This is a genomic window from Tenacibaculum sp., assembly GCF_048269885.1.
GTDB lineage: Bacteria > Bacteroidota > Bacteroidia > Flavobacteriales > Flavobacteriaceae > Polaribacter.
The window spans coordinates 1-57,671 of the sequence record NZ_JBLWTZ010000010.1 but is presented as its reverse complement, the minus strand read 5'-3'; the positions used below and the strand labels follow the sequence as shown (position 1 = coordinate 57,671).

The 57,671-nt window shown below is 31.7% G+C and carries 52 protein-coding genes; 26 read left to right on the top strand and 26 right to left on the bottom strand.

The window, feature by feature from the left end; all coding sequences use genetic code 11:
• The first annotated feature begins 238 nt into the window (after positions 1-238).
• From ACN0WY_RS09210 to ACN0WY_RS09200, 3 genes are all read left to right on the top strand, one after another.
• Positions 239-1,009: a hypothetical protein gene (locus tag ACN0WY_RS09210; RefSeq protein ID WP_330489199.1), complete on the top strand. Its 771-nt coding sequence runs from the start codon at positions 239-241 to the stop codon at positions 1,007-1,009.
• Positions 1,010-1,120: 111 nt separating this feature from the next.
• On the top strand, positions 1,121-1,708 hold the full coding sequence (locus ACN0WY_RS09205) for a hypothetical protein (protein ID WP_417800173.1): 588 nt from the start codon (positions 1,121-1,123) through the stop codon (positions 1,706-1,708).
• 5 nt (positions 1,709-1,713) lie between these two features.
• Positions 1,714-1,983, top strand: a complete 270-nt coding sequence (locus ACN0WY_RS09200; protein WP_047789511.1) for a hypothetical protein — start codon at positions 1,714-1,716, stop codon at positions 1,981-1,983.
• Here ACN0WY_RS09200 and ACN0WY_RS09195 read toward each other — a convergent pair whose 3' ends face one another.
• A complete protein-coding gene (locus ACN0WY_RS09195; RefSeq protein WP_330489201.1) occupies positions 1,984-2,727 on the bottom strand; it encodes a response regulator transcription factor in 744 nt (247 codons plus the stop codon).
• Positions 2,728-3,274: 547 nt separating this feature from the next.
• On the opposite strand from ACN0WY_RS09195, the gene ACN0WY_RS09190 reads away from it, so the two are divergent.
• A complete protein-coding gene (locus ACN0WY_RS09190) occupies positions 3,275-5,467 on the top strand; it encodes a peptidase domain-containing ABC transporter (RefSeq protein ID WP_417800172.1) in 2,193 nt (730 codons plus the stop codon).
• A gap of 188 nt (positions 5,468-5,655) precedes the next feature.
• Here ACN0WY_RS09190 and ACN0WY_RS09185 read toward each other — a convergent pair whose 3' ends face one another.
• From ACN0WY_RS09185 to ACN0WY_RS09140, 10 genes are all read right to left on the bottom strand, one after another.
• Positions 5,656-5,805, bottom strand: coding sequence for a hypothetical protein (locus ACN0WY_RS09185; protein ID WP_417800171.1), 150 nt, complete (start codon positions 5,803-5,805; stop codon positions 5,656-5,658).
• A 36-nt stretch (positions 5,806-5,841) separates the two neighbouring features.
• Complete coding sequence (locus ACN0WY_RS09180; protein WP_417800170.1) at positions 5,842-7,563, bottom strand: ATP-binding protein; 1,722 nt, start codon at positions 7,561-7,563, stop codon at positions 5,842-5,844.
• Positions 7,564-8,055 (bottom strand): hypothetical protein, encoded by a 492-nt coding sequence (locus ACN0WY_RS09175; RefSeq protein ID WP_417800169.1) that lies wholly within the window; start codon positions 8,053-8,055, stop codon positions 7,564-7,566.
• Between the two features lie 169 nt (positions 8,056-8,224).
• Entirely contained in the window at positions 8,225-10,690 is a 2,466-nt protein-coding gene (locus ACN0WY_RS09170; protein ID WP_417800168.1) for a TonB-dependent receptor family protein, read from the bottom strand.
• Positions 10,680-12,044 carry an HTTM domain-containing protein gene (locus ACN0WY_RS09165; protein ID WP_417800167.1) on the bottom strand — a complete coding sequence of 455 codons (1,365 nt, stop codon included), beginning with the start codon at positions 12,042-12,044 and terminating at the stop codon, positions 10,680-10,682. The genes ACN0WY_RS09170 and ACN0WY_RS09165 overlap by 11 nt, the downstream gene beginning before the upstream one ends.
• A 99-nt stretch (positions 12,045-12,143) precedes the next feature.
• Positions 12,144-13,247 carry an imelysin family protein gene (locus ACN0WY_RS09160; RefSeq protein WP_417800166.1) on the bottom strand — a complete coding sequence of 368 codons (1,104 nt, stop codon included), beginning with the start codon at positions 13,245-13,247 and terminating at the stop codon, positions 12,144-12,146.
• A 98-nt stretch (positions 13,248-13,345) separates the two neighbouring features.
• Entirely contained in the window at positions 13,346-14,545 is a 1,200-nt protein-coding gene (locus ACN0WY_RS09155) for a DUF4856 domain-containing protein (protein ID WP_417800165.1), read from the bottom strand.
• A gap of 112 nt (positions 14,546-14,657) precedes the next feature.
• Positions 14,658-16,223, bottom strand: coding sequence for a bifunctional metallophosphatase/5'-nucleotidase (locus tag ACN0WY_RS09150; protein ID WP_417800164.1), 1,566 nt, complete (start codon positions 16,221-16,223; stop codon positions 14,658-14,660).
• 37 nt (positions 16,224-16,260) lie between these two features.
• Positions 16,261-17,082: a hypothetical protein gene (locus ACN0WY_RS09145; protein ID WP_330489208.1), complete on the bottom strand. Its 822-nt coding sequence runs from the start codon at positions 17,080-17,082 to the stop codon at positions 16,261-16,263.
• 4 nt (positions 17,083-17,086) lie between these two features.
• Entirely contained in the window at positions 17,087-17,944 is an 858-nt protein-coding gene (locus ACN0WY_RS09140; protein WP_330489209.1) for a hydroxymethylglutaryl-CoA lyase, read from the bottom strand.
• Between the two features lie 202 nt (positions 17,945-18,146).
• Here ACN0WY_RS09140 and ACN0WY_RS09135 point away from each other — a divergent pair, with 202 nt between their 5' ends.
• From ACN0WY_RS09135 to ACN0WY_RS09125, 3 genes are read left to right on the top strand one after another with little or no spacing between them, the layout of a single operon-like run.
• On the top strand, positions 18,147-18,722 hold the full coding sequence (locus tag ACN0WY_RS09135) for an RNA polymerase sigma factor (protein WP_330489210.1): 576 nt from the start codon (positions 18,147-18,149) through the stop codon (positions 18,720-18,722).
• Positions 18,712-19,242 carry a hypothetical protein gene (locus ACN0WY_RS09130; RefSeq protein ID WP_330489211.1) on the top strand — a complete coding sequence of 177 codons (531 nt, stop codon included), beginning with the start codon at positions 18,712-18,714 and terminating at the stop codon, positions 19,240-19,242. Before ACN0WY_RS09135 ends, ACN0WY_RS09130 begins: the two co-directional genes overlap by 11 nt.
• Positions 19,229-20,299 carry a hypothetical protein gene (locus tag ACN0WY_RS09125; RefSeq protein WP_417800163.1) on the top strand — a complete coding sequence of 357 codons (1,071 nt, stop codon included), beginning with the start codon at positions 19,229-19,231 and terminating at the stop codon, positions 20,297-20,299. Before ACN0WY_RS09130 ends, ACN0WY_RS09125 begins: the two co-directional genes overlap by 14 nt.
• On the opposite strand, the gene ACN0WY_RS09120 is transcribed toward ACN0WY_RS09125, so the two are convergent.
• Positions 20,262-20,951: a lysoplasmalogenase family protein gene (locus ACN0WY_RS09120; RefSeq protein WP_417800218.1), complete on the bottom strand. Its 690-nt coding sequence runs from the start codon at positions 20,949-20,951 to the stop codon at positions 20,262-20,264. The two genes, ACN0WY_RS09125 and ACN0WY_RS09120, sit on opposite strands and share 38 nt — an antisense overlap.
• Before the next feature lie 26 nt (positions 20,952-20,977).
• Between ACN0WY_RS09120 and ACN0WY_RS09115 the strand changes: the two genes are divergently transcribed.
• Together ACN0WY_RS09115 and ACN0WY_RS09110 are read left to right on the top strand one after the other, a co-directional pair.
• Positions 20,978-21,706: a head GIN domain-containing protein gene (locus ACN0WY_RS09115; protein WP_330489213.1), complete on the top strand. Its 729-nt coding sequence runs from the start codon at positions 20,978-20,980 to the stop codon at positions 21,704-21,706.
• 188 nt (positions 21,707-21,894) lie between these two features.
• Positions 21,895-22,566: a phosphatase PAP2 family protein gene (locus ACN0WY_RS09110; RefSeq protein ID WP_417800162.1), complete on the top strand. Its 672-nt coding sequence runs from the start codon at positions 21,895-21,897 to the stop codon at positions 22,564-22,566.
• Here the strand turns inward: ACN0WY_RS09110 and ACN0WY_RS09105 are convergent.
• Together ACN0WY_RS09105 and ACN0WY_RS09100 are read right to left on the bottom strand one after the other, a co-directional pair.
• Positions 22,563-24,101, bottom strand: a complete 1,539-nt coding sequence (locus ACN0WY_RS09105) for an ArnT family glycosyltransferase (protein ID WP_417800161.1) — start codon at positions 24,099-24,101, stop codon at positions 22,563-22,565. The genes ACN0WY_RS09110 and ACN0WY_RS09105 overlap by 4 nt on opposite strands.
• Before the next feature lie 145 nt (positions 24,102-24,246).
• The gene (locus ACN0WY_RS09100; protein ID WP_417800160.1) at positions 24,247-26,886 is read right to left on the bottom strand and encodes a valine--tRNA ligase; all 2,640 of its coding nucleotides are present in this window, start codon (positions 26,884-26,886) and stop codon (positions 24,247-24,249) included.
• 188 nt (positions 26,887-27,074) lie between these two features.
• On the opposite strand from ACN0WY_RS09100, the gene ACN0WY_RS09095 reads away from it, so the two are divergent.
• Positions 27,075-27,479, top strand: a complete 405-nt coding sequence (locus ACN0WY_RS09095) for a DUF1573 domain-containing protein (protein ID WP_330489217.1) — start codon at positions 27,075-27,077, stop codon at positions 27,477-27,479.
• Positions 27,480-27,524: 45 nt separating this feature from the next.
• Here the strand turns inward: ACN0WY_RS09095 and ACN0WY_RS09090 are convergent, their stop codons facing one another.
• Entirely contained in the window at positions 27,525-28,865 is a 1,341-nt protein-coding gene (locus ACN0WY_RS09090) for an aspartyl protease family protein (protein WP_330489218.1), read from the bottom strand.
• Between the two features lie 157 nt (positions 28,866-29,022).
• Between ACN0WY_RS09090 and ACN0WY_RS09085 the strand changes: the two genes are divergently transcribed.
• Both ACN0WY_RS09085 and murB read left to right on the top strand, forming a co-directional pair.
• On the top strand, positions 29,023-30,213 hold the full coding sequence (locus ACN0WY_RS09085) for a pyridoxal phosphate-dependent aminotransferase (RefSeq protein WP_330489219.1): 1,191 nt from the start codon (positions 29,023-29,025) through the stop codon (positions 30,211-30,213).
• Position 30,214: 1 nt separating this feature from the next.
• On the top strand, positions 30,215-31,225 hold the full coding sequence (murB, locus tag ACN0WY_RS09080) for a UDP-N-acetylmuramate dehydrogenase (protein WP_417800159.1): 1,011 nt from the start codon (positions 30,215-30,217) through the stop codon (positions 31,223-31,225).
• Positions 31,226-31,271: 46 nt separating this feature from the next.
• Here the strand turns inward: murB and aqpZ are convergent, their stop codons facing one another.
• A complete protein-coding gene (gene aqpZ, locus ACN0WY_RS09075) occupies positions 31,272-31,958 on the bottom strand; it encodes an aquaporin Z (RefSeq protein WP_417800217.1) in 687 nt (228 codons plus the stop codon).
• Between the two features lie 134 nt (positions 31,959-32,092).
• On the opposite strand from aqpZ, the gene ACN0WY_RS09070 reads away from it, so the two are divergent.
• From ACN0WY_RS09070 to lipA, 6 genes are read left to right on the top strand one after another with little or no spacing between them, the layout of a single operon-like run.
• Positions 32,093-32,296 (top strand): hypothetical protein, encoded by a 204-nt coding sequence (locus tag ACN0WY_RS09070; RefSeq protein WP_028892532.1) that lies wholly within the window; start codon positions 32,093-32,095, stop codon positions 32,294-32,296.
• A 34-nt stretch (positions 32,297-32,330) separates the two neighbouring features.
• Positions 32,331-33,434, top strand: coding sequence for a glycosyltransferase (locus ACN0WY_RS09065; RefSeq protein ID WP_417800158.1), 1,104 nt, complete (start codon positions 32,331-32,333; stop codon positions 33,432-33,434).
• Positions 33,425-33,988, top strand: a complete 564-nt coding sequence (locus tag ACN0WY_RS09060) for a sigma-70 family RNA polymerase sigma factor (protein WP_330489222.1) — start codon at positions 33,425-33,427, stop codon at positions 33,986-33,988. Before ACN0WY_RS09065 ends, ACN0WY_RS09060 begins: the two co-directional genes overlap by 10 nt.
• Positions 33,989-34,016: 28 nt before the next feature.
• Positions 34,017-34,145: a hypothetical protein gene (locus tag ACN0WY_RS09055; protein WP_417800157.1), complete on the top strand. Its 129-nt coding sequence runs from the start codon at positions 34,017-34,019 to the stop codon at positions 34,143-34,145.
• Between the two features lie 12 nt (positions 34,146-34,157).
• Positions 34,158-35,378: an Nramp family divalent metal transporter gene (locus ACN0WY_RS09050; RefSeq protein ID WP_417800156.1), complete on the top strand. Its 1,221-nt coding sequence runs from the start codon at positions 34,158-34,160 to the stop codon at positions 35,376-35,378.
• A gap of 39 nt (positions 35,379-35,417) precedes the next feature.
• Positions 35,418-36,287: a lipoyl synthase gene (gene lipA / locus ACN0WY_RS09045; protein ID WP_330489225.1), complete on the top strand. Its 870-nt coding sequence runs from the start codon at positions 35,418-35,420 to the stop codon at positions 36,285-36,287.
• 236 nt (positions 36,288-36,523) lie between these two features.
• Here lipA and ACN0WY_RS09040 read toward each other — a convergent pair whose 3' ends face one another.
• Positions 36,524-37,882, bottom strand: a complete 1,359-nt coding sequence (locus tag ACN0WY_RS09040; protein ID WP_417800155.1) for a pyridoxal-phosphate dependent enzyme — start codon at positions 37,880-37,882, stop codon at positions 36,524-36,526.
• Positions 37,883-37,904: 22 nt separating this feature from the next.
• A complete protein-coding gene (locus tag ACN0WY_RS09035; RefSeq protein WP_330489227.1) occupies positions 37,905-39,140 on the bottom strand; it encodes an ABC transporter permease in 1,236 nt (411 codons plus the stop codon).
• Positions 39,141-39,276: 136 nt separating this feature from the next.
• On the opposite strand from ACN0WY_RS09035, the gene ACN0WY_RS09030 reads away from it, so the two are divergent.
• A complete protein-coding gene (locus ACN0WY_RS09030; protein ID WP_417800154.1) occupies positions 39,277-40,533 on the top strand; it encodes an exo-beta-N-acetylmuramidase NamZ domain-containing protein in 1,257 nt (418 codons plus the stop codon).
• Between the two features lie 56 nt (positions 40,534-40,589).
• Positions 40,590-41,078 carry a hypothetical protein gene (locus tag ACN0WY_RS09025; RefSeq protein WP_330489229.1) on the top strand — a complete coding sequence of 163 codons (489 nt, stop codon included), beginning with the start codon at positions 40,590-40,592 and terminating at the stop codon, positions 41,076-41,078.
• Between the two features lies 1 nt (position 41,079).
• Here ACN0WY_RS09025 and ACN0WY_RS09020 read toward each other — a convergent pair whose 3' ends face one another.
• Entirely contained in the window at positions 41,080-42,075 is a 996-nt protein-coding gene (locus ACN0WY_RS09020; RefSeq protein WP_417800153.1) for a PLP-dependent cysteine synthase family protein, read from the bottom strand.
• Positions 42,076-42,189: 114 nt separating this feature from the next.
• On the bottom strand, positions 42,190-44,352 hold the full coding sequence (locus ACN0WY_RS09015) for a S9 family peptidase (protein ID WP_417800152.1): 2,163 nt from the start codon (positions 44,350-44,352) through the stop codon (positions 42,190-42,192).
• Positions 44,353-44,426: 74 nt separating this feature from the next.
• Between ACN0WY_RS09015 and ACN0WY_RS09010 the strand changes: the two genes are divergently transcribed.
• From ACN0WY_RS09010 to ACN0WY_RS09000, 3 genes are read left to right on the top strand one after another with little or no spacing between them, the layout of a single operon-like run.
• Positions 44,427-44,750 carry a YbaB/EbfC family nucleoid-associated protein gene (locus tag ACN0WY_RS09010; protein ID WP_330489231.1) on the top strand — a complete coding sequence of 108 codons (324 nt, stop codon included), beginning with the start codon at positions 44,427-44,429 and terminating at the stop codon, positions 44,748-44,750.
• 6 nt (positions 44,751-44,756) lie between these two features.
• A complete protein-coding gene (locus tag ACN0WY_RS09005; RefSeq protein WP_417800151.1) occupies positions 44,757-45,050 on the top strand; it encodes a DUF2752 domain-containing protein in 294 nt (97 codons plus the stop codon).
• Between the two features lie 14 nt (positions 45,051-45,064).
• Positions 45,065-45,391 carry a CCC motif membrane protein gene (locus ACN0WY_RS09000; protein WP_125345467.1) on the top strand — a complete coding sequence of 109 codons (327 nt, stop codon included), beginning with the start codon at positions 45,065-45,067 and terminating at the stop codon, positions 45,389-45,391.
• A 46-nt stretch (positions 45,392-45,437) separates the two neighbouring features.
• On the opposite strand, the gene ACN0WY_RS08995 is transcribed toward ACN0WY_RS09000, so the two are convergent.
• From ACN0WY_RS08995 to ACN0WY_RS08970, 6 genes are read right to left on the bottom strand one after another with little or no spacing between them, the layout of a single operon-like run.
• Positions 45,438-46,769 (bottom strand): DUF58 domain-containing protein, encoded by a 1,332-nt coding sequence (locus ACN0WY_RS08995; protein WP_417800216.1) that lies wholly within the window; start codon positions 46,767-46,769, stop codon positions 45,438-45,440.
• Between the two features lie 2 nt (positions 46,770-46,771).
• Positions 46,772-47,776 carry a MoxR family ATPase gene (locus tag ACN0WY_RS08990; protein WP_330489233.1) on the bottom strand — a complete coding sequence of 335 codons (1,005 nt, stop codon included), beginning with the start codon at positions 47,774-47,776 and terminating at the stop codon, positions 46,772-46,774.
• Position 47,777: 1 nt separating this feature from the next.
• Entirely contained in the window at positions 47,778-49,013 is a 1,236-nt protein-coding gene (locus ACN0WY_RS08985; protein WP_417800150.1) for a DUF4350 domain-containing protein, read from the bottom strand.
• A 4-nt stretch (positions 49,014-49,017) separates the two neighbouring features.
• Entirely contained in the window at positions 49,018-49,749 is a 732-nt protein-coding gene (locus tag ACN0WY_RS08980) for a DUF4129 domain-containing protein (RefSeq protein ID WP_417800149.1), read from the bottom strand.
• Between the two features lie 4 nt (positions 49,750-49,753).
• Positions 49,754-50,605 carry a hypothetical protein gene (locus ACN0WY_RS08975; protein ID WP_330489236.1) on the bottom strand — a complete coding sequence of 284 codons (852 nt, stop codon included), beginning with the start codon at positions 50,603-50,605 and terminating at the stop codon, positions 49,754-49,756.
• The gene (locus ACN0WY_RS08970; protein WP_417800148.1) at positions 50,598-51,563 is read right to left on the bottom strand and encodes a stage II sporulation protein M; all 966 of its coding nucleotides are present in this window, start codon (positions 51,561-51,563) and stop codon (positions 50,598-50,600) included. The genes ACN0WY_RS08975 and ACN0WY_RS08970 overlap by 8 nt, the downstream gene beginning before the upstream one ends.
• A gap of 119 nt (positions 51,564-51,682) precedes the next feature.
• Between ACN0WY_RS08970 and ACN0WY_RS08965 the strand changes: the two genes are divergently transcribed.
• From ACN0WY_RS08965 to ACN0WY_RS08955, 3 genes are all read left to right on the top strand, one after another.
• Positions 51,683-52,399, top strand: a complete 717-nt coding sequence (locus tag ACN0WY_RS08965; RefSeq protein ID WP_417800147.1) for an RDD family protein — start codon at positions 51,683-51,685, stop codon at positions 52,397-52,399.
• A 191-nt stretch (positions 52,400-52,590) separates the two neighbouring features.
• On the top strand, positions 52,591-56,007 hold the full coding sequence (locus ACN0WY_RS08960; RefSeq protein WP_417800146.1) for a hypothetical protein: 3,417 nt from the start codon (positions 52,591-52,593) through the stop codon (positions 56,005-56,007).
• Between the two features lie 6 nt (positions 56,008-56,013).
• Positions 56,014-57,671 (top strand): DUF6443 domain-containing protein (locus ACN0WY_RS08955; RefSeq protein ID WP_417800145.1); only part of this gene is annotated, 1,658 nt, incomplete at its 3' end.

The following is a 57,671-nucleotide window of genomic DNA, read 5'->3' as shown; positions in this document are numbered from 1 at the left end:
GTTGTTAATTAATTGCATGCAAATATACTACAAATAATGCAAAAACAATCTTTAAATTTAAGTTAAGTAAATCATTTTTTTTATGTTACTTATTTAGGTTTGAGTACATTTCAATCTTACATCCATTACGTTAATAATCAAGTTTTATACGCTAAAGGTTTTTTGATTATTTTCTTCCCACTTATTTTTTAAATTTATGTAGCTTTTACATATATTTAGAACTCACAAAACCAAAGCAATGGAAAATAATACCCTTCAAAAAGATAGTAAAAAAGTTGTTAACACTAATAGTAATGGTGTTTATCCCAGAGTATCTAAAGAGTTGATTACTGAAATTAACAACATGTTATCCTATGCTATTTATAATGGTATTGTTATAAATACTGAAATAAACTCGCTTATTGAAAGCAACGATTTAAATGATTTGATCAATGCACACAATATACTTGTTAAAAACATTGCTCCTGCTACACCCAAATCGATAGAGTATACCAAAGCTCTTCGAGATGAAGGTGAAAACAAATCTATTTTCAGCAAGCTTCCTTTGGTAAGAAATCTTATTTTCTTAGCTCTTTTCTTTTTGGTTTTATTTATTGTTACTGCCCTTTCCCCTGATGTAAATAACAATTCGCTAGATGAAGGCTTAATGAATAACTCTGGATTATCATTATTATTAAACCTTTCTTATTTAGCGTCTGTTGCTGGACTGGGTGTTATTTTTTATTTATTAAAAAGGGTTAGCGATTCTATTAGAGAATCAACCATGGTTTCAGAAGAGTCTATTTCGTATTTAGCCCAAATAGTACTGGGTATTATTGCCGGACTCATTATGTCGGAAATTATTTCATTTTATACCAAAAGTCCTGAAGATATTAACCTTTTTAATAAAGGAGTGCTTGCTCTAATTGGAGGGTTTTCTTCTGAGGCTATTTTTAGTATCCTACAAGGTATTATAGATAGAGTTAAGTCCATTTTTATTGTACCAAAAACCATTACGAAATCATTATAAAAACAAAGGGGTTGTGACGTTAAGTTTATTATAAATAGAGCTTACAACGTACTAACCAAACTTAGCTCAATATCGTAGCAACCTCTTTTAATTTTAAAACAAACTACACTTATGAAGTACTTTTACGTATTTATTTTTAGTAGCTTTCTTTTTTCTTGCGCTAGCATCCCAAGTTCTACCGTAACACTTACCAAAGAAGTTATTAAAGAAGCAGACAATATGCATCAGCTAAATGTATCTTTGGTTAACAGACTTTTTGATGAGCGAAAAGAAAAAATCAATTTATTTATTGAAGACAAGTACACTCCTACGTTGTTAAAAAATTTTGAGCGGTTATTACCCGATTCTTTGGACTACAAAAAAGAACTACCAAATATTTTAAACAGTATAATTCCTATTATTAATCGTAAAAAAGACTCGCTTCAAAGTGTCTTGGATATACAAAAACAAGATATTCTAAACCAATTAAATGCTAATTATAGCGATTACAACAAAGCTACCACTTCGCTTCAAAACTTAATTAACTCTGCGGTGAAAGTAAAAACTACAGAAAGTGACGCTTTGCAAGCAATAGATCAACTTACAGGAGATAAAATTGATATCAAAAAAGTGGAAAGTACCATTAATCAGAGTATTGATAAAACAGGAAATGCTCTAAATAAATTGATAAACCTTGAAAAAGTAATTACTGAAAAATAACAATTATGAATTCTATAGATTGGAACAATATAGCGAAAGAAGCTGCTTCACAGACTGATGCCGAGTTTAACAAACAATTGGCTAGTTTAACTAATTTAAAACTTAGTGAAGTAGATGCTTTTATTAAGGAAAGTAAAATTACCAATGCTAATGCCATAAAAACACTTAAACTTATTGACGATGCTACTATTAGTAATAACGAAAAAGCCAAAGCTATTTCTAATATCGAAAATGGCTTTGGCTTTGTAATAAGTTTAGTTTCTAAGGTGGTATAACTACCTAAAAATTGTATTGTCTTTTATAAATGCTGTTTTATAACGTTCACTAAAAAGAATTTTTTCGTCATTCTCTAAGACAATAAGATTATCTTCAAAGTAAATTTCTTTGATTTTCTTTACGTTAACTAAGTAATTTCTATGCACTTGTCTAAAATCTGAATTAGATAGCATTTCTTTTAACTTAGTTAACGATAATTTTATAAGGTAATTTCCTGAGTCGCAAATTATGCTACAGTATTTTTCCTTTACTTCTACGTAGTTTATAGCAGCTACATCTACTTTAACTACACTCCTTTTTTTCTTTATGAATAAAAAAGATGGACTTATCACACCATTGTCTGATGCTAAACTAATACTGTTATTTTGCTGATAACACGACTCAATCGCCAACTCTAAAGAGAATAACAATTCTAGTTTGTTATAAGGTTTTAAAAGATATACTAACGGATTGGTTAGTTTTGCTTCATCAAAAATTTCTCTTCCTTGCATGCTTGTTAAGAATAAAAAGGGGATGTTAATTCCTTCTTTATTCAAACGGTGTGCTAACGAAATTCCGTCTGGTCTTCCGTTTATCATGATGTCTAAAATAATAACATCGAAAAAACGATTTCTTATCAGTTTTTCTGCTTCTACCGCATTTTTTGCTAACGATACCTCATAATCATTATCTTCCAAAAAAGAAGAAAGTTCTACTGCTTCTTCTTCTAAGTCTTCTAACAATAGTAATTGTAGTTTTTTCATAATTTATGCGCTTGCGTTGGGCTACAAAATACTAATTATAGCCATTACGTACAACTCCTTTCCATATAACTTCTTCTGTTATCATCATCGGTAGAATCACATTTTTTATAATTGTATTTTTAACTTAAGTTGGTGGCTCAGTTTCAGCAGGCGTCGTTACCGTACCTCTATCCAACTCTGGACCACCTTCTAAACTCAACGCTTCTTGTTTCGTGATACTGAACTTTTCTAAAGTTTTGTTTTCTTGCTTGTTTATTTTTATAGATGTTCTTTCAAGTTATTTTTTTAATTTAAATATATATACAGCAATAAAACTTCGATATTACCACCTATCCTATACTTTATTATTTCCTTCTTAATCAAGGAGATCCTGATTATAAAAAAGCTTATTGCAGTTTTTTTTATCTTTATTTTAACTTTTTCATAACATTCAGCGTACTTACGCTCTTTAAATGTACCTATTATTTTTCTTTTAAACAATTTTTTGCAAAAAACAGAGGTTTTTATTTTATTTATGATATTTGCTCTCTATTTTATATCAATTGCCATGAAAAATAGCTTAAAGAGGTTTCCTACCTTTCGTCAACTAAATCAAAAAGATTGCGGTCCTAGTAGTTTAAAAATTATTTTAAAATATTATAAGAAAGATGTTTCAATAGATATTATTAGAGAGCTATGTGAAACGACAAGAAGAGGTAGTAATTTATATTATGTTTCTGAAGCTTCTGAAAAACTAGGGTTAAAATCTATGATGCTTAAAATAGATTTAGCTACCTTAAAAAATGATATGCCACTTCCTTGTATACTACACTGGGATCAAAAACACTACTGTGTATTATATAAGGTAAAAAATAAAAAATATTATATTTCAGACCCTGCCTTTGGATTGGTTAGTTATTCTGAAAAAGAGTTTATACAGCGTTGGCAAACTGCTAATGACAATACAGGTGTTGCTTTGCTCTTGCAACCACAACTAAACTTTGACAACGATACTTTAGAAAATGAAGATGCTCCTGTTATAAAAGCAACTTCTCTTTTTAAGACTTACACACAATATAAAAGCTTAATTATACAACTTCTTTTAGGTTTTATAGCCACTTCTGTATTACAGTTTATTATTCCGTTTTTCACTCAAAGTTTTATAGATATAGGGGTGCAAAAACAAAATTTACATTTTATTTATGTAATACTTTTTGCTCATTTTGTTTTTTTAATTGGGTTAAATAGTGTAGAAATTTTACGTAGGTGGATTTTACTGTACTTAACTACTAGAGTAAATATATCGTTACTTACCGATTTTTTTATAAAGTTAATGAAACTTCCAATGGCATACTTTGACAATCGTATGACAGGTGACATCATGGAAAAGATTAAAGATCATGGTATTATTAACAAGTTTCTTACACAAACATCTTTTAACGCTTTCTTTTCAATCTTCAATATTGTTATTTTTAGTGTAATATTAATGCTTTACGATGTTGGGGCTTTTCTTATATTTTTTGGTTTGAGTGCTGTTTCGGTTATTTGGATTCTTGTCTTTTTAAAACAACGTAAAATTCTTAACCACAAACAATTTTCTAAATTATCTGAAGAGCAAGCCAAAGAGATTGAATTAATACTAGGCATGAAAGAAATTAAACAGAATAATGCCGAATTATTAATGCGATGGGAATGGGAGCAACTACAAGCTAAAATTTTTAAAATTGATGTTAAAAACCTTTCCTTACAAAATTACCAAGAAGGTGGTGCTAAGTTTATTAGTAATTTTAGAGATATTTCTTTAACGTTATATGCTGCTAAGCTTACCTTAGATGGTAGTATTACCTTAGGTATGCTTATTACTATTCAATACATTATTGGGCAACTAAGTAGTTTATTATTATTATTTATTGATTTTATTAATGCAGCACAAGATGCGAAAATTAGTTTTGAACGCATAAGAGATGTGCATGTTTTACCTGAAGAGGAAAAAGAGGATAGTAACATCCACATCAATCCTTTTAAATCTATTTTCGTCAAAGACCTGTCTTTCCGTTATAAAAGCTCTCCTGACAATACGCTTCAAAATATTAATTTAGAAATTCCTGTACAAAAACAAACTGCTATAGTTGGGCTAAGTGGTAGTGGTAAAAGTACCTTATTTAAAATTTTATTAAAACATTATACCGATTACGAAGGTCAGATTTTATTAGACCACCAAAATTTATCATATGTATCTACCAAAGCTTGGCGTAACAAATGTGGTGCTGTATTACAAGAAGGTGTTATTTTTGATGGTACAATTGCTAAAAATATTGCTCTGGGTTATGAAACTGTAGACCGAGAAAAGCTACTTAAAGTTACTGAAATTGCTAATTGTAATAGTTTTATTAACAAGTTACCTAAAGGTTTAAACACTGTGGTGGGTGGACGTTTAGGTGTACAATTAAGCTCTGGAGAAAAACAACGTGTTTTAATTGCCAGAGCTTTGTATAGAGATCCTGATTTTATATTTTTTGATGAAGCTTCTTCTGATTTAGATTCTGTTAATGAAAAATCTATTATGAAAAACCTTGAAGCTTACTTTAAAAATAAAACTGTTATTGCTATTGCACACCGATTAAGCACCATTAAAAATATGGACCAAATTATTGTTATGGATAAAGGTGAGATAATAGAAAGAGGAAACCATGAAAACCTTATGTTGTTACAAGGACATTATTATAATTTGGTACAGAACCAGCTACTTTTAAATACGTAAATATTTCACAGATTAAACTTCACTAATCTTCATCATCTAGAGGGCCCGTTACCGTACCTCTATCTGTCCTTGGACCACCTTCTACACGCAACGCCTGTTGTTTGGTGATACTTAACTTTTCTAAACTCTTGTTTTCTTGTTTTCTTGTTTTTGCTTAATTGTTCTCATAAATCATGTATTAATTAATGTTAGTTTACGGTTGGCGGTGGTGGTGTAGAAGGCACAGTTACCGTACCTCTATCTGTTTCTGGACCGCCTTCTAAACTTAATGTTTCTTGTTTTGTTAAAGTAAACTTTTCTAAATTCTTGTACTCTAATTTTTGTTTGTTCGTTTTCATAATTATTGTTTAATCTAATTTTAATTTGTCTTCATTCTATGCGCTTGCGTTGGGTAACAAAATTCGTATAGTTGTCCCCACTTCCAACTCACTATCTATGAGTAGTTTTCCATTATTCTTTTTAATAAGTGTTTGACATAGTAACATACCTAGCCCTACGCCCTCAGATCTGTTAATTTTGTCAATACTTAAATCTTCTAATCCTTTTATTTTTGCTAGTTTTTCTTCTGAAATTCCAAAACCTGTATCTTTAATTTCAATTGTACTAAATTCTTCAGAGTCATTATAAGTTCTCACTTCAATTTTACCGTTTTCTCCTGTGTATTTTAGTGCATTATCTAACAAATTTCTCAATACTATTTTTAAGGATTCCTTATCTGCTTTTACTAAAATACTAGCTTCTAACGTGGTTGTTAGTGCAATGTTTTTAGCTTCTGCAATTTCTTCAAAGTTATAAACTGCCTGTTCTACCAATGGTTTTAAAGGATATTCTTCTGCTTTAAAGGATAACTGATTGTTTTGCTCTAACGACCAATGCAACACATTGTTTAATAAGTGACTCGTACTTTCTGTTAATGCAATAGCATTGTTAGTAGTTTCACTTACCGCTTCGTATTCTTTATTTTTTAACTGTCGTTTTAGCTTTTCGTGTTGTCGCTTAATTGTATTAATTGGCGAACGTAAATCATGAGACACTACAGAAAATAAATAGTCTTTCGTTTTGTTGGCTACATTTAACGCCTCTTTTTGCTGAGTTATAAACCTATTTTTACTTCTTAACTCTCTATAAAAATAACCTAAAAACCCGAGAAAAACTAATAAACCGGAAGCTCCTATTACCAAACTCTTTTGCACTACTGCTTGACGCTTTAGCTGTTCTTCTTGTAAAACAATTTCTTGTTGCTTTTGAGCTACGGCTAATTGTTTGTCTTTTTCTGTAAGCTCCCAAATTTTATCGCGGTTCCAAATAGAGTCTTTCCAACGACCATACTCTATGTAGTAATCTACACTTTTTTGATAGTTTTTTCTATTCTTCTCTACAACTGCCATGTTTTTAGCTGAATTCTGTTTTAATTCTAAATCAGAAAAAACCTTTGCTAAATCATACGCCTCTTTAAACAACGGAATGGCTTCATCATCTAAATATTGATTATAGTAGACATTAGCTAGTTCCATCTTGGTTCTAATTATTGACGAACTATCATTATATTTAATTATAGATAGTTGTTTATTAAAATATTCTTTCGCTTTATTATAATCCTTTTTATGTATATAACACAATCCTATATCATGAAATGCACCTTTAAGTAAAATCGTATCCGTTGTTGAGTTATTTTTCTCCCATTCTAAGTAATTAGACAGTGCTTTATCATAATTCTTTTGATTCAAGTAAACCCAACCTAACTTCATTTTTTTTAGGTTTTTAAGTTGAGAATTATTATCTATCGACTCAAAATTAATTAATGATTTCAATAACAATCCTTTATGAAGTGAAGAAACTCCTTGAAAATAATTTAAAATATTCTTTTCTTGAATAGGTAAATCACTTAACAAAGCTTTTCCACTATAAACATAACAAGAATCATAATCTCTATCTTTAAAAAACGTATATGCTTTACAAAAAAGCTCCCTATTAGGAAGCTTACATTTTTTTTCAGAAATATCATATAACATATTTAAATCAGTAAGGTTATCTTTCTCTTGAGCATAATTTACTGAAGTTAAAAGAAAAATAATTAAAATGATTTTCTTATTCATCTATTGTGGTGGTTTTGTTGGCGTAGTTACAGTACCTCTATCCGTTTCAGGATCATCATTTTCACTACGTACTAAAATCATATCTACAGAAGGAGTTCCTGCATCTAATTGATAGGCGAACTGCACATAATACAGATCGTATAAACTTGCTACTTCATCACAATTAAATTCTACTCTAAAATCTCTGCAACTTACGGTATCGTATCCTCCATCTTTATTTACAATTTGTGTAGATGTAACTCCATAGTAGTTTAAATAAACTTCGTTTCCTTGTAATTGCAATCCATTGGTATTTTCTACTGGATTTAATGTATTGTCTGGTAAATATGCTAAAACTGTTACGATATTAGGCGTTGCACTATTTCCAGATTCATCTCTAGACATGTTTACTAAAGGACCTGTAGGTACATTTTCTACATTAATATTGGTGTCAAATTTTCTAAAGTACTTTAACTCTAATGTAACTCCATTAACGTTTACTGGGTTTCCCATCTTCTATAATTTTTTAATTTGGTTATTTGGCTAAAATTACAATTATAAAAAGAAAAGAAAAAATAGTTTGTTAATAATTTATAGCAGTTATAGAGAAAATTATCTTTAGCAAAACTTCTCTTATTTCTACCGATTAAAAAAGGGAGAAACCGAAGCTTCTCCCTTTATTTTAAATTTTAAACTGTAATGTTATATACCAGTTTCTCGGAGCGGATGGTATAATACCTGGCCCTGGATATCCTGTTGCCCTACGGGTAAAGTATTTTTCGTCTAACAGATTATTTACTCCTGCTTCTAACTTGAAAATTTTGTATTTGTAAGAAGCTGAGAAGTCTAATACTCCATAAGCAGGAATTTCACCTACTACTCCACTTATTTTAGCGATACTTGAATTTGAATCTGCTATAACAGCATTCGATGCATCAGAAAATTGTTGTGTTAGGTAAGTATATTGTAAGCTTGATAATACGTTTTTATATCCAAACTTAACACCTGTTTTAAAGTTAAACTCTGGCACAAATTCTACTTTATTGCCTACGATTCCATTTGCTATTGAAGAGGTATACTCTGAGTTTGTATAGGAAGTATTTACAAAGTAATTAAAGTTATAATCACTATTGATATCAAACATCTTTTTTAGATTCAAATCAAAAAGACTCTCTACACCAAGAATCCTTGCATCTCCAATATTATCTCTTTCTGGTTTACCATCTGGTCTTGTATAAATACCTATTCTATCATTATAAAAAAGTCCAAAAACACTTACATCATATGATACTACTTTATTAAAATCTCCCCTTACTCCTATATCGGCTGTAAATCCTTTTTCGTCTGTAATATCTTCTGCTATTACAAAAGCAGGATTTGCAGTACTGATATCTGCAAAGGTTACTGAACGATAGTTTTGTGAAACATTCCCGTAAAATTCTATTGAACTATTAGGTTTGTAGCTAGTTCCTACTCCTAATAATAAAAATGTACGTTCTTTTGTTTCTTCCTCGTCTCTTTCATTTCTATTTATCACATTTCCTGCTGCATCAGTAGTAATATCTGTTATGAATTCTTCTCTTTCGGTTTTTATATGTTCTAAACGAAAACCTGGAGTTAGCGACCATTGCTCATTTAAATAGAAAATATTTTCTCCAAACAATGCGATATTTAAGTTAGGAAATGTACTGTTTGATTGTCTTGGGTAATTTGGAAACTCTTCTGAGTAAATTTTAAAGTCAGCATCTGACAATTCAGATCCCGGGCCTTGCGCTGATGTGTTGTTTGCTTTATAAAACTTACTTCCTATTAAAAAAGTAGCTTTTTTATTGAATAACTCATATTCTGATAATAACCTAGCTTCAAATCCGAAGTTATTAAAATCTCCTTTTATAACTTGTCTTTCTCTTCCTGGGTCTTCGTCACTAACTCTATTGGTTCTATATCCGACCGCGTCTCTCGAAGCATTTAAACCAAAGAAATTAAACGTGAAATTTGTTTTATCTGAAAAACGATGAGCTAACTTAAGGTTGTACAAAAACCAATCTACTTGAAACCAGTTACGTTCACGATTGCTTTGAAAAGGATTTTCTGCAAACATTGCATCAGTTAATCCACCTGCTTGTTGAGCTACATATTTCAAATATGTTATTTCTGCTTCTAGTTTTGTTCTGTCTGAAATCTCATATCCGAAATGTGCAAAGGCATTTTTTGAATCGAATTCAGAATTTGGACGGAAACCATCTCCTTGCTTATAATTGTAATATCCGTAGTAGCTAACTTTACCTTTGGTTCCTCCAACACTGGTAAAGTTGGTAAATAAGTTATTGCTTCCTAAGGTATTTCTAGTAATGATTTCTAATGGTTTGTTAGGATTTGGTTTCTTCATTATAAAGTTAACTAATCCTCCAAACTGCGTTCCATATTGTAACGAAGCTGCTCCTCTTACAATTTGAATTTCATCCAATGCTTCTGCCGGTGGTGTATAATAACTTTCTGGGTATCCTAATACATCTGCACTAATATCGTATCCGTTTTGACGTGTATTAAAATTAGAGGTTCTGTTAGGATCTAACCCTCTACCTCCAATATTTAATTGTAAACCTGCATCGTCATTTTGAAAAATGTTTAATCCTGCTACTTGACTGTATAGCTGACGTGCATTATTAGAAGCTAACGCTGCTGTAGATTGATTTACTAAAACAACTTCGGTCTTTTTTCCTGCAAAAATGGCTGTTCCCTCCACATCTTTTAAGCGTTTTAACTCAAACACCTTTCTTCGTTGTGCTTTGATTTGTATTTCTGATAATTCTTCAGAAAAAGAGTTTAATTGAACATTTAATACAACGTCTTTTACAACAGTTACTTTAACTTCTTTTAATTGGTACTCTTCTACATAAAACAACAATTCTAATTGTTCTTTTTCAGTTGAAAATTGATAAAAGCCTTTACTGTTTGTTTCCGCTAACAATCTACCCGTTTTATTATATACTTTTACATTTTGCAACTTCGTATTTATTTCAGAGGTTACCACTCCTGAAACTTTGTTTTGAGCAAAAGTTGAAGCTGTAAAAAATAATAATACACATACTAACTTTACTATATTTTGAGCTAATTGTGTGTGTTTGAACATGTATTTATAGTCCATAAATTTTAATTTTATCAGTAAAAGGTAATATCCAATCTTTATGTTTAAAGCTTTCTTTTTGTTTATATAAATTTATCTTAGGATTTATATATGGTTGACTTAATCGTCCGTTTAATGCCACAAAACTCTCCACGTAGACTTCTATATTTTTATGACCGTCTTTTTTAAAATGGTCTCCTAAATAATGAGCATATTCCAAAATAAAATCGGGCTGAAAACTCATTTGTTTTTCTTGAAAAGAGGTTAAAAAATCAGCATTGTTTACATAAAAAAACTTCCCTGTTTCTCCATCTACAATTTTAAAGTTTGCATAGCCTGCTTTTTCCATTAGCATAACTCGCCACGAAAAACGAAAACCTTCTTCTGTCCAGAATAATTCTCCTGGATACAGTAAGTAACGCCATGGTAATAGAATTTGAAGTATAAAAAGAGTTCCTAAGATTGATAAGATGACTTTCTTTTGAAGTTTTGGATAGGTATATTCTTTAACTTGTTCAACTGTTTTTGATGAAATTGAGAACACTCGTTTTATATATTGAATCATTTTCTCGTGCAAAGAGGCATCGAAAAAAATGAGTGTCGCAACAATCATTATAAAAGGAAACATGCCTATAGGAAATAAAACCCTAGTAAATACATGAAAAAACACAACCAAACTGAAAGCTAACAAACGTGTTCTTTTATACAATAATAAAAAGGGAATTGATAAATCATATAAAGCTCCACACCAACTCATCGCGTAGTGAAACCATTCTTGTTGCATTAAATTATTTCCTATAAATGGTAAATCGTATTTTGACGGCAACCATATTTTTAAAGGTTGTGCTCTAAATAACCAATCGGAATTTAACTTTGCTAAACCTGCATAAAAGTATACAATTCCTAATAGCAATTTTACACTATCTATTGTCCATTTTGGCACATTTGTATATTCTCTTTTTCTTAGGTAAGCATCTAAAGAAAAACGAGCGTTTGCTGGTAAAAAGATTAGTACAAAACTTAAGATGCTTATAAAGTAGTAATGGTTTAAATAGGTTGTTTTATCCATTAACTCTATATAGGTAAAGCTTAGAAAGAATGTTATAATGGCGAATCTATATTTAAACCCTAAAGCCACCAATGCTGCTGATACACCACTAATTATAAATAGTAAATATGTATAATTCCCAATAGGTTTCACCCATTCAAAACCGTAATATGAGAAGTGAAATGTAGGTTGTACATATAGTTTTTCTATCCAGCCATGATACCAAAATCGTAGGATACCAAAAAGCATCATAACCCCAAAAAAAGCACGAAAAACAGCCAAAGGGGCTGAATTTGTTTGCTTTGAAAGGTAATTTTTAGAAATCATTTTTATGATATGCTTCACCTACAAAAAGTATGACTAAATAGTTATTTTAATAAAAGCTGCCTATGTACATAGACAGCTTTGTTATTTTGTTTTCAGTGATTAATCTCCGTCGGCATCAACATAATCTACGCTAACATTAAAAGCCTGTAGCATATCTACTTTTAAATACACTACTACTTTTTGTAGCTCATCAAATGCTTTTGTCATTTGAGTATTATCTGTAGTTATTTGTTGGTAGAAATCATCGTTTAATGTACCTATTTGTGTTTCAGCTGTAGTAAACTGTGTATTTATTAAGTTTACTAAATCTCCTCTTTTTAAATACTCTAAATAACTTTTAAAACTAATTCCAGAACCTGCTCCATTAAAGTTATTTCCGTTAAAAAAGTCTTGCACAGCATTTAATGCTTCTAATGCTAATGCTTTTGATGCTACTCGATTGTAATATGCTTCAACTTTTTCAGGTAATGGTGTTGATGAAAAGTTTCCTGCTGGTATCCCGAATTTATTAGCTCTTAATCCTTTTTCATAATAAAAAATAAAATCGTTTACCAATTTATTTAATGATGAGCTAGCTGTATTATCTGTAGAAGCGACAAACTCATCTCTATAACTTCCTTTCCAATCGTTAAGAATTGTCGTTGTTAATCCGCTCATTTGAGCAATCACATCTGTTATATATTTTTTATAGTTCGCTGCATTTGCATCTGTTGTGTATTTTTCTAAAATAGCAGTATCGTTTGCTGCTACACCGTACAACAAATAATCTAACGCAGGAAACCCTTGCGCATCGTGATTATTAGAACTGTTTAAATCGTAGGTTCCGTTACTGATATTACTTTCAACGTCTGCAACTGTAAGTGGGTAAATATTAAAAAAGTTTACAAAACCTAATTCCTCAGCTTTACCTATGTTAAACATTTCTACATGTTGCCATGCTTTGTAAGCATTTAACCAAGCAGTACGTACTTCCGCTAAAGTTGTTGCATTTGGAGTATCGGTAAAATCTGTAACTTTAGCTTTTAACGTAGTTAACTGACTATCAAACCCTTCAAAAGAAGGTGTGATTATATTATCTGCTAAATGTGTTAGCATTGCTCCTCTATCAAAGCCATCTGAGGGTGTTGGGTTATCTGAACTATCTGAACTACAAGCATAAACTACAACTGCAAGTAATAGGAAAGGTAAAAACTTTTTAATCATTTTTATTTCTATTTATTCTAAATAAAACTTTTGCAAATATAAAAAGTAGCTATGAAATCATAACTACTTTTTATAAGAATTCTTAAATTATTTGCTTGTTAGCTCCCTGCTTCTGTTACAGTGAAGCTAAATTTAGCAGCGATTGTTTCAGAAACAGTATCTAATGTTGCTGGTGTAGTATCTTCCCATAAACCATTTCCAGTTCCTAATAAGTCTTCTAATAATCCTTCTACTTCTGCTTTGGTAAAATATGCTTCTTTAGCATTGTTTTTACGAGTAAACTGTAAACTGTAGATAAATCCTAAACCTTCTGAAATAGCATGGAATGCTGCAGCTTTATCAGTCGCCCATAAATTTTTACCTTGTTGTAAGTAATATACTCCTCTAATTGCAATTACGTTTGAAATTTTTTCACGAATGATTGCTGCTTGCTCATTACGAACCTCATAATTTTTGGCAACAATAGCAGCTCTTCCTAACTTGAATGCATTGTAAATATCATCTGCTATACCAGCAAAATCAGCATCTCCATTTACTTTTGCTAAATATTCGTTTAAAAACTTATCAGCTTCTAATACTGGTTCAGCTGGGTTAGCTTCGTTACCATATAAGTAGCCGTAAGCCTCATCCCACTTATGCTCCATTGTTGTATAACTTTTTCCTTCCTCAACAACATCATTATCGTTGTTAGTAACATTACTTCCTGCATCTAATACAGCTGTACCTAAGTAGTTATTTAACATTTGATCAACCATTAAACCTCCGATTAATGATTTTGCAAAAATTTGATTCAGCTCAACTCCTTTTCCATTAATGTATCTAGTAGATCCTCCTCCATTTTGTTGAAGTTTACCTGCTGTTCCTGCAACTGCATCAACATCCCAGTTTGGAAATACACCATCTACTTGCTCTTTTATCCAAGTATCAAATTGTGCTTTTATTGCATTCGCTTCTGTTGTGTTTGCAGAAAAGAAATCGGTAGATGCTGCTGTTTTACTACGTACATTTTTATTAGATGCGTTTAATGTTGCATCGGCAAAATCAGCCGCCCCTTCAGCATGTGCAAACATGTTATCCAAATCTGCTTCTGTTTTTACCGGGTTTTTAAGTTCAGTAATTAACTCAGTAGCCATTTTAATTCGGGTTGTTTGCCCAGAAAAACTTACTGTAGACTCATTATTTCTTTCAAATTTATAAGTAGCTGGTGCTTTTACTGAATTTACTGGTTCATCATCACTTGAACATGAAGTAAACACCAAAGCTGAAACAGCTATCATAGAAAGGATTCCTCTTTTCATTTTATTTAGATTAAGTTTTAATTAATTTTATTTGGCAAATTTATAGAAGAAATTCAACCTTGCAAATCTTATTAAGACTTATTTTAAATAATTTTTTACTTTCTTACTCTTTTTATCTACTTGTTTTTCTAAAAAGGGTAACTACAGCCTTGCGTATATCGTATGCTATCTCTTCTTTTTTGGGTGTATAAACACTTAAAACTCCTTCACTTTTGTTCGAAAGCATGGGAATATCCAACCCTCTTAATAAGTAATTTGAGAAAGCAACTGTGTAAGTTTGGTTTTCTTGTAGTTTTCCATTTTTAAGCATCCATTCTCCATTAACTTTGTTAGCATTAAATCGTTGTAAATAAGCACCTGTTCCTGAAGATTTAACGCCAAAATCTAATACTTCCTTTAATAAACCTCCCTTTATCTTAACTTTTAAAATCTCGCCTCCATAAGGCAATACTCTAAAAATATCTACCGCATTAACATCTCCAGATAAAACATCGTCTATTCGTACAGACCCACCATTTACTAAAGCACAGTCTACTTCATTATTATACGCTAAACTCATAGCTTCTGCAATGAGTTTGCCCATATTAGTTTGTACGGTTCTAATAGTACTTTCTCTAGCGTCTAAAGGTTCGATTGCTTTGTATATTACTTCATAAGGATTAGAAACTACTTCTTGAATTTTATCTTCTAAAATTACTTGCCACTTATCTACAACTTCTTTTACATTCCCATCAAAAGGGATTGATTTAGTAATTTCTTTTAACTCAGATTTAAAGTTAACTACTTTCGTTTTTGAATCGTATTCAAACCTGTGAATATAAGCTGTTTTAGCATTAGCATCTGCCTTTGTTATTGTTACTTCTCCTACCTTTGTATAGCTATTGGTATGCTCGTGTCCCCCCATTATTAAGGGTACATTTGGTAATAGCTTTGCTATTTCTTTATCCTGTGTAAGTGCTGCATGAGTTAATCCTAGTACAATATCAACTTGTTTTTTTATTTCGTTATAAGAACGTTGTATTTCTTTATACATATCACCATAATACACATAACTTTTGGGATTGGATGGAATACAAACGCTTATAAACCCTACTTTTAAAAGAGTTCCATCAGGGTTTTTAAACTCTTTTATAAAAGCATCTTTTAAGGGGTGTTTTTTACCGTCAACAACTTTGTAAAAATAAGAATGTTTACCGTCGACATTGTGCAATACATTGGCAGAAATCCAATCAAACTTACTCTCGTTCAAACGATCTTGTAGGTGTGAATAACTTAGGTCAAATTCGTGGTTTCCAAATGCTACAAGATCAAAATTCATAGCATTCATCACCTCTACCATTTGTTTTCCTCTTACTCGTTCACCATTATATTTCATCGTACCTAGTAAAGAAGGAGATAAAAAGTCTCCCGCCAATACCAACATAGTATTCTTATCTTCTTCTAAGAGCTGTTTATGCACCGTTTCAACTCTTGCCATTCCTCCATACATTCCTCCTTGAATTGGAGCTATTTCATATACATCATTTAACTGTAAGATGGTGAAATAAGTTTTATCTGCATCCTTTTTAAACTGATGTCTTGTTTCTGGAGTTGTTGAATTGTTTTTCTTTCGAGGAGAACCACAACTAACGACAATACAAGTTATTAAAAGTAGTAATAGGGTTTTAAATTGTTTCATTTGGCTTTTTTTAATAAGAAAACCAAATTTACAAATTCTAATGAAGATATTGACGCGTGTTCTGTCTTATCATTTTTCTGTAGGCTACCAGTTCAGGAAACTGATAAAAAAAGTTTATTTTTTTATGTGCTATGGTTCTAGGCTTCTTAATTTTAGGTCTTAATACAAAAGCAGTCCAACTTTCTACAATATCTTCTTCAGGACTTTCGGCAGCATAATCTGTAAGAAATTCTGTTCGATTATTTAAATAGAGGTCATATAGCTTTTCTACACAGTTTGCTTCTGTATAATAATTTGCTTCAGTATAGCAATATTTTCGTTGGATAACATCCCATCTGTTTAACAATGCTCCTTTCCAAAATATATTAACAAATCTATTGATATAGCTATTTTTATAGGCTTCTCCTTCGAGGGTTAAATATAATTCTCCTTCTTCTTGTTGCCTTTTATTGGTGGGTCTTATTTGGGTTCTGTTTAATGTTAGTAAATGTCCAAACTCATGTACTAAAGTATATACAGATTCATGCAACCTTCTTTTATCTTTCGTTTCAAAATTAACATCTCTTATGTCTATTTCTAATTGCCATTTGTCGTTTTTTGAACTCAGTGCAACTAAGGCTCCTGTTTTTTCATCTACGCCATCCGTCATCAAAACAATACGTTTTATATATTGCTGAGTCAGTTCTTTTGGAAAGATTCTATTGAACTCACTCCAATAATAAGCTGCCAAATCATCACTTACAGACTGATTTTTAATTATTTTACTTCCACTCACATCCCACACTCCTATTCTTTCACTATCTACAGATTGAGAAAAGGCAGAAAAAAAGATAAAAAGAAAAACAATAGTTAATTTCATTACTTTAAAAAACTTCTAGTGCCTTATTATAAGCACTTTCAAAACTCATCGGTTTAATATTGGTTGCTACTTTGTTTGCTGTAAAATAAGACAGTAACTTTTCAGTTGGCATATTACCTGTTAACTCATCTTTTGCCATCGGACACCCTCCATACCCTTTTATTGCTCCATCAAAACGTCGACAACCTGCTTTAAAAGCACTATCTACTTTTTCATGCCACTTGGCGGGTGTTGTATGTAAATGAGCTCCGAATTCAATTTGGGGATAACTAGGTATTAAGTTTGAAAATAGGTAGTCTATATCTTCAGGTGTTGAGCTCCCAATTGTGTCTGACAAAGATAAGATTTTAACCCCAAACGACGAAAGTTTCTCCGTCCATTCTCCTACTATTTCAACATTCCAAGGGTCTCCATACGGATTTCCAAACCCCATTGATAAATAAGCTACGACTTCTTTATTCGTTCTATTTGCAATGGCTAATACTTCTTTTAAAGTATCTATAGACTGATCTATCGTTTTGTGCGTATTACGCATTTGAAAATTTTCGGATATCGAAAAAGGATAGCCTAAATAATCTATCTCTTCAAACTGAGACGCATCATTTGCTCCTCGTACATTTGCTACAATTGCTAAAAGTTTACTTTTAGTGGTAGATAAATCCAACTTCGATAAAACTTCAGCTGTATCTCTCATCTGTGGAATGGCCTTTGGCGACACAAAGCTTCCAAAATCAATCGTATCAAATCCTACTTTTAACAGCGAATTGATGTATTTAGCCTTTGCCTCCGTGGCAATAAAATGGCTTTTAATTCCTTGCATTGCATCCCTTGGACACTCAATAATTTTAACACTGTTAACCATTGTGTCAAATATACATATTTTGATTCATTTTTTTTACCCATCACGGCCTGCTCTATTTCTGCAAAAAACAAGAATCGCAATCAATTAATTATCAGTAAAATACCTAAAACTAAGTATTAAATTTTAAAAAACATTTTTTATTTTTTTATTTTTATGCTTGCCAACTGTCACAATTTAAAAGTTAAATTGTCTCTAGTATAGAATGATTTCATTGGAGTCGCAACAAACACATATCAACCAACTAATCGAACGCTGTAAAAAGAGCGATAATACTGCACAAATGCAGGTGTATCAAAGCTATTACAAAGCTATGTACAATACATCGTATCGTATTTTAAAAGATGCGTTCGAGGCAGAAGATTTAATTCAAGAAGCATTTTTAACTGCTTTTACAAAATTAGATACTTTTAAAGGTGAAGTTACTTTTGGTGCTTGGTTAAAAAGAATAGTTATTAATAAAAGTTTAACCCAGTTAAAAAAAAATACTCGATATGATGAAGTACGAATGGATTTGGTACCTGATTATGAAATTGAAGATATTGAAATAGATTATAGTTCTTTGGAAGTTAAAAGAGTTATAAACTGTTTACAACAATTAAAGGACAATTACAGAATTGTATTGACCTTACATCTAATTGAAGGTTATGATTATGAAGAAATCGCTCAAATCTTAAATTACACTAATGAAAATGTACGAACAACAATATCTAGAGCAAAAAAGAAGTTAAAACAAGTATTCGTAAGTAATACACATAAAACACAAGTATATGGAGGATAAACTACATCTGTTTTTTCAGGAAAATGATTTTGATGTTTTTGAACCTCATCAAGGGCATTTAAATCGCTTTCAACGAAAACTAGAATCGTCAAAACGAGCTAAAAAACCATCTTATTTTTGGATGAGTATAGCAGCGTCAGTAGTACTAGTTATAGGGTTTTATCTTGGTAGTTACCAACAAAAAAACACCTACGACTTAGCCGATATTTCGCCCAAGATGGCAGAAGCTCAAAACTTTTTTGTTACAACCATAAATCAAGAGTTAAAAGAAGTTGAACAATATAGAAGTTTAGAAACTGAAATACTTATAGAAGATTCTTTAAATCAAATTGAAGAATTGGAAGATCAGTACCAAACGCTCGAAAAAGAACTATCTAAAAGAGAAAATAAACATCAAATTATCAGAGAAATGATACAAAATTATCAACAACGATTAGATGTATTAGAAAAACTTCTTTTACGATTAGAATTACAACAAAACCCCGCAAAATTAGAAATATTAGAAGATGAAATTATATAAACTACTTTTCCTATTCCTTTTCATTCCTACACTTTTAGTAGCTAATGATAAAAAACACGAAAAAAGTAAGAACATTCGTAAAACTTTTTCTGTTCATAAAAATGCAACCCTATACATTAGTAATAAATACGGCAATGTAAATGTTGTGACTTGGGACAAAAACACCATAGAAATTGACGTCAAAATAACTGTTAAAGGCAGTGACTTATCTAATGTTGAACGTAAATTAAAAGCTATAGATGTTCAATTTGAAGCGACTCCTAGTTTGGTAGAAGCCAGAACCATTATTGAGAAAACAAAATCTAGTTGGTCTTGGTGGGGCAACAATAACACAAACTATAAGATTAATTATTTTGTAAAGATGCCCATTACCAATAATGCTGATTTAAATAATAAGTACGGGAATATTGAACTAGATAAACTAGAAGGGAAATCTAACATTAATTGTGATTATGGTAAACTACAAATAGATCAACTCTTAAATGAAACTAATAACATTAATTTAGATTATTGTGGTGTTTCTGAAATTAACTTTATGAAATCGGGAAACTTAAGTGTTGACTACTCTAAGTTAACCGTTGTAAAATCAGAGAGCTTAAAAGTAAATGCCGATTATTCTACCATGAAAATTGGGACTGCAACCAATGTTGATTTTAATAGTGATTACGGAAGTATTTCTATAAATGATGCCTCAAACATTAATGGTAACTCTGATTACGCTAGTATAAAAATAGGAACTCTTAGAAAAAATTTAAAAATCGATACCGATTATGGCGGGGTAAGAGTTAGAAATATTGAAAAAGGTTTTGAAAGTATTGTTATCGATGGAAGTTATGCTGGAATTAAGCTTGGTACTAGTAGTGATAACAACTTTAGTTTTACTGTTGATTTAGGCTATGCTGGGTTTGACTATCCTGATAACCATGTAACAATATTTAAAAGCAGTAATAAGTCATCTAAAAAGTATTACGAAGGAACTTTTGGAACTAACAATTCTAATTCTAGTATCAGTATCAAATCTAGATACGGAGGCGTTTCTTTAAAATTAAATGATTAAAACCGCTTTTTTTCTTAATCATTGAAACACAAATTAAATAACGAGCAATGTAGTACACTATCGTATAGGCAATAACATAGTAAAGTTTGTAATCAACATATTTATTATACACTATTAAAAAATCGGCTGTAATAATGAGAAAGATCCCTAAGAAGAAAAACAAATTCTCTTTACTCATTTTATTTAAAAAATTAAAAAAAGTTATTCCAACTATAGTGGCATTTAAAAAACATATTATAAAAATTGAATACGAAAGTTCTTTTAAATAAGGTCTTAACAAATACGAAATGATTAAAAAAAGTATTAAGCCTGGTATAAGGTAGGCTAGCAACGTTTTGAGTTTTGTTTTATGCATCGCTTTTCTAGCTATGATTAAATATAAAACTCTATTTAACAACAAAAAAAAGACACCTCCTTTTATAAAGTCATCCTCAAAAATCAAAAGAGCATCCGATACAACAGAGCTCATTAGTATTAGTAAATACCAATAATTTATTTTTTGAGAAGAACTCAAGTATAAAAAAGACAAAAACTGTAGTGAAAAAATTTTAAAAATTAGCTCTGTAATAGGTTTATCAACATCAATAAAAAACAATGATAAAATACTTGCTACTATATAGGCTATACTAAAAGTTTTAAAACTAAACGACATCATATTAACGCTAAATATAACTAAAAATGAAAAAACAATTTACTACCATCGTTTTAATTCTCTTATCAATTACTGTTAATTCTCAAAGTTGGTGGGGCGCTAAAAAAATTAAAGGTAACGGAAATGTTATCACAGAAACTAGAAAAATTAATTCTTTTGATAAAGTGAACGTTGGAGGTTCCTTTGATGTTTATTTAACTGAGGGGACAGTAGGTAAACTTAGCATAGAAGGTGAAGAGAATATTTTAAAATATATTGAAACAGAAGTGAAAAATGGAAAGTTGAATATTAATTTTAAAGAAAACACCAACATTCATACCACCAAAAAATTAACCGTTACCGTTCCTTTTGAAGATATTGAATCGGTTGCTTTAGGGGGATCAGGAAATGTAATTGCAAAAAAACGTATCAAAGCTGACGAAGTTTCTTTTGCTTTAGGAGGATCAGGAAATATTGTTGCTAGTGTTGAAGCTAATACTATTAAAGCATCTATAGGAGGATCGGGGAATATTAAATTAAAAGGAAAAACTGACTATTTAAAATGTGCTATTGGAGGTTCTGGTAATATAAAAGGTTACGATTTAAAAACAAGTTCTTTAAAAGCTAGTATTGCTGGCTCTGGTGATATATTGACTACTGTTAGTAACAAAATTAAAGCTACTGTTGTAGGCTCTGGAAGCATTTATTATAAAGGAAACCCCTCTCAAATAGATAGCAACTCTCTAGGTTCAGGTGATGTGGTTGACAAAAACTAAACACTTTTAATTAGGTATGATAAGAAGTCCAGCGGATTTTTTATCATACCTAAGCTTTCAAGTTAAAAACCTAGATAATAATAACATAACATTTTTTACTTTTTAGTAAAGCAAATAAAAAAAACTCTTAACATTTTGGCAAAATAGGCTTTTTAATTTCACTACTGTGAATTTATAAAGACATAACAATGCTAAGTTACAAAGGTGTTATTTACCTCCCTCAAAAAGTTGAACATGACAATCATGTTAACTTAATTTGGTTTTTTCTCAAAAGTAATATAATTATACTCACATCTATAGCTGTTCTATTTTTAGCTTTATATTTTTCTATTACCATCCCTAAAGGAGAATTATTAATTATTCTAAACAAACACCATACTAATTTTTTAGATATTTTTTTTAAATACATTACCTATTTAGGGGATGCTGTAATTTATATTCCTTTGGCTATTTTAATTTTCTTTTTAAAACGAAAAAATCTCACGTATTTAATTTATTTATTACTAATACAAACAGGAATTTCTTGGGTATTGAAAAAAGTAATTTTTAAAGGAATGGCCAGACCCAAAGCATATTTTGACACAAATACTTTTGAGCTTTTACATAAAGTATCTGGTATTAATATTCACAGTTTAAACAGCTTTCCTTCAGGGCATACTTTAACAGCTTTTTCCTTAGCTTTCTTTTTTATTTTCTTTTTTAAGTTACACAAGTACGGGCAATTATTTTTGTTTGTTTTAGCTTGTTTTGCAGGACTATCAAGGGTATATCTTTTACAGCACTTTTTAATAGATATTTCATTTGGAGCATTTTTAGGGTTCCTAACTGCTGTTAGTGTTTTGCTAATAAAAAAAGCCTAAAACCCTAAAATTAATGTTGTAGGATTCTCAAACAAATCTTTTTCTCTGGCGACCTCTTTTAACCCTATGCTTTCTAATTGTAACTCGTTTTCTTTGCCTGCACGTGTAATAATTTTCCCTCCTTCTGGATGTTTCTCTATAAAATTTTGTAATTCTTCTAAACTTCTGTATACTGGTATTTCTTTTTCTAGCTTGAAAATAAATGCAGAGTTTACGATTTTGTAACCAGCTACCGCCTCATTTTTATCAAAAAAAGAAATTGTTTTTTGTACTGGGTTTTGTTTATCTACTATAGGAAAAACAATGTAAAAAAACACCAGAGCCATAATTAACCAACTACCATTTAAAATATTTATCCATCTATATTGGGTGTCTCTGTAAAAAAAAGCTACTATTGCCCCAATGCTTACAATAAAAAAGCTAAATCCTAATACATACAAATCATGAATAACTTTATCTTGTTTTATTCCAATTATAACTCCAATTGGTAAAACAACAGATAAAACTACTATAGCTATTACATACGGTTTTTTCTTTTCAACATTCAATAGTATTCCAGATAGTAACACAAACAGCCATGGATAAGCTGGTACTGTATAATTGGGTAGTTTGGTTCCTGAAATCATAAAAAAGAAAACGATGCTAGCCGAAACACAAAAACTAAACAAATAAAAGCTATTTTCTTTAATCATCTTTTTGACTAATTTGTAATTTCCAAAAAAGAAAAACCAAGGGATTAGTCCTAAAACAACAAAAGCAATTGTTAGTAAGAAGACTCCTCCATGCCCTTCCATTTCATTACTAAACCTGTCTATATTATGCTTTAAAAAGAAGCCTTCTGTAAACTTCCCATCAGTTGCCTTATTAACTGCATAAAACCAAGGAAAAGCGACTGCTAATGCCAAGGGGATTCCTACAAACGGATTTATACTCTTAATTACTTTCCATGTAAACTCCTTTTTTATTAATAGAAATACAAAAACCGATAAACTCATTAAAACCATTCCTACGGGGCCTTTTGACAAAAAAGAGCATCCCAACGAAAGGTAAAGAATCCACCACCATATTTTCTTATTGGTTTTATAAAACTCATAAAAACTACATCCAGCTAATGTGATAAAGAAAATGAAATACGGATCAGGCACGCTCCAATGCATTTGAATATTAAAATGTAGAGAAGCTATTAAAAGTAAACTCGCGTAAAACGCTTTTATATTCCCCAGGTGTTTTTTAGAAAAAAAATACACACACAAAACGGTTAACACCCCCATTATTGCTGAAAAAAACCTTGCTGCAAATGGGGTTACTCCAAAAATTTTATACGCCAATATCATAAAATAATAATGCAGTGGAGGCTTATCTGTACGTAAAATCCCATTATACGTAGGCACCACATACTCGCTATTCTCCATCATTTCTCTCGCACATACTGCATTTTTTGCTTCATCTAAAAAATAGATATCTGTACTAGAGATGCCAGCTGTAAAAACAACTGCTGAAATAATTAAAAGAATATAATGATTGGCATATTTCACCCTACAAATGTTTTTAATTTAAAACAAATGTAAATGTTCTTTTTTTAAGTAATTATTAAGCTTATGTTTCCTATTTCTCAACTAATTACCAATAAAAAACCGCTGTATAATTACAGCGGTTTTTTTATTATTCAATTTTATTTACTTATTGTAACGAAGACAAACTAGCTTTAATCGTTTCGATTTTTGCCAAGGTATCTGATTCTTTTTTACGTTCTAAAGCAATAACTTGCTCTGGTGCATTGCTTACAAATCGCTCGTTAGACAATTTCTTTTGAATTCCAGTTAAAAAGCCTTCTGCTCTTTTTAACTCTGCATTTAACTTTGTAATTTCTGCTGCTACATCAATCGTATCTAATGAAATTGGCACAAAATATTCATTTGATTTTACACGGAAAGATGCTGCTCCTTCTACCTTATCGGTAACATAGTTAATTGCTGAAGCGTTGGTTAACTTCTGAATTACTGCATCAAACGCTTTTGTAACGTTTTCGTTATTTACAATAGATAATTCAATTGCATCTTTAAACGAAATATTTTTGTTTTTTCTAATTGTTCTAATTCCAGAAACAACCCCTGTAGCAAACTCAAAATTCGTTATCAATTCTTCATTTGTTTCTCCTACTGTTGGATATTTAGCTATAATCAATGCATCTTCAGGAGTTCTTTCTGTAATGTGCTGCCAAATTTCCTCTGTTAAGAAAGGCATAAATGGGTGTAATACTTTTAAGTTATTTTCTAATACTTCTATTACAGCTTTATATGTTTTTGCGTCGATTGGTTGTTGGTATCCTGGCTTTACAATTTCTAATAACCATGATGAAAAATCATCGGTAATTAATTTATAAATAGCCATTAACGCATCTGATAAACGGTACTTACTAAAGTGGTCTTCTATTTCTAATAATACTTTATTAAACTTCGCTTCATACCAAGCTAATCCTATTTTAGCTGTTTCTGGTTGCGCTAAACTTTCATCTATTTCCCAACCTTTAATTAAACGAAAAGTATTCCAAATTTTATTAGCAAATCCTTTTCCTTGTTGGCATAAATCTTCATCAAACAATAAATCATTTCCTGCTGCAGCACTTAGTAACAACCCTACACGAACCCCATCTGCACCAAAATCTTCAATTAATTTTAAGGCATCTGGTGAATTTCCTAGAGATTTACTCATTTTTCTACGTTGCTTATCACGTACCAATCCTGTTAAATATACGTTTTCAAACGGACGTTTATCTTTGTACTCATATCCAGCAATAATCATACGAGCTACCCAGAAAAATAAAATATCTGGTCCAGTTACCAAATCATTGGTTGGATAGTAGTATTTGATTTCTTCATTTTCAGGATTACGAATTCCATCAAAAACACTCATGGGCCATAACCAAGAAGAAAACCACGTGTCTAACGCATCAGGATCTTGTTGTAAGTCTGACGCAGATAATGAAGAGTTCCCTGTTTTTTCTTGAGTTAATTTTACTGCTTCTTCTATAGTTTCAGCAACTACAAAGTCTTCTTTCCCATCGCCATAATAAAATGCTGGAATTTGTTGTCCCCACCATAACTGACGTGATATATTCCAATCTCGGATATTTTCCATCCAGTGACGGTACGTATTTTCAAACTTTTTAGGGAATAACTTCACCTCTCTATCTTCTCCTAATACAGCTTCAATAGCTGGCTTTACCAACTCTTCCATTTTCAAGAACCATTGATCTGATAATCTTGGTTCAATTACTGCTTTGGTTCTTTCTGAAGTTCCTACTTTATTTACGTGTACTTCAGTTTTCACTAAAAATCCTTTTTCTTCTAGTTCTTTAGATATTTCCTTACGAACTACAAAACGATCTTTACCTTCATAATGCAATCCAAAAGAATTTAGGGTAGCATCTTCATTAAAAATATCAATTACCTCTAAGTTGTGCTTGTCTCCTAAAGTTTTATCATTTTCATCGTGTGCAGGAGTTACTTTTAAACACCCTGTACCAAATTCAACATCTACATATTCATCTTCGATAATTGGAATTTCTCTATTACAAAGAGGAACAATAGCTTTTTTACCTTTTAAATGTGAAAAACGCTCATCGTTTGGATTGATACAAATAGCTGTATCTCCTAAAATGGTTTCAGGACGTGTAGTTGCTATGGTTACTTTTTCATCAGAACCTACTATAGCATACTGTAAATAATACAAATTACCTTGGCGTTCTTCATAAATCACCTCTTCATCAGAAAGCGTTGTCTTTGCTTCAGGATCCCAGTTCACCATACGATATCCACGGTAAATTAATCCTTTATTATATAGATCCACAAATACTTTGATTACCGATTCTGACAACGCAGGATCCATTGTAAATGCAGTACGCTCCCAATCACAAGAGGCTCCTAATTTCTTTAATTGATCTAAAATGATTCCTCCATACTCATTTTTCCACTCCCAAGCATGTGCTAAAAATTCTTCACGAGTTAAATCGTTTTTATCAATCCCTTGCTCTTTTAATTTTGCGACCACTTTTGCTTCTGTAGCAATTGAGGCATGATCAGTACCCGGAACCCAACACGCATTCTTTCCTTGCAATCGAGCTCTACGAATTAATACATCTTGAATGGTATTATTTAACATATGTCCCATATGTAACACACCTGTGACATTTGGTGGAGGTATAACAATTGTATAGGGTTCGCGTTCGTCTATTTCTGAACGAAAATAATTGTGTTTCATCCAGTAATCGTACCATTTTCCTTCTACTTCTTTAGAATTATATTTTGATGGAATATTCATATGTTATGTGTATCTTTATGGTTAATAATTTAACACTTTTTAACCTTTGGCATTGTTTTTGAAATTCGATTAGCAAAAATACAACTATCTATGAGGTACAGAAAATTAGAGGTTGTTTTTTTAGAACTTAAAGAAATAATACTAAATTTGTAGCGGTTAATACCCTAAAAAAATTAATTTTTTACATTATGAAAACAATTTTATCATTTATCGCTGTTTGCTTTATTACCTTAACAGTAAGCGCTCAAGAATTTAAATTTGAAACTGAAACTATTGACTATGGGAAAATAGCTTATGGGTCTGAAGGAAAACGCGTATTTGAATTCACAAACATAGGTGATGCTCCTATCATTATTAAGGATATTGTATCTCCTTGTGGGTGTACAGTCCCTACTAAGCCAGAGGAACCAATTATGCCTGGAAAAAAAGGGCAAATTGAAGTTTCTTACGATACAAAAAGATTAGGTGGTTTCTCTAAAACGTTAACTGTTATTTCAAATGCTAAAAACAAAAGAAAAAGAGTTAAGATTAAAGGATTTATCGTAAAAGATGCTACTCCTGCCAAAGAGAAAAGTACAGTAAGCGATAGTTAAAAAACTACTCCATATAAAAAAAGCACAACATCTGTTGTGTTTTTTTTATATACGTTGTTCAAGCTTAAACACAAATTTAAGTTTTACGCCTACTCTTTCTACCTCCATTCTTATTTTCTTTCCTGGCTTTGTGTGAAACATGTCCATAATTTCGTTTAAGTGATATTCATGGGCAGCTTTTCCATTAATTTTCTTGATTACATCTCCTACTTGAAGTCCCGATGTAAACGCAGGTGAATTCTCTACTATTTTATCTATTTTGTACTTAGGCTTAAAACGATAAAAATAAGTACTTATTAAAGAAATTACATTGTTTTTAGATGTTTGATTGTTTGAATTGTAACTATCTACAAATTTTTCCAAAGCTTTTTCTTTAATTAATTCTTGTCCATCATATACAATGTGTAAACCACTCATATTGTAATAAAAGCCCTTATTTAATGAGGCATTTTTTTTGAGTATAACTCTTTTATTAGGGTAATCAATCCATACCTTAAAGCGCTTTAAAATCTCTCCACCAATACTCCCATTTCTTTCTTTAAACTGCCTAGCATTAAATGTAGACGACGAATCTAAAAAAGAGACCGTTGGTTCACTTATATTAAACTTTCCTATGGCTATTTTAGGAATTCTACTTCGATTCCCATAAATAGTTCCACTAAAACCTTCTCCAATTATGTCTTTGAAAAATTTCTTAGGTGTTTTTAATTCTTTTTTGGTTCCTTCAAACAACCATGCAGCATCACTCCCTCCTGTATCTATTAACAATTTAACTGGCAACATAGTGTTTGTTACCGTATCCACCTGCGCTGTTACATTTATATAGGGTTTGTTTCTAAAAAATTGTAACGGGAAACTTTCACACTTACTACATGCATTGAACTTAAATGTTTTAGGATTGTAAAAGTCAATTCGTTTATTTACATAGTTAATCTTAACTATAACATCTTTTAACAAATCGTACCCAATAATTCCGTGAATAGTGGTCCCCATTTTAGCAGAAATATCAAAAGCATCTTTTAAAATAACATATAAGCCTTGGTTAGAACTCGTAATGTTTTTAATTCTAAAATTATTTCCTCTAGAAAACAGGGCTTCAACTGGTTCTCCACTACCTAAACCTCTTATAAACACTTTCTTTACATTATTTAAACCAACACTATCTTTTGAGGTTAAATTGAATAAGATTGTTTTATTTACCCCCGTATCTAAGATAAATGATAACTGATGTCCATTAATTTCTAAGGGAATGACTACTAAATTATTTATTAATTGAAATCTTAAGGATTGTTTATCAGTTTCCTTGCCTAAAAACTGAAAATTTTGTTGAGCAAAGGCAGACACGCTAAAAAAAAGCGTTAAAAAGTATCGTACTAATCTATTCAAAAGAACTTATTTAATGGTTATATACTTAAAGATACAATCTTCATTTTAGAAATTCTGGTTTTTATGATTTTTTTAACCGTTTTTTTTCCAACAAACATTCCAATACTCTCAAATATATTTCGCAATTTTGCTTTTCAAACAACTAATTTATATTAAAATGCCATCAATTTCTAGTAAAGGAAATGCTATGCCTCAATCACCAATTCGCAAATTGGTTCCTTTTGCTGAGGCAGCTAAAAAAAAGGGGACAAAAGTGTACCATTTAAACATTGGTCAACCAGATATTAAAACACCACAAGTTGCTTTAGATGCTGTAAAAAATAATGCTATTGAAGTGTTATCGTATGCTAGATCTGAAGGTTCAGAAGAATACAGAACCAAACTAGCTAATTATTATGCTAAAAATGATATTCATGTAACTGCTAATAATATTATTGCGACTACTGGCGGATCAGAAGCTTTGTTATTTACTATTGGTAGTATTACCGATCCAGGAGATGAAATTATTATTCCAGAACCTTTTTATGCTAACTATAACGGTTTTTCTACTGCTTCAGGTGTTAAAGTAGTGCCTGTTATTTCTAAAATTGAAGACAATTTTGCCTTACCTGCAATTGAAGATTTTGAAAAGTTAATTACTTCAAAAACTAAAGCTATTTTAATCTGTAATCCAGGGAATCCAACTGGATATTTATACAGTAAAGAAGAAATTGAAAAGCTAAAACAAATTGTATTAAAACACGATTTATTTTTAATTGCTGATGAAGTATACCGTGAATTTACCTACGATGGTGAAAAGCACAATTCAGTCATGGCTTTAGAAGGACTTGAGCAAAATGCTATTATGATTGATTCTGTATCGAAGCGTTATAGTATGTGTGGTGCAAGAATTGGTTGTATTGTTTCTAAAAACGAAGCCTTTATTGGAACAGCTATTAAATTTGCACAAGCACGTTTAAGTCCGCCAACCTATGCTTTAATTGCCAGTGAAGCTGCTTTAGACACTCCTCAAAGTTATTTTGATGAAGTTATTGAAGAGTATGAAGATCGTAGAAATACCTTAATTTCTGAGTTACAAAAAATTGAAGGAGTAAAAGTTGCCAACCCAAAAGGGGCTTTTTACTGTGTTGCTGAATTACCAGTAAAGGACAGTGACGATTTTGCTCAGTGGATTTTAGAAAAATTTAGCGATAACAACGAAACCGTAATGGTAGCTCCTGCAAGTGGATTCTATTCTACTGAAGGGGAAGGAAAAAACCAAGTGCGTATTGCCTATGTTTTAAACAAAACTGATTTAAAGCGTTCTGTTGAAATATTAAAAATCGCCCTAGAAAACTATAATAGTTAATTTGAATATTCAAGAAAACATATCTTTAAAAGAATACAACACGTTTGGCATTGATGTAAATGCCAAACGTTTTGTTTCTATTACTTCTGTATACCAATTACAACAACTCTTAAAAGAAGAAAAAAATATCTTTTTAATTTCCGGTGGTAGCAACATGTTACTTACCAAAGATATTGAAATCCTAGTTGTACATATTGATATCAAAGGAATTTCTATCGATAGAGAAAATCAAGACAGCATTCACCTAACTGTAAATGCTGGCGAAAATTGGCATGAGTTTGTTTTATGGTGCGTTTCTCAAAACTATGGCGGATTGGAAAACTTATCTTTAATTCCTGGAAATGTTGGTACTTGTCCTATCCAAAATATTGGAGCTTACGGGGTTGAAGTAAAAGACACCATAACAAAAGTAGAAGCGGTTGAAATTGAAACAGGAAAATTGGTTTCTCTAGCTGCGGAAGAATGTCAGTTTGGATACCGAAATTCTATTTTTAAAAATAAAGCCAAGGGCAAGTACGTGTTAACTTCAGTTAGTTTTCAATTAACTAAAAACAACCATAAACTTAACACTTCTTACGGAGCAATAGCATCTGAATTAACTTTAAAAGGAATTACAAATCCTACTATTAAAGATATTTCTAATGTTGTTATTGCTATTCGTCAGTCCAAATTACCAGATCCTAAAAAAATTGGTAATAGCGGAAGTTTCTTTAAAAATCCAGTAATTTCCAGAGAACATTTTGAAAAACTTCAGAAAAAATATCCTAATATTCCTAGTTATGTTATTTCTGATGCTGAAATTAAAGTACCTGCAGGTTGGTTAATTGAACAAAGCGGATTTAAAGGAAAGCGTTTTGGTGCCTATGGAGTGCATGAAAAACAAGCTTTAGTTTTAGTGAATTATGGAAGTGCTAAAGGAAATGAAATTTACGAGTTAGCACAAAAAATTCAATATAGTATTAAAAACACATTTGATATTGATCTAGAAATAGAAGTCAATATTATTAAATAAAAAAGGAGTGTATTAATACACTCCTTTTTTATTTCTACCTCTTTTGTTACTCTTTATCAAACAGGGTCTTATAAAGTAAACCTCCCACAATTGCTCCAGCAATTGGTGCTACCCAAAACAACCATACCTGCGATAAGTAATCTCCTCCTGCAAACAATGCTTGACTCATAGAACGAGCTGGATTTACAGATGTATTCGTTATAGGAATACTAATTAAATGAATTAAAGTTAACCCTAAACCAATTGCTATTGGAGCAAAACCTTTCGGAGCATTTTTATGAATACTTCCTAAAATAATTAGCAAGAAAAACATAGTTAATAAAAACTCTGCTAAGAAGGCCGCTCCAATGTTATATCCTCCTGGAGATAACTCTCCATAACCGTTTGCAGCAAAGCCTCCTATTGATTCAAATCCCTCATTATCTGTAACTATTAAATACAAAAAACTAGCTGCTAACACAGCCCCAATTAACTGCGATATAATATACGGCACTACTTCTTTAGCAGTATGATTTCCTCCAACCCATAAACCAATAGTAACCGCAGGATTGAAATGACCTCCAGAAATATGTCCTACAGCATAGGCCATTGTTAATACTGTTAAACCAAATGCTAAAGCTACTCCTGCAAAACCAATTCCTAACTCAGGAAAACCAGCGGCAAAAATGGCACTACCACAACCACCAAAGACTAACCAAAATGTTCCGAAGAATTCAGCAAAATATTTTTTAATATCCATATTTTTTTAATTAATTGATTACATTATTAAGACCCTCAAACACATAAAAGTCACAATCTTATAAATCTCTCTTTATTTTATATAGAAAAACAGGAAGTTTGTATCTTTGCAATACAAAACAATACATCATGAAATTAATTTTTGTTACCATAGGATTATTAGCATTAGCATTTGCTGGAATTGCCATTAAAATTTGGGCAAAAAAAGACGGAGAGTTTGCTGGTACCTGTGCTAGTCAAAACCCAATGTTAAACGAAAGCGGTGAAGCTTGTGGATTTTGTGGTAAAACTCCAGACCAGTTCGATACCTGTAGCGAGCCTCAACATAATTAGGCAAACGCTACCCAACTAACCTTTTACTGTCTTTATGATATTTACCATCCTGTTCTACACTTTTGTAGTAGTTACGGTTGTACAAGTAATGTATTATTTGTTCTTTTTTTCTTTTATTAATACAAGAAAAAAACTAGGAAACACGGAAGTAAATATCCCTGTGTCAGTAATTGTTTATATAAAAAACAATGCCGACATTTTAGCTAATTATATTCAAGACTTAGCCGAACAAAAATATTCTTGTTTCGAAATTGTTTTAGTAAACAATGCTTCCTCTGATAATTCTCTCAACATAATAGAAGAGCTACAGAGAGAACTTCCAAATATCAAGCTTGTAAATGTAAAAAACACAGAAGCTTTTTGGGGAAATAAAAAATATGCCTTGACTTTGGGTGTGAAAGCAGCCACTTACAATCATTTATTATTCACTGAAATTAGTAGTAAAGCTTTCTCTAAAAACTGGATTCATGAAATGGCTCGTAATTTTTCACAAGAAAAAACCATTGTTATTGGTCTTCAAAAACTAAGGTATAAGAAAAATTCATTGAGCAATCTTCTCATTCGTTTTGACCACTTACTTAAAACTGTACAATCTCTTTCTTTTGTTAAATTTCAGAGTCCTTACAGGGCTACAAATCATAACCTTGCCTATACTAAAAGTGAGTTTTTTAAAGTGAATGGATATATCAATCACATAAATCTTTTTATGGGGGAAGCGGATTTGTTTTTAAAAGATGCTTCCACAAATACAAACACTACTTATGTAAATACCCTAGATAGCTTCGTTGTTTCAACAGAACTTCTTTCTTTTAAAAAGTGGTTTTCTTTAGAAAAAAAAGCATCCATTCTTTTTTCTTTATATAAATTCAACCATCGTTTTTTTCTTTGGTTTTTCTACCTTACTAAGCTTCTTTTTTATCTTTTAGTAGGTTATGTAACTGTTGTTAACTGGAGATTAGCCTTGCCTTTTATAATTAGTTTTTATCTTATTCAATACATCGTTCTTGGAAGGTCAGCATCAAAACTCCATGAAAAAAATATTGTTTTATTACTCCCATTCCTTGATATTTGTTTAGTATTGCTACAAATTAGTATCTTTATATCAAATCAAATCTCGAAACCTAAGCATTGGACATAAATCAAGAAAAAGTACTCCTCCATATTCAACAAGCAAAAAAAGGAAATCAAATATCTTTTAATTATTTGTTAGATACTTTTTGGGGAACCGTGTACGCTTTTCAGCTTAAAAAAACCAAAAACGATAACGATGCTGAAGATATTACTATTCAAACTTTTTCCAAAGCTTTTGATAGAATTGAAACTTTTGATGAAAGCTATCAATTTAAAACTTGGTTGATTACAATTTCTAAAAACGTATACATCGATTTTCTTCGAAAGAAACAATCTACCATATATATGCAAACAACCGAAGAGCAAGAAAAAGAAGTGTACGCTGTTGTTGATGATGCTCCTTCTCCTGAAGATAAGATTATTACCGAACAAAACTTAGCAAAGCTTCTAAAGGACATTAAAAAATTAAAACCAAAGTATCAAGATGTCATCAATCTTCGTTACTTCCAAGAATTAAGTTATAGAGAAATTTCTGAGCAAATTGGGGAACCGATGAACAATGTAAAAGTAAAACTACTACGTGCCAAAAAATTATTAGCTGAAATAATAAAGAAATCATAAATTGCAAAACCATAAAAATCAAAACTTTATGATTTTACAGTTTAACGTAACAGGAAAACATTTACATAAAAAAGAATTTCAACCAAAAAGAGAAGAAAAAAAACATCTAGAAACTTTCTTTAAAAAGTTAAAAGATAGTGACTATTTAAACTTTTAAGCTCTCTTTTTCATGAAAAAATCCCTCTTAAATTTACTTGGTCCTGGAATATTGTTTGCTGGTGCTGCCATTGGTGTTTCTCATTTGGTACAATCAACCAGAGCTGGTGCCGACTTTGGCTTTGGATTGTTATGGGCTTTACTCCTAGTGCACATTATCAAATACCCATTTTTTCAATTTGGTCCTCGATATGCTACGGCAACTGGAGAGACTCTTCTCGATGGTTATAAAAGACTAGGTAAAGGAGTTTTAATCAGCTACTTTATCTTAAATCTTGCCACTATGTTTACCATTCAAGCAGCAGTTACTATTGTTACAGCCAGTTTAGCCTCTAATCTTTTTGGCATTTCACTTGATTTAGTTGCCTGGTCTGTACTCATTATGCTTATTAGTATTGTTTTATTAGGTATTGGTAAATACAAGTTCTTAGATAACTTAATGAAATACATTATTGCAATTTTAACCATTAGCACTATAGTTGCTGTTAACATTGCATTAGTTAAAACGGATAAAGGCTTTAGTTTTCAACAAATAGTTCCAAGCGGAACAGCTCAGGTTACCTTTTTAATCGCCTTTTTAGGATGGATGCCTGCCCCCTTGGATATTTCTATTTGGCATTCTTTATGGTCGGTAGAAAAAGACAAAACTACTTTTATAAAAATTAAACCCAAGCAAGCTATTTTTGATTTTAACGTTGGATATATTGGAGCCTTGTTTTTGGGAGTTTGTTTTGTTATGCTAGGTGCATTAGTTATGTATCAATCGGGAGAATCATTCTCTAGTAAAGGAACTATTTTTGCTTCTCAACTAATCAATTTATACACAAAAAACTTAGGAGAGTTCTCTTCTGTATTTATTGGAGTGGCGGCTTTTACAACCATGTTTAGTACTACTATTACCACATTAGATGCTTCCCCAAGAGCTATGGAAAAATCGTCGTTTTTACTTTTTCCGAGAACAATAAGGTTAGGGTATTGGTTTTGGTTAGTATTGTTAACACTTGGAACCTCTGTTATTTTGTATTATTTTTTAAGTGATATGGTATTTCTGGTACGAATAGCCACCGTTTTATCTTTTTTAACGGCTCCTTTTTATGCTATTCTCAACTATATTTTAATTACTGGTAAACACACACCTAAAAAATACAGACCCAATATAGGCTTGCGTATTTTGAGCCTTTTCGGCATTGTTTTTTTATTCGGATTTAGTATTTGGTTTTTACTTAGTTTATAAATCTTTTCTTCGTAAATTTGCTGTTCAATTTTTTATGGAATGGCAAACGAAACTTTAGCAACACCAGAAAGAACGAAAAAACCAAAATGGTTACGTGTAAAATTACCTGTAGGAAAAAAATACACGGAACTAAGAGGGCTTGTTGATAAATATAAACTAAACACTATTTGTACCAGTGGAAGCTGTCCTAACATGGGTGAATGTTGGGGAGAAGGTACTGCTACCTTTATGATTTTAGGGAATATCTGTACACGTTCTTGCGGGTTTTGTGGGGTTAAAACTGGACGTCCAGATACTGTAGAATGGGATGAACCTGAAAAAGTAGCTCGTTCTATTAAATTAATGAATATTAAACATGCAGTAATTACCTCGGTTGACCGTGATGATTTAAAAGATGGAGGTTCTATTATTTGGTCTGAAACTGTGCAAGCTATCCGTAGAGCGAATCCGAATACGACTTTAGAAACTTTGATACCTGATTTTCAAGGAGACGAAAAATTACTAGACCGTATTATTGAGGTAGCTCCTGAGGTCGTTTCTCACAATATGGAAACAGTTCGTCGTTTAACGCGTGAAGTTCGTATTCAAGCTAAATATGATCGTAGTTTGGGAGTTTTAAAATACTTAAAAGACAACGGAATGCGTACTAAATCTGGAATCATGCTTGGTTTAGGAGAAACGGAAGACGAAGTAATTCAAACCATGAAAGACTTACGCAATGTTGGATTGGATGTTATTACTATTGGTCAATACTTACAACCTAGTAAAAAACACTTACCTGTTAAGGAATTCATAACACCTGAACAATTCAAAAAATACGAAACATTAGGGTTAGAAATGGGCTTTATGTATGTAGAAAGTGGTGCTTTAGTACGTTCTTCATACAAAGCACACAAACACGCTAGCTAACCTTAAATTAAAATATTCTTAACTTTTTAACGGTTTAACGTTAAAAAAATGTCAAATAATTAAAAATTAAAAAAAGTACGTCTTTTTATTTATAATTTTGGCACAGATATTGGAAACAACAATACCATAAACAAGTAACATTGTTTTCATTGTGTAAATTATTTGAATTAGTTGATTAACAAAGAAGCCCGCTCAATTGAGCGGGCTTCCTGTTTTTGTATTTATAATAAAGCTATTTAAATAGCTCTAATAATATCATATTTAGTTATGATATGATGTTTACCGTTTTCTAAATCAACTAATACAGCTTGGTTCTCTTTATTAATTAACTTCGATACCTCATCAATAGAAGCTGATTTTTTAACCGTAGGGTACGCTTTACCCATTACAGCTTTAATAGGCTTTTCTGCTATGTTTTTATCTTCTAAATAACTATGTAATAATGCGGATTCATCTACAGAACCTACAAACCCATTTGTATCTCTTACTGGAATTTGTGATATTTTAAATGCACGCATTCTTTCGATGGCATGCGATACTAATTCTTCTGTTTGAACAGTTACCAACGGTTTATCTATATGATCTTTAATTAAATCTTCTGCTGTCGTAATTTCTTCTTCTAAGAAACCTCTATCACGCATCCAATCATCGTTAAACATTTTCCCTACATAGCGGCTTCCATGATCGTGAAATAACACTACCACTACGTCATCAGGTTTAAACTCATCTTTTAACTGTAACAATCCTTTAATCGCTGAACCAGCTGAATTCCCTACAAAAATACCTTCTTCTTTTGCTATTTTACGTGTATAAATAGCCGCATCTTTATCAGTGACTTTAGTGAATCCATCTATTAAAGAAAAGTCTACATTCTTTGGTAAAATATCTTCCCCAATTCCTTCTGTAATGTATGGGTAAATTTCATTTTCATCAAAAATACCTGTTTCATGGTATTTTTTAAAGACGGATCCGTACGTATCTACTCCCCAAATTTTAATATTGGGATTCTTTTCTTTTAAAAACTTCGCTGTACCTGAAACTGTTCCACCTGTTCCTACTCCAACAACAAAATGTGTGATTTTACCATCGGTTTGTTCCCAAATTTCTGGTCCTGTTTGCTCGTAATGCGCTTGTGCATTTGAAGGGTTGTCGTATTGATTCACATACCAAGAGTTTGGAGTTTCCTCCCCTAAACGCTTAGATACCGAATAGTATGAACGAGGATCATCTGGTTCTACATTCGTAGGGCAAACAACTACCTCTGCTCCTACTGCACGCAGAATATCCATTTTCTCTTTAGACTGCTTATCTGAAATTACAAAAATACACTTGTACCCTTTTACAATGGCCGCTAATGCTAATCCCATCCCTGTATTTCCTGAAGTACCTTCAATAATAGTACCTCCTGGTTTTAAACGACCATCTGCTTCGGCATCTTCAATCATCTTCAGTGCCATACGGTCTTTTACAGAATTCCCTGGGTTAAACGTTTCTACTTTAGCCAATACCAAAGCATCTACTTCTTTTGTTACTGAGTTTAACTGAACTAAAGGTGTGTTACCAATAGTTTCTAATATATTTTTTGCGTACTTCATATCTAATTAATGTTATGCAAAACTAAGCAAATCGAATGGATTTTGAAGGGCGGATTTTTGTGATGATATACGAAGGAACAATTAGCATTAAAAAACACAATGCTAACGTACCTATATTCAACAATAAAATTGCTAAGAAATTAATATCTACTGGCATTGTTGACACATAATAAGTTTCAGGATCCAGACTTATTAACTTCGTATATTTTTGAATTAAAAGAATGCTAAGTCCAATAAGGTTTCCCCAGAACAATCCTTTTAAAATTAAGTAAGAAGCATTGTATAAAAATATTTTTCGGATACTCCAATTTACACTTCCCAATGCTTTTAAAATTCCAACCATTTGCACACGCTCTAAAATAAGAACCAATAAGGCTGTTACCATGTTTATACCAGCAACTAGTACCATGATTCCAATAATAAACCACACGTTATTATCTAAGAGTTTTAACCACTCAAAAATAGCGGGATAATTATTTACAATCGTAATACTATTTAAAGTTGCCCCAATGCTAGTATACACTTCATCTCCTTTTTCTTTTAGCTTATCATAATCATCAATCAATACTTCAAAACCTCCTACTTCAGTATCTTTCCAACGATTAATTCTTTGTACTTCTCTTACATCGCCCAGCAACATAATCTTATCAAACTGTTCAAAACCTGTATTGTATATTCCCACAATAATTGGTTTTCTAGATTTAAATTTCAAACTACTATTTTCGGCTCCAAACCAAGTTTGAATGGTATCATTTAGTTTAAAATGCAATCGGTTTGCTATGGATTCTGAAATTAGAATTTCTCGGTTTCTATCTTGCGTAAAATCTGGCAGGCGACCTTCAACCAAACACTCATTAAAAAAAGTAAAGTCGTAATCGGCCGAAACCCCTTTAAAAATAACTCCTTCAAAATCAGTTGGAGTTCTTATAATTCCTCCTACATTGGCAAAAGGTTGTACTTTTTTTATACCGTCAATATTTTTGAACTCTGGATAAAACTCTTGGTTAATATCAATCGGAACTGTGGAAACATCTGAATTGTTATTATCATAATTTACAATTTGAATATGTCCTTTAAAACCTGTCATTTTATCACGCACCTTATTCTGAAATCCTGAAGTAATTGAGACTGCAATTAACATAATAGCTACCCCCAGCGCAATTGCGATGGTTGCAATGGTAATAATTGGTGATGAAATACTGCTTTTATACTGTTTTCCAGCAATGATTCGTTTTGCTATGAATAGTTCGAAGTTCAAATGTTTTCTTTTTTACAAAACCAAAAGTAACTAATTCTTATGTAAAGAAAGAGAAGAATCCCTAGGTTTTAATTCTTTCACTTTTTTTATTCTTAAAAAACAGAAACCTGTACCTTTATCTTTTAATTTTTGATAGATGAAGCTTTCTTTTTATTCCATTTTTTTACTTTTTTTAGTAGTTAGTTTTCAATTTTCTTCTTGTGCACAACAGCAAAAAAAATCTACTGCTAAAGAAGCTATAAAACAAGAAGAACCAAAAACAATTAAAACGGGTGCTGATAGAACTACAGCCTACCTTCCTCTTTTAAAGAATAAAAATATTGCCATCGTGGCTAATCAGACTTCCGTATTACAAGTATTACAACGAGCAGAAGTTGCACCTAACATTATGGGTTCAGAAATGACACAACACCACTTAGTAGATTATTTACATAATTACGAAGGAATTAACGTGCAAAAAGTGTTTGCTCCAGAACATGGTTTTAGAGGAAAAGCTGATGCTGGTGAAGCCATAGCTGATGGAAAAGATGTAAAAACAGGCATCCCAATCATCTCCTTGTATGGAAAAAACAAAAAACCTTCACCAGAACAATTGAATGGAATTGATGTGGTTGTTTTTGATATTCAAGATGTGGGTGCTCGCTTTTATACTTATATTTCTACATTACATTATGTAATGGAAGCTTGTGCCGAGGCAAATATTCCTGTGATTTTATTAGATAGACCAAATCCTAACGGACATTATATTGACGGACCTGTTTTAGAACCTGAACACAAAAGTTTTGTAGGTATGCATCCTGTTCCTGTGGTTTATGGAATGACCATTGGGGAGTACGGGCAAATGATTAACGGTGAACAATGGTTAGCAAATGGTATTCAGTGTGACTTAACCGTAATTCCGTTAGAAAATTACACGCATCAATCAACATATAGTCTACCTATAAAACCATCGCCTAATTTACCGAACGATATTTCGATTAACTTATACCCTAGTTTATGTTTTTTTGAAGGAACTAATGTATCTGCTGGAAGGGGAACAGACAAACAATTTCAAATTTATGGTTCACCACATTTAGAAAAAACTAGCTTTAGTTTTACACCACAGCCCAATGAAGGAGCAAAACACCCAAAACATAAAGAAAAGATGTGCTTTGGGGAAGATTTAAGCGCTTCTGAAAGCTTAATTAGCTTAAACCTTAGTTGGCTCGTAAAAGCACATCAACAGTCACCTAAAACTGAATTTTTTAATGCTTTTTTCACCAAACTAGCAGGAACTAAAAAACTACAACAACAAATCGAACAAGGACTTTCGGAAGAGGAAATTAAAGCAAGTTGGCAAGAAGGTCTAAATGACTTTAAAAAGGTACGTGAACAGTATTTGTTGTATGAATAATATACATATTGCCCCCACTAACTGTTAGTTCTATTTTTATAGTGTATTTAGTTTATATGAAAAAGATTTTTAAAAATAACAGAAGATTAAAATACACTGATTTTATCAATCAGTTTTTTATACTAATTCCCATAGCTTTATTCTGGTCTCTACTAATTGATTTAATTACGTGGTCAAAACCAGAGGTTATGGATATTATAAAATTTATAATAATCTTTGAATTTGCCATCATTATCAAAATATTTATCTACATCTCTAGAGTAAAATTAGATAGTATTTATATCGATTATGATAACCAAAGTTTGGTTATCAATAAATTTTTAGGTTTTAATTCTTGTAGAAAAACATCTTTAAAATTAGATGAATTAGTAGTTTCTAAAATAAATCACTCCCCATTTATATCTTTTACTTTGTTTGTCTCTTTCATTATTAAAGACAACAAAAATCAGGTTAAACTATCTTCTACTTGCTATTATATTCATGAAAAAGACATTAGGGTAATTCATAAAAAGTTAAGTACCCTACATGGTATCAACTATTTATAAACTACAAAAAACCTTGTTCTTTCATCCACTTATTCGAATAAATCTTATTCATATAACGAGAACCGTGATCTGGTAAAATTACTACCACCACACTATTTTCATCAAAAAACCCGTTATCGGCGTATTGTTGTGTAGCCTGTAAGGCTGCTCCTGAAGTGTAGCCTGCGAAAATTCCTTCAGTTTTCACTAACTCTCTGGCTTTTAATGCTGCTTCTTTATCGGATACTTTTTCGTAGACATCTACCACATCGAAATCGGTAGAAGTAGGAATTAAGTTTTTACCTAAACCTTCTATTTTATATGGACTAATTTCATTGGCATCAAATTCACCCGTTTCATGGTATTTTTTAATTACAGATCCCATCGCATCTACTCCTAAAATTTGAATATCAGGATTCTGTTCTTTTAAGTATCGCGCAGTTCCAGAAATCGTACCTCCTGTTCCACTTGCAGCCACTACATGTGTTACTTTTCCTTCGGTTTGTTCCCAAATTTCTGGTCCTGTACTCTTATAATGCGCTTCAATATTTAATTCGTTAAAATATTGATTGATATAAATTGATCCTGGATTTTCTCTATGCAATCGTTTAGCTACTTCGTAATACGAACGAGGATCGTCAGGAGTAACATTTGCAGGACAAACATGCACTTCTGCTCCCATCGATTTTAGCATATCTATTTTATCTTGAGAAGACTTATCGCTCACTGCTAAAATACAGCGATACCCTTTTACAATACTAATCATTGCTAATGAAAACCCTGTGTTACCAGAAGTTGTTTCCACAATAATATCTCCTTCTTTTACAATTCCTTTCTCTTCAGCTGTTTCTATGATATGCAATGCAATTCGATCTTTAGCAGAGTGTCCTGGATTAAAAGCTTCAACTTTTGCATAGTAAGTACCCGGTAAATCTTGGGTAATGCGATGCAGTTGAATCATGGGAGTTTGACCTACTAAATCTATTATTGAATTGGTAATACCTTGATGTCTCTTCATTATAGTTTGTAAATAAGAAAAAGTGTCATTACGAAAAACGGACACGAAAAATCTGTTGAGATTGTTCGTTGCTTTCGCAATGACACTTACACTCAATCGAGCGCAAAAATATAATTATTTTTTTAACTTACCTTCTAACATTAAAAAGAACGTATATTCTTCCGCAGTTTCTTTTAATGCATCGAACCTTCCAGAAGCTCCTCCATGCCCTGCTTCCATATTCGTGTGTAAGAATAACATGTTGTTATCAGTTTTTAATTCACGTAGTTTCGCTACCCATTTTGCTGGCTCCCAATACTGCACTTGACTATCATGTAAACCTGTAGTTACTAACATATTAGGATATGCTTTTGCTTCAACTTGATCGTATGGAGAATACGATTTAATATAATCGTAGTATACTTTATCGTTCGGATTTCCCCATTCGTCATATTCTCCTGTGGTTAGTGGAATACTATCATCTAACATGGTAGAAATTACATCAACAAAAGGTACCGCAGCTATGATTCCGTTGTATAACTCCGGATTCATATTCACAATAGCTCCCATTAATAAACCTCCAGCAGAACCTCCCATAGCATACAAATGCTCTGGTGATGTATAGCCATTATCAATTAAATACTTAGAACAATCAATAAAATCGGTAAATGTATTTTTCTTGTTCAACATTTTACCATCTTCGTACCATTCACGTCCTAAATACTGACTTCCTCTAATATGCGCTAATGCATATACAAATCCGCGATCTAATAAACTTAAACGTGTTGTTGAAAACCCGTCGTTTATTGTATACCCATAAGAACCATATGCATATTGTAATATTGGTGTGTTTTTATCAAGCTTCGTATCTTTATGGTGTACAATTGATAACGCTACTTTTTTACCATCGCGAGCAGGTACCCAAATACGCTTGCTTACATAATTATTTTTATCAAATTTCCCTCCTAAAACTTCTTGTTCCTTTTTGATTTCTTTTGATTTATCTTTCATATTGAAATCGATTACTGAACTTGGAGTTGTCATTGAGTTATACGAATAACGGATTACCTCTGTATCAAATTCAGGATTACCATATACTCCTGCTGAATAGGTTTCTTCATCAAAAGGTAAGTAGTAATCTTCTGTTCCATCCCATCGTTTGATACGGATTTTATTCAATCCTTCATTTCTTTCTTCTAAAACTAAATAATCTTTAAAAATTGAGAAGTCTTCAAATAACGTATCTTCTCTATGTGGAATTACATCTACCCAATTTTCTTTTCCAGGCTTATCTATAGGAGTTTTCATCAACTTAAAATTGGTTGCTCCGTCCTTGTTAGTTTTAATGTAAAAATAATCTCCGTAGTGTGCTACTTCATATTCTAAATCACGCTCACGTGGTTGAATTATTTGTAATTCTCCATCAGGATTGTTAGCATCTAACACATGGTATTCTGTTGAAACTGTACTATACGAACCTATTATGATATACTCCTTAGATTTTGATTTGGTAACAAAAGCTCCGAACGTATCATCTTTTTCTTCATACACTAATTCATCTAAAGCTGCATCAGAACCCAACGTGTGTTTATAAATTTTTGAAGAACGTAAAGTTACAGGATCTTTTTTAGCATAAAACAACGTTTTATTATCATTTGCCCAAACCGATCCTCCTGTAGTATTTTCGATAATGTCTTTATAAATCTTACCCGTTTCTAAATTTTTAATTCTGATAAAATATTGACGACGACTAACTGTATCTGTAGCAAAAGCCACCATTTTATTATCTGGTGACACATTTAATCCTCCTAACTGAAAATAATCATATCCCTCTGCTTCATTATTTACATTGAACATGATTTCTTCCTCTGCTTCTAAAGTTTCTTTTTTACGGCTATAAATTGGATACTGTTGTCCTTTTTCATAACGAGTAATGTAAAAATATCCGTCTTTTTTGTATGGTACAGATTCATCATCTTCTTTAATACGACCTTTCATTTCTTGAAATAACTCCTCTTGAAACTCTTTCGTTTCTTTCGTCATTTCATCGTAAAAAGCATTTTCTGCATTTAAATAATCGTATACTTTTTGAGTTTGTTCATCTTTTAGTTTCGCATTTTTTTGAGCATCTGTTAAACGCATCCAAAAGTAATCATCAGTACGAACATCTCCATGTTTCTCTAACTTAGTCGGTTGCTTTTCAGCAACTGGGGCTTTGATATCTTTATTCATTTCTTGTTTTTTGCAAGAACCAAAAATAAGACTAAAAACTAAAGCCGACAGCATTATTTTTTTCATTTTTTAAGTTGGTTTATATTTCTTGTGAAAATACTATTTTTGTTGTTAAGTAAATCATAAAAAACTGTACAAGAATGTTTGGAGATATTTCTGGAATGATGGGCAAACTACAAGAAGCTCAACAAAAAGTAGAAGAGACTAAAAAACGATTAGACACCGTTTTAATTGACGAAGCAATTGCTGGAGGAAATGTAAAAGTTACCGTAACTGCTAATCGTGAAATAAAAGCGATTACAGTCGATGAATCTTTGTTAGAAGATAAAGAAGAACTAGAAGATTACTTAATCTTAGCGCTAAACAAAGCATTGAAACGTGCTGGTGAAATTAACGAACAAGAATTAGCTATCGCTGCTAAAAGCGGAATGCCAAACATTCCAGGAATGGATATGTTTAAATAACAAATTATGCCGTTACAATTAGAAGATTATATGTTTCCCTGCTTAAACAAAAAACTCTTTGGATTTGATTGTTTGGGTTGTGGTATACAGCGTGCTTTGAGTTTCCTTTTACATGGAGAGTTTGTTGCAGCTTTTAAAATGTATCCTGCGATATACACCTTGCTACTTTTAGCTTTTGTTGTAAGTATTAACTTCTTCTACAAAGTAAAATATGCTCAAAAAATAATCAGTATATTGGCTATCATTAACATACTCATTATTGTGAGTAGTTATGTTATAAAAATGAATCAATTAATTTAAACTTTAGAAAAACTATGGAAAAACAAAAACTACCAAATTCAACTACAGCCTTAGTTTTAGGTATCTGCTCTATTGTAACCTGCTGTTGTTATGGGGTTATTGGGCTACCTTTAGGAATTATTGCTTTGGTTTTAGGTAACAAAGCTATTAAATTGGATAACGAAAACCCTGACATGTACGAGGGAGTAAAAAATGCCAATACAGGTAAAATATTGGGTATTGTAGGTATTGTATTAAACGTTATTTTTATAGCTTACATTATTTGGATTATTTCAATGATTGGAATGGATGCTTTAGGAAATCCAGAATTACTACAAGAAAGATTACAAGAGCTACAATAATTCTGCATCAATAAAAAAATAAAAAAGCGACCAATGGTTGCTTTTTTTATATCATCCCTTTGGCTTTAAACTCAAGGTATTTATTTATTACATTCACCGATAAATGTTGTGGTTTGGTTAAGATAGCATGTACCGCATTTTTCTCTAACTCTTTTATCATCAACCGTTTTTCGTAAGCATATTTTTCAGCAATCGTTTTGTGATACACACTTTGTAAATCTTCTGCATTTTCAGTGATTAACGTATCCAACTCCGTATTTTCAAAAAAAACAGTTACCAATAGGTGCTTTTTAGCTATCGCTTTTAAATAGGGTAATTGTCGTTTTAAGGCAGATATATGCTCAAAGTTCGTATATAAAATTAGTAAGCTTCGTTGATTTATTTTTCGTTTAATATTGGCATACAACAGTGCAAAATTAGCATCTGAAAAATCGGTTGTAATATTATACAACTCTTCGTTGATGACCGATAAGTTTGTTTTCTTATTACTGGCTGCTACTATTTTTTCTACTTTTTTAGAAAAAGTCAGCATCCCAGCTTTATCATTCTTTAATAAAGCTATGTTTGAAAAAGCTAACGTTGAGTTAATGGCATAGTCTAATAACTTTAATCCCTCAAAAGGCATTTTCATCACACGACCTAAATCGATAATAGAATATATGGGTTGTGATTTTTCATCTTGATATTGATTCACCATCAACTCTGCTCTTTTAGCCGTTGCTTTCCAGTTTATAGTACGTACATCATCACCAGGAATGTAGTTTTTAATCTGTTCAAACTCCATAGTATGCCCAATGCGTCGAATTTTCTTCATACCAAATTCGGTTAAGTTATTGTGCATTGCCAAAAATTCATACTTTTTCATTTGTATGTACGACGGGTATACTTTTACACTTTCTTCCGCAGAGAATGAATAACGTTTAGAAAACATCTGCAAAAAAGAAGACACAAATACATTTACTTTTCCAAAGGTATACTCTCCTCTTTCAACAGGTCTAACAGCATAGGTATAGGTTGATTTCTCTCCGGGTTTCAAAGACATTGCATGTTCAAAATCTCTTTTTTGAAATTGTACTGGCAATTCATCAATCAACGAAATAAAAACTTGAAACGGATAGTTATTTTCAAGCCTAATGGCTATTTCATTAGCATCTGAATTCGATAATTTTTCTGATGCAATTCTTTTCGCTGAAAACCCGTTTTTAAATCGATATAAAATGAGCACATCAACACACATCGCTATCACAAATAACCACACAAGCATCCACGTTGCTGCATAGAGCGCAGGAATCCAAAACGACACTAAAAACAATGCCGAAATTACGCTTATATAGATAAAAAAGCGATTGTGTACGTATAACGATTTAAAGAATTGAATCACTATCTTGGAACTTCTACAGATTGTACAATCATTTCAATCACCTTATCGGCTGTCATTCCTTCCATTTCGCGTTCAGGAGTTAACATAATTCTATGGCGTAATACAGGGTAAATACTCTTCTTTACATCTTCTGGAATTACAAAATCACGTCCGTTAATGGCTGCAAATGCTTTAGATGCCATCAATACTGCAATACTTGCTCTTGGTGAACCTCCTAAATACAAATGTGCATTGTTTCGCGTATTAGAAATAAGTTGTGCTATGTATTTGATAATTTTTTCTTCTACCAACACCTCAAAAACCTTGCTTCTGTATTCTAATAACTCAGCTTCTGTTAACACAGCTTCCACTTTCGTTTGCGGTAACGCTCCTTTTCGTTCGTTATGAGCAGTAATGATTTGTATTTCTTCTTCTAAATTTGGGTATCCAACATTTATTTTGAATAAGAAACGGTCTAATTGCGCCTCTGGTAAGGCATACGTCCCCTCCTGTTCTATTGGGTTTTGAGTTGCCAATACCATAAAGGGAGGATTCATTACATAACGCTCACCATCCATCGTGATTTGTTTCTCTTCCATCACCTCAAACAATGCTGCTTGCGTTTTAGCTGGTGCTCTGTTAATTTCATCAATCAACACAATGTTAGAAAAAATTGGACCTTTTTTAAACTCGAAATCAGATGTTTTCATGTTTAGTACCGAAGTTCCTAATACATCCGAAGGCATTAAGTCTGGCGTAAACTGAATTCGACTGAAATCGGTTGCTATGGTTTTTGCCAATAATTTTGCTGTTACTGTTTTAGCAACTCCAGGAACCCCTTCAATCAACACATGTCCGTCAGCCAATAATGAAACCAACAACAACTCCATAAACTCTTCTTGCCCTACAATTACTTTTCCTAACTGTTCTTTAATTTGAATCACAGCTTCTTTTAATTTCGACAAGTCTACTCTGCTTGAAAATAACTCATTCGTATTTTCTATTGGATTGTTTTCTGTTTGCATCCTATTCTTTTTTATATGCTTTAAAATCTTCAATAGCTTTATTTAGAGCTACTAAATCTTCTTCGGTTATACTTGATTTTGATTGTATTTGCTGTATCTTTTCAAATAAGGCAACTACTTTTTCTTCTGAATTACCACTTCTTCTTGCAAGGTTTTTATAAAAACGCTCATCTATTTTTAAAGTTGATAATCGATATTTGATTCTGATATACTCTAAAAAATAGTTGATTTTATGTTCTGCTATATTTTTATGATCTGATTTCTCGTAATACATATTGGCTATGGTACGTGTAAAAGCCAATGTTTGATTTTTTAACGGGGTAATAACAGGAATTAATCGCTGATTACGCTTTCCTTTAAAAATAATAAAGAACAACACTCCTATCAACCCTATATAATATGCCCACTTTAACGATTGGGTTGATAAAATATAATGCATAGGAGAAGTAATTCTACTTTTTCCTGTTTTATAATAAGTATCCCATAAAATGGTGCTATTACTATTAGAGCCAGTCCCAGCTTCATTTTTTTGCTGGTTATTTAAATATGATAATACATTAGCTACGTACTCATAATTATTATCTAACAACATGTTATAATTCGTAAATGCCTGTGGAAATGTATGTAAATAGAAGTTTCCTCGACCGTGTTTTACTTTGATAAAGTTTGGTTTTTTACTGATAATAGAATCATTTTCATTCCTCACTATCAACTCACCTAAAACAGTTGTATTAAGAGTATCTACTTCAGAAAAATATAATTTTGAAAAATCTCTATCAAAATGATATTCTTTTCCACCAAAAATAGGATTACTCATTTTTTGATAGGCCTTTTCCTCAAACGCTGAAGTAGTTAAATAGCTTGTTTGAATCTGTAATGTATCTAAATGTATGCCGTTTGTTGCTATAAATACATCATTCCCTCTATCTGTAAACTCTAAAAGCTGATTCAACTCATCTTTTTCTAAATTTACTTTATTATCAAGAAAAAAATAGGTTCCGTTATTCGTATCGTCTTTTAAATATACATACGGATTTTGGTAGATATCTTTGACTTCACTTTTAGGAAATAAACTCGGCATTTCTTTATGCAATACATAGGTACCATACGGAATTTTATGTTTTGCAGCATAACTTGGATACCAATTGATTTCTTTAGGTTTTACAGACTCTACATAAAAAATACTGAGCACTATAAGCACCAACAGACCAATGTATATTTTTAGTTTTTTATCCAATTGACTATATTTTAGCTAGCGTATTTTTAAAGTTATTCTCCGCTTGTAAGAATTTTTCTTTATCTATAAAAAACTCACCATACCACACATAATCATACAGATAAGTTAACTCTTTAAAATCTGTATATAATTGTTTTTTTGATGATAACTCTTTTATATAGTCTTCGTTTGTTTTTTCTTGTTGCCAAGAAATAAGCTCTTTATCTGACAGTTTTTTTAACAGCAACAAATAATAATAACGTACTGCTAATTGATAGTTTCCTTCTGAAATTGCTTTCTGAATTAACTTTGGTAAATCTTTATCTTTAATTAACACCTCTTCTTCTGATAAGTGTACGATAGGTTTAGTCTTTTTACCATCAATAATATTGCGTGCATTTACTTTTAAAAAGAATTTAATAATGAAGAAGAGTACGAGTCCTGCTATTACGTAAGGTAAAATTTTTAAAACAACACGTAAAAACCCTACTGCTGGGGTAATATCATCAAAGATATAAGAGAGAATTTTTATAATTGTTCGTTTTACCCAATCCCATATTTTTTCTAAAATAGTAGGTTCTCTTTTTTCTACGATGTATCTAAATTCATCTTTTTCTTTGTACTCCTCAATTTTTTGAGCATCAAACTTTTTTTGTTCAATAATCGTATCATCATATTGCACCTCTGCTTTTTCTTCTTGAGAAAAAACAGTGATTGAACAAATAAAAAACGCTATGTAAAAAAGAAACTGCTTCAAAAGATTACTGTCCTATACTATCAATTCTTTCTATTGTTCCAGTAAGATTTTTTCTTTCATTAATATCGAAATACAAAAGTACATTGGTTATTAAAGTAATCGAATAAAATAGTAGCTGACCTGCTATTGAAATAACATTTAAAACCAAATAAATCGGATCCCCAAAAAAGCCCAAAACTTGCGCTGGATCATCACTTCCTGAACCTATTCCCATACTTATTAACTGATAAATGGTTGCTGGTATTTGAAATACGTACCCTAAAACACTCACTAAAATAGACACAACAAAAATGACCCCAAAAGTTTCCCAAAAATACCCACTTATAAAGTTGAAGCATTTCCCTACCGCTCCAGAAGCTGTTTCATTTTCAAATACTAAAATAGACGCTCCTAACGATAATGCTGGCCACGTATAAAATATTGGTAATACACATAGCATAGCACTAGCAAATAATATCAATCCTGCTAAAATACCAAATCCCGTAAACGACCAAAATTTTGCTTTTGTATTAGTAATAACATCTTCTTGCCTAACTATTCCCTTATTATTTATATAAGATTTGATATAATACATACCTGCCAAGTTTATAAAAACAATGGCTACTAAATAAGCAATCATCATAATAAACACTGACCCCATCATTCCAACAACTGCACTTTTTTCTTGACTAATTAATGAAGCCATTGACATCATGTAATAAATCATAGAAGCAACCGCTATAACAATTGGTATTGCTGCTACTTTTAAAATGGTTAAAAAGAACTGTTTCCCTTCTAATCGTATAAACTTAAAAGCATCTGAAATAATACTTCCTAAATCTCTTTCTTTTTTAAACTCTACGTATTCTTTATGCATGGGTTTGTTGATTTTTATAAACTTTAATTGGGTATATGACGTAATAAAATATAATGAGTGCTAATGAGCCAGCAATAACTAAAATGGCTAACCAATCGGGCATTTCGGTATGCCGGGTTACAAAACCTTCTAAAAATCCTGCAACAATAAAAAACGGTATGGTACTTACCATTATTTTTAATCCATCTTTCATACTTCTTTTAAACGATTCTAATCTTGAATAGGTCTTAGGAAATAATAATCCGTTCCCTAATACCAATCCGGCACATCCTGCAATAATAATTACTGATATTTCTATGGTTCCGTGAATCCAAATAGTTCTTGACGATTCCCAAAACAACCCTTTATCATAAAAGAAATACAAAAACGAACCTAACATTATTCCGTTTTGCATCATAATGTATAAGGTTCCTACCGAAAATAGCATTCCTAATACAAAGGCATACATGGCTACTTTTATATTATTTACAGTAATTCCAATAAACATATCTACTTCATTAGCTTTCTTATACACAGCCATTGGATCTCCGTTTTCAATATTTTCTAAAGTCATGTTTACATAACCATCTCCTAAAATCAAACGGACAAAATCAATATCTGTTGCGGCTGAAAAAGCACCACAAATAGAGAAAAAAGCAAATACTAAAAACGCTATCAATAATTGTTTTTGGTAGCTATAAAACATCAAAGGAAATTCCGTTTTAAAAAAACTTATAAACCTGTTTTTACTTTCTTTTTTAGTTTTATAAATTTTTTGATGTGCTGCCGATGCTATTGAATTCAAGTATATCACCGTATTTCCGTTCGGGTAAAAGGTTTTGGCATAACTCAAATCATCAGTTAATTCCACATATAAATCAGATAATTTATCTGGTGAAATAACTGTTTTGTTATACAGCGCATCTTCAAAAAGTTGCCACTTTTCTTTATTTTTATTTACAAAAGCAGCTTCTCTCATGAGTTAAAAAAATTAAAGCATGTTTGTTGAGAAGTTTCTCTAATCATAGAATATTTTTATCTTCGCTAAACTAAAAAAAGTTGCATAAATATCAACAAAAAAAAGCGAAAAACTAGTTCATGGATAATTTTCAAATAGAAACAGCCCAAAATATTGCTATCAGTCAAAATGTAGCTCATGTTACCACTCGTATTGGTTCATATTTAATTGATGCGTTATTTATTGTTGGGTACTACATTATCGTTGCTATTATAATAGGGATGTTAGATATTCCCATGAGTATGGAATACATGAGTCTCTTTGTTTTACTTGGGCTCCCTGTATTCTTTTACAGCTTACTTTTTGAGGTGTTGATGAACGGACAAACACCTGGTAAATACTTCAACCAAATAAGAGTGGTTAAATTAGATGGTTCTAAACCTACTTTTGGAAGTTATTTAATTAGATGGTTACTACGTTTTGTTGATTTTACTTTAGCTAGTGGTTCTGTTGCAGTTCTTACGATTTTATTAAACGGAAAAGGGCAACGTTTAGGGGATATTGCTGCAGGAACTACTGTAATATCTGAAAAGAAAAGAATTACTTTAAAAGATACTATTGCTAGCGATGTAGTCGATAACTATACACCTAGCTATTCACAGGTAACACTATTGAGTGATAATGATATTCATACCATTACAAGAGTATACAGAGATGCCATGAAGAAAAGAAATCACAAAGTAATTTTAAAACTACATACAAAAATTATTGAGTTAACAGGAATTACCACAGAGCAAAAACCTGCTCAATTTATAGATACTGTGATTAAAGATTATCATTATTACGCGAGGCAGTAAAACTACATTGTGTTTCCTAAAAAAGGAATAATTAAAATTCTACCTCTTTGCTTTTATTTACTTCAATTTTATAAAAACTTTGTTTTTCTCCTAACTATTTACTTCTCATCTTTTTTATCTGCAAAAAATCTGTAACTTTACCTTGCTAAAAAAGACATATAATATAATTGCTCATTTTCAACACTTTTTTTATGAAAAAAAACATGCTAGGCATCTTAGTCATGCTATATTCTTTTACTTTTTATGGTCAATACAGTTCTTCCTTTGGGTTGCCAAATGTAGTACCTCCATCACCTGAAGCTTCTGCTTTGTCTAAATTTATTAATATTCCTATATCTCACTACACAGGACTTCCTAATATTTCTATTCCTATTTACACCATAAGTGAAAAAGGAATACAAATACCTATAAGCTTAAGTTATCATGCCAGAGGTATAAAAGTTTCTGAGGTGGCTTCAAGAACAGGAAGTAATTGGTCTTTGATATATGGAGGAAGTATATCAAGACAAGTTAGAGGTAAAGCAGATGATACAGGTTATAATAATGGTTATTTAAAAAATAAAACTGAGTTTTTAACTTATGCTTCTAACCTACAAACAAGACAAAATGTTCAATCTAGAGAAGATTTAGATCCTGGATATGACTTTTATCCAGATCAATTTAGCTTTAACGCTGGTGCTACTAGTGGTAAATTTATATTAAACTATGAAAATGAACAACCTCTAATACAAAGCTTTGACGATGTAACAGTAACTTTCGAAAAAGAAAATGGAAAAATAGCTTCTTTTAAAGTAATTGACTCACAAGGAAATACTTTTTATTACGGTGTTTCGAAAGATGGCTTAAGGACAGCAAGAGAATATCAAACCTCTGTAGGTTGGTCTATTTATTTCGATGGTAATGTTGTAGATGACCCTGCGAGTACATCTTCTGAAATCATATATAACTCATGGAAGTTAATGGACATTGAAACTCCTTATGGAGAATTAATTAGCTATAACTATAACAACATAGGTAATTTTGTTAATTACAATAAATCATACGATAAACATGATGTTACAGGTACTCAAGTTACTAATACTTCTTCAGGAATGGGAGATATTAAGAAAATTAACACACGCCTTACTAAAACGAATAATTATAGTCAAGAATTAGAATCAATTACTTTTAGTAAGGGGAAAATAGTATTTACCAAAAGTACAGCTTTACGAGAAGATTATAATGGCCACTCTTTAGATAAAATAGCCATTTACGACGTAAATGACACACTCTTAAAAGCTTTCAAATTAAATTATTCCTATACTACGAGTACAGATCAAAATAATGTTTTAAATTATATAAAAAGTAGTTCATTAATTTTTGATAAATCTTTAAAACGATTATTTCTAAGTTCTGTAGAAGAAGAAAGTAAAACAGGACAAAAATTACCTCCTTATCAGTTTACTTATAACCCAACAGTTTTACCCAGCAGGTTCTCAACTTCTCAGGATTATTGGGGATATTATAATGGTGCCGACAATGGTCCTTTTTTAAGAATGTTTGAATACGGTTTTTACAAACCCGATAGAAGAGTTGACCCTGAAAAATCTGAAGCTGGACTATTAAAAGAAATAACACATCCTACAGGAGGTAAAACAAAATTTACTTATGAAGACAATATTGGGTTTGCTCCTCCTTTTTTAGCAAGTGTTAAAGTTCCTGCAATAAACCCTGGAAATGATACAAACTATGTATTCACAAAAAGTGATTTTTTAACTCCAGCTGGGAGCTACGAAACAAAAACACTAAGTATACCCGATGGCGCTGTTACTTTTAAAGCAGAATGCATGCACTTAAGAGACATAGACGATACCACCACCCCTGATTGTCTTTTTGAATTTGCTGTTAATAATGGACCTGTAGATATTAATACCGAAGTAACTTTTAACCCTGGAGTAAGTAACACAATAACTATTTCTGTATATGTACCCAGACACCCAGGAGTTGATCCTAATTTACATTTAGATAACAAATATGATTTTAGAATAGTTGTTGATGTTAAAAAATCGTTTGAAACTGGTTCTCGTCAAATATATGCCGGTGGAAAACGCATAAAAAAAATAGAAACTATTACTGAGGGTAAAACCACGGTTAAAGAGTACGAATATGGAATCAACTTAAATGTTGGTGATGAATTTTCTTCAGGTAGTAGTGGCTTTGTAAATGGCTTACCAGAATACATCAATACTTCAAAATATAATGAATTTCAAACACTTACACATTACTATACTTCAAGTAGTAGTTATGGAAGCTTCCAACCTAACTCAATAGGCTATACTGAAGTTACTGAATACCATGGAACTAAAGACAATAATTTAGGAAAAACAGAATATGTTTTTACCAACTTTGAAGATAGCCGAGATGATTATTATGAGTTTCCTTACTACCCCCCTACAGATAATGAATGGTTACGAGGAAAAAACATAAAAACTAAAGTATATGGAAAAACCTCCGGAGGCTCAAATTATAAATTGTTAAAAGAAATTTATAATAAATATACATATGGCAACGTAGTTTATCTAAACGATTTTCTTTACAGAGGTCTTATACACATTGATGACCCTGCTTTTGTTTTTATGCCAAAAAGTAAGAGTTACGAGTGGGTTGAAAATGATAATACCGTACAAATAGAAAAAAACAGCACCTCTTTTAAAGTTCCTTTTTTTATGAGACAACGATACGACTCTAATTTTCCTTCAAATACACCAGGTTATCGAATCTACTATTTAACAGGGGGTACTGTAAACTTAGATTATTCTATAGAAACTAGTTATTTTGATTCAGGAAGTACGGAAACTATTACTAATTATTTTTATAACTACGACAAACATTATCAACTAAGCAAAACAAAACGAACACATAGTAATGGGGATGTTATACTTAACGAAACAATATATCCTCAAGATAAGGTTTCTGGTCTAACTGCTGCTGAACAATCATTAGTAAACAGTCATCGTTTTACACCTATTGAAAGCTATTCTTTTAAAGATATTGATAGCGATAATATAAGAGATAGAAATGAAGTATTATCTTATCAAAAAACAGAGTATATTAACGATAATGGTTCAGGAATAACCTTACCTAGTATTGTAAAAACGTTAAAAGGGGTCGCTGGCACAAGTAATGCAATACAAGATAGAGTTGTGTATCATAAATATGACAGTAAAGGCAATCCTACAGAGGTTAGTAAAAAAGATGGTACTAAGATTTATTATCTATGGGGCTATCAACAAACACAGCCAATCGCTAAGATAGAAAACTATACCGATACCGAGTTAGCCAACATTCAAAGTTTGATTTATGCAGCTGTATCTGCTTCTAATAATGATACAGATACCGCTTCTGAAAACAATTTAAGAACAGCTTTAAACCATATTAGAAACAATGCTAATATGGTAAACAGTCAAATAACCACTTTTACCTATGATCCATTAGTTGGAGTTACCAGTATCACCGATCCAAGAGGACAAACTATATACTATGAATATGATGATTTTAACCGATTAAAATTCATAAAAGATACCGACGGGAATCTTTTACAAGAACATAAGTACAACTATAAAAACTAAGAAGCTATGAAAAGAATTTTATTTATTTACACTCTCTTGTTAAGTAGCACAATGTTTTCACAAGAGGCCAATATTGTAAAAAGCGACTATACCGTTTCTGGAAACAATACAATAACAGCTACCAATAGTATTACTCTAAAACCGACTACTTGGATACAGTTAGGTAGTACCTTTAGAGCTTATATAGTTGAAGATCCTTATACTCCCTTAGTTTTTAGCAACGAAAACTATGTGTTTACAAGAGCGTATCAAAACCCTATGACAAGCCCTGCTGGAATAACCCAAAACAAAGATGTACAAGAAAGTATTACGTATTTTGATGGTTTAGGAAGAGCCAAACAAAGTATTGGCATAAAACAATCTCCTAACCAAGAAGATATTATTACCCATATAGAATACGATGAATTTGGGCGTCAAACTAAAGAATATTTACCGTATGCTGTTGAAAGTGCTAATGGGGCAATTATAACAGGGGATGTGGTTGCGGCTACAAACAATTATTACAAAACAAATTTCCCCGCAGATATTGATGCACTTACCCCTAACCCTTATTCCGAAAAACAGTTGGATAATTCTCCTCTAAACAGAGTTCTTAAACAAGCGGCTCCAGGAGAAGACTGGAAATTAGGGAACGGACATGAAATTGAGTTTGTATATGATGTCAATACAGCTACCGAAGTAAAAAACTACTATGTGACTACTTCTTTTGCCGATAACACCTATACTCCTACTCTAAAACTCAGTACAGTAAACAATGGGAATTATACAACAGGAGAACTCTATAAAACGGTTACTAAAGAGGAAAATCATGGAGGAGGTACAAGTAAGCTCCACACCACCGAGGAGTTTAAAAACAAACAAGGACAAGTTATTTTAAAACGAACCTTTGCTTTGGTAGCAGCAATTGAAACTCCTCACGATACCTATTATGTATATGATGATTTTGGAAACTTAACCTATGTATTACCCCCAAAGACAGACGCTCAAAATGATAAGCCAACTACAACAGAGCTGAACGAGTTATGTTATCAATATATATACGATCACAGAAACCGCTTGGTGGAAAAGAAAATACCAGGTAAAGGTTGGGAATATATCGTATACGATAAGCTAGACAGACCTGTACTTACACAAGATGCCAATTTAAGAAGTGTTAATAACAATACTATTGTTGATGATAAAAAATGGTTGTTTACTAAATATGATGCTCTAGGAAGAGTCATATATACTGGAATCTATACACATGGTTCAGTTATTACCCGAAAAGCAATGCAAACCTATTTTGACAGTCAAAATACTTCAAAACAAAAATACTATGAAGAAAAACTACCTAGTGTAGGAACATTCGGTATTTATTATAGCAATAGTGATTTTCCATCGACGAGTATAGAAGTACTCACTGTAAACTATTACGATAATTACACTTTTGATAGAGCTGGTGCTAATACTTCTGTAAGCAATATATATGGGGTAAATTCAACAACAAACCTAAAAAGCTTAGCTACAGGAAGCAAAGTAAAAGTGTTAGGAAGCTCTCCAACAAAATGGATTACTACACTTATCTATTATGACGAAAAAGCACGACCTATTTATGTGTATTCTAAAAATGATGAATTAGAAACTACCGATATTGTAGAGAGTAAGCTAGATTTTTCTGGTAAAGT

Excerpts from the sequence above, each read along its gene's own strand:
- ACN0WY_RS09210 (WP_330489199.1), top strand. The coding sequence starts at position 239 with ATGGAAAATAATACCCTTCAAAAAGATAGTAAAAAAGTTGTTAACACT.
- ACN0WY_RS09205 (WP_417800173.1), top strand. The coding sequence starts at position 1,121 with ATGAAGTACTTTTACGTATTTATTTTTAGTAGCTTTCTTTTTTCTTGC.
- ACN0WY_RS09200 (WP_047789511.1), top strand. The coding sequence starts at position 1,714 with ATGAATTCTATAGATTGGAACAATATAGCGAAAGAAGCTGCTTCACAG.
- ACN0WY_RS09195 (WP_330489201.1), bottom strand. The coding sequence starts at position 2,727 with ATGAAAAAACTACAATTACTATTGTTAGAAGACTTAGAAGAAGAAGCA.
- ACN0WY_RS09190 (WP_417800172.1), top strand. The coding sequence starts at position 3,275 with ATGAAAAATAGCTTAAAGAGGTTTCCTACCTTTCGTCAACTAAATCAA.
- ACN0WY_RS09185 (WP_417800171.1), bottom strand. The coding sequence starts at position 5,805 with ATGAAAACGAACAAACAAAAATTAGAGTACAAGAATTTAGAAAAGTTT.
- ACN0WY_RS09180 (WP_417800170.1), bottom strand. The coding sequence starts at position 7,563 with ATGAATAAGAAAATCATTTTAATTATTTTTCTTTTAACTTCAGTAAAT.
- ACN0WY_RS09175 (WP_417800169.1), bottom strand. The coding sequence starts at position 8,055 with ATGGGAAACCCAGTAAACGTTAATGGAGTTACATTAGAGTTAAAGTAC.
- ACN0WY_RS09170 (WP_417800168.1), bottom strand. The coding sequence starts at position 10,690 with ATGGACTATAAATACATGTTCAAACACACACAATTAGCTCAAAATATA.
- ACN0WY_RS09165 (WP_417800167.1), bottom strand. The coding sequence starts at position 12,044 with ATGATTTCTAAAAATTACCTTTCAAAGCAAACAAATTCAGCCCCTTTG.
- ACN0WY_RS09160 (WP_417800166.1), bottom strand. The coding sequence starts at position 13,247 with ATGATTAAAAAGTTTTTACCTTTCCTATTACTTGCAGTTGTAGTTTAT.
- ACN0WY_RS09155 (WP_417800165.1), bottom strand. The coding sequence starts at position 14,545 with ATGAAAAGAGGAATCCTTTCTATGATAGCTGTTTCAGCTTTGGTGTTT.
- ACN0WY_RS09150 (WP_417800164.1), bottom strand. The coding sequence starts at position 16,223 with ATGAAACAATTTAAAACCCTATTACTACTTTTAATAACTTGTATTGTC.
- ACN0WY_RS09145 (WP_330489208.1), bottom strand. The coding sequence starts at position 17,082 with ATGAAATTAACTATTGTTTTTCTTTTTATCTTTTTTTCTGCCTTTTCT.
- ACN0WY_RS09140 (WP_330489209.1), bottom strand. The coding sequence starts at position 17,944 with ATGGTTAACAGTGTTAAAATTATTGAGTGTCCAAGGGATGCAATGCAA.
- ACN0WY_RS09135 (WP_330489210.1), top strand. The coding sequence starts at position 18,147 with ATGATTTCATTGGAGTCGCAACAAACACATATCAACCAACTAATCGAA.
- ACN0WY_RS09130 (WP_330489211.1), top strand. The coding sequence starts at position 18,712 with ATGGAGGATAAACTACATCTGTTTTTTCAGGAAAATGATTTTGATGTT.
- ACN0WY_RS09125 (WP_417800163.1), top strand. The coding sequence starts at position 19,229 with ATGAAATTATATAAACTACTTTTCCTATTCCTTTTCATTCCTACACTT.
- ACN0WY_RS09120 (WP_417800218.1), bottom strand. The coding sequence starts at position 20,951 with ATGTCGTTTAGTTTTAAAACTTTTAGTATAGCCTATATAGTAGCAAGT.
- ACN0WY_RS09115 (WP_330489213.1), top strand. The coding sequence starts at position 20,978 with ATGAAAAAACAATTTACTACCATCGTTTTAATTCTCTTATCAATTACT.
- ACN0WY_RS09110 (WP_417800162.1), top strand. The coding sequence starts at position 21,895 with ATGCTAAGTTACAAAGGTGTTATTTACCTCCCTCAAAAAGTTGAACAT.
- ACN0WY_RS09100 (WP_417800160.1), bottom strand. The coding sequence starts at position 26,886 with ATGAATATTCCATCAAAATATAATTCTAAAGAAGTAGAAGGAAAATGG.
- ACN0WY_RS09095 (WP_330489217.1), top strand. The coding sequence starts at position 27,075 with ATGAAAACAATTTTATCATTTATCGCTGTTTGCTTTATTACCTTAACA.
- ACN0WY_RS09085 (WP_330489219.1), top strand. The coding sequence starts at position 29,023 with ATGCCATCAATTTCTAGTAAAGGAAATGCTATGCCTCAATCACCAATT.
- ACN0WY_RS09070 (WP_028892532.1), top strand. The coding sequence starts at position 32,093 with ATGAAATTAATTTTTGTTACCATAGGATTATTAGCATTAGCATTTGCT.
- ACN0WY_RS09065 (WP_417800158.1), top strand. The coding sequence starts at position 32,331 with ATGATATTTACCATCCTGTTCTACACTTTTGTAGTAGTTACGGTTGTA.
- ACN0WY_RS09055 (WP_417800157.1), top strand. The coding sequence starts at position 34,017 with ATGATTTTACAGTTTAACGTAACAGGAAAACATTTACATAAAAAAGAA.
- ACN0WY_RS09050 (WP_417800156.1), top strand. The coding sequence starts at position 34,158 with ATGAAAAAATCCCTCTTAAATTTACTTGGTCCTGGAATATTGTTTGCT.
- lipA (WP_330489225.1), top strand. The coding sequence starts at position 35,418 with ATGGCAAACGAAACTTTAGCAACACCAGAAAGAACGAAAAAACCAAAA.
- ACN0WY_RS09040 (WP_417800155.1), bottom strand. The coding sequence starts at position 37,882 with ATGAAGTACGCAAAAAATATATTAGAAACTATTGGTAACACACCTTTA.
- ACN0WY_RS09030 (WP_417800154.1), top strand. The coding sequence starts at position 39,277 with ATGAAGCTTTCTTTTTATTCCATTTTTTTACTTTTTTTAGTAGTTAGT.
- ACN0WY_RS09025 (WP_330489229.1), top strand. The coding sequence starts at position 40,590 with ATGAAAAAGATTTTTAAAAATAACAGAAGATTAAAATACACTGATTTT.
- ACN0WY_RS09020 (WP_417800153.1), bottom strand. The coding sequence starts at position 42,075 with ATGAAGAGACATCAAGGTATTACCAATTCAATAATAGATTTAGTAGGT.
- ACN0WY_RS09015 (WP_417800152.1), bottom strand. The coding sequence starts at position 44,352 with ATGAAAAAAATAATGCTGTCGGCTTTAGTTTTTAGTCTTATTTTTGGT.
- ACN0WY_RS09010 (WP_330489231.1), top strand. The coding sequence starts at position 44,427 with ATGTTTGGAGATATTTCTGGAATGATGGGCAAACTACAAGAAGCTCAA.
- ACN0WY_RS09005 (WP_417800151.1), top strand. The coding sequence starts at position 44,757 with ATGCCGTTACAATTAGAAGATTATATGTTTCCCTGCTTAAACAAAAAA.
- ACN0WY_RS09000 (WP_125345467.1), top strand. The coding sequence starts at position 45,065 with ATGGAAAAACAAAAACTACCAAATTCAACTACAGCCTTAGTTTTAGGT.
- ACN0WY_RS08990 (WP_330489233.1), bottom strand. The coding sequence starts at position 47,776 with ATGCAAACAGAAAACAATCCAATAGAAAATACGAATGAGTTATTTTCA.
- ACN0WY_RS08975 (WP_330489236.1), bottom strand. The coding sequence starts at position 50,605 with ATGCATAAAGAATACGTAGAGTTTAAAAAAGAAAGAGATTTAGGAAGT.
- ACN0WY_RS08970 (WP_417800148.1), bottom strand. The coding sequence starts at position 51,563 with ATGAGAGAAGCTGCTTTTGTAAATAAAAATAAAGAAAAGTGGCAACTT.
- ACN0WY_RS08965 (WP_417800147.1), top strand. The coding sequence starts at position 51,683 with ATGGATAATTTTCAAATAGAAACAGCCCAAAATATTGCTATCAGTCAA.
- ACN0WY_RS08960 (WP_417800146.1), top strand. The coding sequence starts at position 52,591 with ATGAAAAAAAACATGCTAGGCATCTTAGTCATGCTATATTCTTTTACT.